Annotated in this window: 46 protein-coding genes (2 of these 46 running past the window's edge); 22 read left to right on the top strand and 24 right to left on the bottom strand. The window is 58.3% G+C overall.

Annotated elements, in window-relative coordinates:
• The 3 genes from AVCG78_RS20600 to AVCG78_RS20590 all read left to right on the top strand — a co-directional run.
• Positions 1-206: the 3' portion of a 16S rRNA (uracil(1498)-N(3))-methyltransferase gene (locus tag AVCG78_RS20600; RefSeq protein ID WP_071584399.1), read on the top strand. Its footprint begins 532 nt before the window's first position; only the last 206 of its 738 coding nucleotides appear in the window; its start codon lies beyond the left edge, outside the window; it ends in the stop codon at positions 204-206.
• A 178-nt stretch (positions 207-384) separates the two neighbouring features.
• Positions 385-1,758 (top strand): glutamate--cysteine ligase, encoded by a 1,374-nt coding sequence (locus AVCG78_RS20595; protein WP_071207356.1) that lies wholly within the window; start codon positions 385-387, stop codon positions 1,756-1,758.
• A gap of 272 nt (positions 1,759-2,030) precedes the next feature.
• A complete protein-coding gene (locus tag AVCG78_RS20590; protein ID WP_071207355.1) occupies positions 2,031-2,930 on the top strand; it encodes a DUF937 domain-containing protein in 900 nt (299 codons plus the stop codon).
• 121 nt (positions 2,931-3,051) lie between these two features.
• Here AVCG78_RS20590 and AVCG78_RS20585 read toward each other — a convergent pair whose 3' ends face one another.
• The gene (locus tag AVCG78_RS20585; RefSeq protein WP_012654086.1) at positions 3,052-3,351 is read right to left on the bottom strand and encodes a DUF1127 domain-containing protein; all 300 of its coding nucleotides are present in this window, start codon (positions 3,349-3,351) and stop codon (positions 3,052-3,054) included.
• Between the two features lie 226 nt (positions 3,352-3,577).
• On the opposite strand from AVCG78_RS20585, the gene AVCG78_RS20580 reads away from it, so the two are divergent.
• The gene (locus AVCG78_RS20580; protein WP_041698964.1) at positions 3,578-4,531 is read left to right on the top strand and encodes a LysR substrate-binding domain-containing protein; all 954 of its coding nucleotides are present in this window, start codon (positions 3,578-3,580) and stop codon (positions 4,529-4,531) included.
• Between the two features lie 52 nt (positions 4,532-4,583).
• Here the strand turns inward: AVCG78_RS20580 and AVCG78_RS20575 are convergent, their stop codons facing one another.
• On the bottom strand, positions 4,584-5,216 hold the full coding sequence (locus AVCG78_RS20575; RefSeq protein ID WP_174089741.1) for a TetR family transcriptional regulator: 633 nt from the start codon (positions 5,214-5,216) through the stop codon (positions 4,584-4,586).
• 498 nt (positions 5,217-5,714) lie between these two features.
• On the opposite strand from AVCG78_RS20575, the gene AVCG78_RS20570 reads away from it, so the two are divergent.
• The 6 genes from AVCG78_RS20570 to AVCG78_RS20545 all read left to right on the top strand — a co-directional run bounded on the left by AVCG78_RS20570 (position 5,715) and on the right by AVCG78_RS20545 (position 12,860).
• Positions 5,715-6,617, top strand: coding sequence for a hydrogen peroxide-inducible genes activator (locus AVCG78_RS20570; protein ID WP_071207353.1), 903 nt, complete (start codon positions 5,715-5,717; stop codon positions 6,615-6,617).
• A gap of 185 nt (positions 6,618-6,802) precedes the next feature.
• Complete coding sequence (gene guaB, locus AVCG78_RS20565) at positions 6,803-8,293, top strand: IMP dehydrogenase (protein ID WP_041698961.1); 1,491 nt, start codon at positions 6,803-6,805, stop codon at positions 8,291-8,293.
• Positions 8,294-8,409: 116 nt separating this feature from the next.
• Entirely contained in the window at positions 8,410-9,297 is an 888-nt protein-coding gene (locus tag AVCG78_RS20560) for a dienelactone hydrolase family protein (protein ID WP_071584402.1), read from the top strand.
• Positions 9,298-9,438: 141 nt separating this feature from the next.
• Positions 9,439-10,467 (top strand): alcohol dehydrogenase AdhP, encoded by a 1,029-nt coding sequence (gene adhP / locus AVCG78_RS20555; RefSeq protein WP_012654080.1) that lies wholly within the window; start codon positions 9,439-9,441, stop codon positions 10,465-10,467.
• A 157-nt stretch (positions 10,468-10,624) separates the two neighbouring features.
• Positions 10,625-11,761 (top strand): DUF3734 domain-containing protein, encoded by a 1,137-nt coding sequence (locus tag AVCG78_RS20550; RefSeq protein ID WP_012654079.1) that lies wholly within the window; start codon positions 10,625-10,627, stop codon positions 11,759-11,761.
• A 58-nt stretch (positions 11,762-11,819) separates the two neighbouring features.
• Positions 11,820-12,860 carry a LacI family DNA-binding transcriptional regulator gene (locus AVCG78_RS20545; protein WP_071203167.1) on the top strand — a complete coding sequence of 347 codons (1,041 nt, stop codon included), beginning with the start codon at positions 11,820-11,822 and terminating at the stop codon, positions 12,858-12,860.
• Between the two features lie 13 nt (positions 12,861-12,873).
• Here the strand turns inward: AVCG78_RS20545 and AVCG78_RS20540 are convergent, their stop codons facing one another.
• Genes AVCG78_RS20540 through AVCG78_RS20515 form a run of 6 tightly spaced genes read right to left on the bottom strand, consistent with a single transcriptional unit; the run spans position 12,874 to position 21,019 of the window.
• The gene (locus AVCG78_RS20540; RefSeq protein WP_156582614.1) at positions 12,874-13,926 is read right to left on the bottom strand and encodes a carbohydrate ABC transporter permease; all 1,053 of its coding nucleotides are present in this window, start codon (positions 13,924-13,926) and stop codon (positions 12,874-12,876) included.
• A 1-nt stretch (position 13,927) separates the two neighbouring features.
• On the bottom strand, positions 13,928-14,917 hold the full coding sequence (locus AVCG78_RS20535) for a carbohydrate ABC transporter permease (RefSeq protein ID WP_071203163.1): 990 nt from the start codon (positions 14,915-14,917) through the stop codon (positions 13,928-13,930).
• A complete protein-coding gene (locus AVCG78_RS20530) occupies positions 14,914-16,032 on the bottom strand; it encodes an ABC transporter ATP-binding protein (protein WP_071203160.1) in 1,119 nt (372 codons plus the stop codon). The genes AVCG78_RS20535 and AVCG78_RS20530 overlap by 4 nt, the downstream gene beginning before the upstream one ends.
• A 23-nt stretch (positions 16,033-16,055) precedes the next feature.
• Positions 16,056-17,384, bottom strand: coding sequence for a polygalacturonase PglB (gene pglB, locus AVCG78_RS20525; RefSeq protein WP_071584403.1), 1,329 nt, complete (start codon positions 17,382-17,384; stop codon positions 16,056-16,058).
• The gene (gene bglB / locus AVCG78_RS20520) at positions 17,381-18,490 is read right to left on the bottom strand and encodes a beta-galactosidase BglB (RefSeq protein WP_071584553.1); all 1,110 of its coding nucleotides are present in this window, start codon (positions 18,488-18,490) and stop codon (positions 17,381-17,383) included. Before bglB ends, pglB begins: the two co-directional genes overlap by 4 nt.
• A 12-nt stretch (positions 18,491-18,502) precedes the next feature.
• Positions 18,503-21,019, bottom strand: a complete 2,517-nt coding sequence (locus tag AVCG78_RS20515) for a hypothetical protein (protein ID WP_156601661.1) — start codon at positions 21,017-21,019, stop codon at positions 18,503-18,505.
• 190 nt (positions 21,020-21,209) lie between these two features.
• Here AVCG78_RS20515 and AVCG78_RS20510 point away from each other — a divergent pair, with 190 nt between their 5' ends.
• The 3 genes from AVCG78_RS20510 to AVCG78_RS20500 all read left to right on the top strand — a co-directional run bounded on the left by AVCG78_RS20510 (position 21,210) and on the right by AVCG78_RS20500 (position 25,239).
• The gene (locus AVCG78_RS20510; protein ID WP_071203154.1) at positions 21,210-22,487 is read left to right on the top strand and encodes an ABC transporter substrate-binding protein; all 1,278 of its coding nucleotides are present in this window, start codon (positions 21,210-21,212) and stop codon (positions 22,485-22,487) included.
• Between the two features lie 143 nt (positions 22,488-22,630).
• Positions 22,631-23,791 (top strand): alpha-hydroxy acid oxidase, encoded by a 1,161-nt coding sequence (locus AVCG78_RS20505; RefSeq protein WP_071203152.1) that lies wholly within the window; start codon positions 22,631-22,633, stop codon positions 23,789-23,791.
• A gap of 101 nt (positions 23,792-23,892) precedes the next feature.
• Positions 23,893-25,239: an MFS transporter gene (locus AVCG78_RS20500; protein WP_071203150.1), complete on the top strand. Its 1,347-nt coding sequence runs from the start codon at positions 23,893-23,895 to the stop codon at positions 25,237-25,239.
• A 42-nt stretch (positions 25,240-25,281) separates the two neighbouring features.
• Here AVCG78_RS20500 and glnT read toward each other — a convergent pair whose 3' ends face one another.
• The 6 genes from glnT to AVCG78_RS20470 all read right to left on the bottom strand — a co-directional run bounded on the left by glnT (position 25,282) and on the right by AVCG78_RS20470 (position 31,358).
• Positions 25,282-26,589, bottom strand: a complete 1,308-nt coding sequence (glnT, locus tag AVCG78_RS20495; RefSeq protein WP_071203149.1) for a type III glutamate--ammonia ligase — start codon at positions 26,587-26,589, stop codon at positions 25,282-25,284.
• A gap of 82 nt (positions 26,590-26,671) precedes the next feature.
• Positions 26,672-28,000 (bottom strand): FMN-binding glutamate synthase family protein, encoded by a 1,329-nt coding sequence (locus tag AVCG78_RS20490; RefSeq protein WP_012654067.1) that lies wholly within the window; start codon positions 27,998-28,000, stop codon positions 26,672-26,674.
• Positions 28,001-28,014: 14 nt separating this feature from the next.
• The gene (locus AVCG78_RS20485) at positions 28,015-28,701 is read right to left on the bottom strand and encodes a GltB/FmdC/FwdC-like GXGXG domain-containing protein (protein ID WP_071203147.1); all 687 of its coding nucleotides are present in this window, start codon (positions 28,699-28,701) and stop codon (positions 28,015-28,017) included.
• Between the two features lie 10 nt (positions 28,702-28,711).
• On the bottom strand, positions 28,712-29,617 hold the full coding sequence (locus tag AVCG78_RS20480) for a class II glutamine amidotransferase (RefSeq protein ID WP_071203145.1): 906 nt from the start codon (positions 29,615-29,617) through the stop codon (positions 28,712-28,714).
• A gap of 89 nt (positions 29,618-29,706) precedes the next feature.
• On the bottom strand, positions 29,707-30,366 hold the full coding sequence (locus tag AVCG78_RS20475; protein ID WP_071203143.1) for a helix-turn-helix domain-containing protein: 660 nt from the start codon (positions 30,364-30,366) through the stop codon (positions 29,707-29,709).
• 38 nt (positions 30,367-30,404) lie between these two features.
• Positions 30,405-31,358, bottom strand: a complete 954-nt coding sequence (locus AVCG78_RS20470; protein WP_071584406.1) for a GlxA family transcriptional regulator — start codon at positions 31,356-31,358, stop codon at positions 30,405-30,407.
• 128 nt (positions 31,359-31,486) lie between these two features.
• On the opposite strand from AVCG78_RS20470, the gene AVCG78_RS20465 reads away from it, so the two are divergent.
• The 4 genes from AVCG78_RS20465 to AVCG78_RS20450 are packed head-to-tail and all read left to right on the top strand — an operon-like array spanning position 31,487 to position 36,501.
• Entirely contained in the window at positions 31,487-32,737 is a 1,251-nt protein-coding gene (locus AVCG78_RS20465) for a sarcosine oxidase subunit beta family protein (RefSeq protein WP_071584407.1), read from the top strand.
• Between the two features lie 11 nt (positions 32,738-32,748).
• Positions 32,749-33,021 (top strand): sarcosine oxidase subunit delta, encoded by a 273-nt coding sequence (locus tag AVCG78_RS20460; RefSeq protein WP_081355253.1) that lies wholly within the window; start codon positions 32,749-32,751, stop codon positions 33,019-33,021.
• Positions 33,018-35,981, top strand: a complete 2,964-nt coding sequence (locus tag AVCG78_RS20455) for a sarcosine oxidase subunit alpha (protein WP_071203138.1) — start codon at positions 33,018-33,020, stop codon at positions 35,979-35,981. The genes AVCG78_RS20460 and AVCG78_RS20455 overlap by 4 nt, the downstream gene beginning before the upstream one ends.
• On the top strand, positions 35,974-36,501 hold the full coding sequence (locus tag AVCG78_RS20450; protein ID WP_081355254.1) for a sarcosine oxidase subunit gamma: 528 nt from the start codon (positions 35,974-35,976) through the stop codon (positions 36,499-36,501). Before AVCG78_RS20455 ends, AVCG78_RS20450 begins: the two co-directional genes overlap by 8 nt.
• Before the next feature lie 159 nt (positions 36,502-36,660).
• Here AVCG78_RS20450 and AVCG78_RS20445 read toward each other — a convergent pair whose 3' ends face one another.
• The 6 genes from AVCG78_RS20445 to AVCG78_RS20420 form a co-directional block, all read right to left on the bottom strand.
• Complete coding sequence (locus tag AVCG78_RS20445) at positions 36,661-38,589, bottom strand: beta-galactosidase (protein WP_071203136.1); 1,929 nt, start codon at positions 38,587-38,589, stop codon at positions 36,661-36,663.
• Positions 38,589-39,686 (bottom strand): ABC transporter ATP-binding protein, encoded by a 1,098-nt coding sequence (locus tag AVCG78_RS20440; protein ID WP_070147400.1) that lies wholly within the window; start codon positions 39,684-39,686, stop codon positions 38,589-38,591. The genes AVCG78_RS20445 and AVCG78_RS20440 overlap by 1 nt, the downstream gene beginning before the upstream one ends.
• Complete coding sequence (locus tag AVCG78_RS20435; protein WP_071584408.1) at positions 39,679-41,784, bottom strand: alpha-galactosidase; 2,106 nt, start codon at positions 41,782-41,784, stop codon at positions 39,679-39,681. Before AVCG78_RS20435 ends, AVCG78_RS20440 begins: the two co-directional genes overlap by 8 nt.
• Entirely contained in the window at positions 41,781-42,632 is an 852-nt protein-coding gene (locus AVCG78_RS20430; protein ID WP_041698573.1) for a carbohydrate ABC transporter permease, read from the bottom strand. The genes AVCG78_RS20435 and AVCG78_RS20430 overlap by 4 nt, the downstream gene beginning before the upstream one ends.
• Positions 42,632-43,540 (bottom strand): carbohydrate ABC transporter permease, encoded by a 909-nt coding sequence (locus AVCG78_RS20425; protein ID WP_071203131.1) that lies wholly within the window; start codon positions 43,538-43,540, stop codon positions 42,632-42,634. The genes AVCG78_RS20430 and AVCG78_RS20425 overlap by 1 nt, the downstream gene beginning before the upstream one ends.
• Positions 43,541-43,653: 113 nt before the next feature.
• Positions 43,654-44,886: an ABC transporter substrate-binding protein gene (locus AVCG78_RS20420; RefSeq protein ID WP_012654053.1), complete on the bottom strand. Its 1,233-nt coding sequence runs from the start codon at positions 44,884-44,886 to the stop codon at positions 43,654-43,656.
• Between the two features lie 265 nt (positions 44,887-45,151).
• On the opposite strand from AVCG78_RS20420, the gene AVCG78_RS20415 reads away from it, so the two are divergent.
• Together AVCG78_RS20415 and fhuF are read left to right on the top strand one after the other, a co-directional pair.
• Complete coding sequence (locus tag AVCG78_RS20415; RefSeq protein ID WP_071584409.1) at positions 45,152-46,087, top strand: helix-turn-helix domain-containing protein; 936 nt, start codon at positions 45,152-45,154, stop codon at positions 46,085-46,087.
• A 117-nt stretch (positions 46,088-46,204) separates the two neighbouring features.
• Positions 46,205-46,990 (top strand): siderophore-iron reductase FhuF, encoded by a 786-nt coding sequence (gene fhuF, locus AVCG78_RS20410; RefSeq protein WP_071206467.1) that lies wholly within the window; start codon positions 46,205-46,207, stop codon positions 46,988-46,990.
• A gap of 50 nt (positions 46,991-47,040) precedes the next feature.
• Here fhuF and AVCG78_RS20405 read toward each other — a convergent pair whose 3' ends face one another.
• The 4 genes from AVCG78_RS20405 to AVCG78_RS20390 form a co-directional block, all read right to left on the bottom strand.
• Positions 47,041-47,460: a GNAT family N-acetyltransferase gene (locus AVCG78_RS20405; RefSeq protein ID WP_156582626.1), complete on the bottom strand. Its 420-nt coding sequence runs from the start codon at positions 47,458-47,460 to the stop codon at positions 47,041-47,043.
• A gap of 199 nt (positions 47,461-47,659) precedes the next feature.
• The gene (locus AVCG78_RS20400; protein ID WP_071206471.1) at positions 47,660-48,283 is read right to left on the bottom strand and encodes a sigma-70 family RNA polymerase sigma factor; all 624 of its coding nucleotides are present in this window, start codon (positions 48,281-48,283) and stop codon (positions 47,660-47,662) included.
• A gap of 373 nt (positions 48,284-48,656) precedes the next feature.
• Positions 48,657-49,973 carry a lysine N(6)-hydroxylase/L-ornithine N(5)-oxygenase family protein gene (locus tag AVCG78_RS20395; protein ID WP_071584410.1) on the bottom strand — a complete coding sequence of 439 codons (1,317 nt, stop codon included), beginning with the start codon at positions 49,971-49,973 and terminating at the stop codon, positions 48,657-48,659.
• A 55-nt stretch (positions 49,974-50,028) separates the two neighbouring features.
• Positions 50,029-54,012, bottom strand: a complete 3,984-nt coding sequence (locus tag AVCG78_RS20390; RefSeq protein ID WP_156582613.1) for a non-ribosomal peptide synthetase — start codon at positions 54,010-54,012, stop codon at positions 50,029-50,031.
• Between the two features lie 329 nt (positions 54,013-54,341).
• On the opposite strand from AVCG78_RS20390, the gene AVCG78_RS20385 reads away from it, so the two are divergent.
• The 3 genes in view from AVCG78_RS20385 to AVCG78_RS20375 are tightly spaced (each overlapping or abutting the next) and all read left to right on the top strand, a layout consistent with a single transcriptional unit that may run on beyond the window.
• On the top strand, positions 54,342-55,514 hold the full coding sequence (locus AVCG78_RS20385; RefSeq protein WP_071204167.1) for a GNAT family N-acetyltransferase: 1,173 nt from the start codon (positions 54,342-54,344) through the stop codon (positions 55,512-55,514).
• Positions 55,514-56,926 carry an MATE family efflux transporter gene (locus AVCG78_RS20380; RefSeq protein ID WP_071204165.1) on the top strand — a complete coding sequence of 471 codons (1,413 nt, stop codon included), beginning with the start codon at positions 55,514-55,516 and terminating at the stop codon, positions 56,924-56,926. Before AVCG78_RS20385 ends, AVCG78_RS20380 begins: the two co-directional genes overlap by 1 nt.
• Positions 56,923-57,671, top strand: the 5' portion of a protein-coding gene (locus AVCG78_RS20375) for a PLP-dependent transferase (protein ID WP_071204163.1). Its footprint extends 439 nt past the window's final position; 749 of the gene's 1,188 nt are visible here — the first part of the coding sequence; it begins with the start codon at positions 56,923-56,925; the stop codon falls past the right edge of the window. The genes AVCG78_RS20380 and AVCG78_RS20375 overlap by 4 nt, the downstream gene beginning before the upstream one ends.

Here is a 57,671-nt window from a genome sequence, read left to right as displayed (position 1 = left end):
CCATGCCAACGCTGGCGGCAATCAAAGAGCGGCAACTGGCATTGCTGGTTGGGCCAGAAGGTGGATTTTCCGATGAGGAACGCAGTCTGTTGCGCAGTCTCGGCTTTGTCACCGCCATTCCGCTGGGGCCGCGCATTCTGCGCGCCGATACCGCAGCCGTTGCGGCTCTGGCCGTGGTTCAGGCAAGCATCGGCGATTGGAAATGAACTTGAAACAACCCGGCACATCTCGTTCAATATTGTTGAACGTTCAAATCGCAAAATTCGCTTGCGCAGCCGCCGGGTTCAGCCCTATCAACCCTCGGTAACGCATCGGACCGAAAAGTGGAAACCGGTTTTCGGCCCGATGCGAAAATAAAACCTGTAGCAGAACAAGGTCGGCTTCATGGCTCGCGATACAACCGATGACACTCCCCTGACCTCGATTGAGGACATGGCGGCCTATATGGCTGAGGGGTGCAAGCCGAAAGAAACATTTCGCATCGGCACGGAGCATGAAAAATTCGGTTTTTTCACCGCCGATCTCTCTCCCGTTCCCTATTTCGGCGAAGCCAGCATTTCGGCACTGCTGAAGGGCATGCAGGCCCGGCTTGGCTGGGAACCGATCATTGATGGCGCAAACATCATTGGCCTAGCCGGTGGCAGTGGCCAGGGCGCAATTTCCATCGAGCCGGGCGGCCAGTTCGAACTATCAGGTGCGGCCCTGGAGACCCTGCATGAAACGGCGGGCGAAACCCTCCAGCATCTCGAAATCCTGCGGGAAGTCGCCGAGCCGATGGGGATCCGCTTTCTGGGCATGGGCGGCAGCCCACTCTGGACCCTGGAGCAGACGCCGCGCATGCCGAAATCCCGCTACGACATCATGACCCGCTACATGCCGAAGGTCGGCTCGAAGGGTCTGGACATGATGTATCGAAGCTCGACGATCCAGGTCAATCTCGACTTTTCATCAGAAGCCGACATGCGCACCAAGATGCGGGTTTCCACCAGGCTGCAAGCCATCGCCATGGCGCTGTTTGCCGCCTCGCCCTTTACCGAAGGCAAGCCGAATGGCCTGCTGTCCTGGCGCGGCGACATTTGGCGCGATACCGACAATCGCCGCTCCGGCCTGCTGCCCTTCGTGTTCAAACCGGATTTCGGTTTTATTGATTATGTCGAATGGGCGCTTGATGTGCCGATGTATTTTGTCATGCGGGATGGCCGTTATCACGACTGTACCCATATCACTTTCCGCCAATTCATGGCGGGCGGTTTGAAGGGCGAAATCGCCGCCTGGCAGCCGACGATGGGAGACTGGACCAATCATCTGGGAACGCTGTTTCCCGATGTCCGCCTGAAACGATTCCTGGAAATGCGATTGGCCGATGGCGGCCCGCAAAGCCATATCACGGCGCTTTCGGCTTTCTGGGTCGGGCTGCTGTATGACGATACCGCGCTTGCGGCGGCTGACAATCTGACGTCTGGTTGGGATTTGGCAATGGTAACAGCACTTCGTGATACCGTTCCAACGCTCGGCTTCGATGCCACCGTAGAGGGCCGCTCCGTTCTGGATGTGAGCCGCGATTTGCTGGCCTTGTCGAGGGCTGGTCTTGTGGCGCGCGCCCGGCTGAATGCGGAGGGCCAAGACGAATCGATCTATCTGCAACCGCTGGACAGTATCGTGGAACGAGGCCATTCCCTGGCACAGGACATGCTGGATCTCTATCATGGCCCGTGGGATAGCCAGGTAGAACCTGTATTTTCCGCCTATCAATATTGAGGTCGGCACCCCACCCCCAAACCCTTGTGCTTGCTTAAAAAAACGATTTGCAGCGGGATATTTCCCGCTATAGTGGCTCTCGTGTGATTTTCTCCTTGAATCAAGCTGATGGGAATTGGCGGGTGCAATGTCATGAACCATGCTGAAAAACAGGAGCATAAGGCTCGGGGCGATCAAGCATATGGCGTTTTGGAGCCACCGGCTCACCATGCGGACTATCGCCAACGCATGAATACCGTATAAAAAGGCTATGTGCCGGGGAGCGAATGCAAATGTTGCCACTGTTTGATATGCTGTTAAGAGCACAGAATGGCGCGGCCATGGACGCCATGGCAAAGCAGTTCGGGCTTGCCCAAGAACAGGTAGCGCAGGCGCTTGCCGCATTGACGCCGGCCTTTTCCTCCGGGTTCAAGCGCACCGCCGCCAATCCCTATGATCTATCCAGTCTGTTTGCTGCCTTATCGTCCGGCAATTATGCCCAGTATTTCGAAGATATGGGCAAGGCCTTTACGCCTCAGGGCATTGCCGACGGCAATCAGGTTCTGCAACAATTGTTCGGCTCCAAGGAGGTGTCGCGCGCTGTCGCCGCCCAAGCGGCCCAGATCACTGGCATCGGCCAGGACATTCTGAAACGCATGCTACCGGCTATGGCCGATACGATCATGGGCGGATTGTTCAAGCAGAGCCTTGGACAGATGCAGCAGGCCAGCAACCCCTTCGCCAACAACCCGATGGCTGGCCCAATGGCTGGGATGATCCAGGAATGGCTTCAGGCAACGGGATTTTCACCGAAAGCTCAACCGACATCGCCCGGTCCCTTCGACAATCCCTTCATTGCCGCCTGGCAGCAAATGATGGGCATAAGCGCGGCCAAGGCAGCACCCAAGACCGAAACGAACCCTTTCCTGGACAATCCCTTCACCAAAGCCTGGCAGGACATGGTTAGTGGTTCGATGGGGCAAGCCGCGAAAGCAGAGCCACCAAAGCCGAGCCCGGAAGCCGAGGCCAGAAAATCGATGATGGATATCGTCAACACGATGTTCGATAGTGGTCTGAACGTGCAGAAAAGCTATCAGAAAAGCGTGGAACAGATCTTCGAGACCTATGTGACGGCGCCGGGCAAGGATGCGCGCACTGAGTCGGACGAAGGCGCCACTCACTCCAAGCACTGACGGCAGTTCCAACACTGGTTGGCACAAGAAAAAAGACCCGGCAACAGTGACCTGTTGCCGGGCAAAAGCAGGGTCGATTGGCTTTTCGCCCTGCGGGGATGGCGGGTGGAAACGGGATCGTTCAGCCGAGAGAAAGCGTGCTCACCTGTTTGCGGATCCTGGCGCGCGCGAGACCTGCAAGCTTTGCCGACGGATCTTCAAGTGGCCCGGACTTCGACAATTCGGCCTCCAGCTCAGCGCGGGTCAAACCGACATCATGCAGAAGGTAGTCGTCGAGATCCGCGAGCTTAAGAGCCGCGCGGCGGTTGGTGAGCGTGCGCAGCACAGAATTCACCGTCAAGACAATGGCGCGAAGGGCTGCGATGACCGCGCCCTCTGCGTGAGGAAAAGCCGTTACGGTGATCTGTCTGGTCGTGCGCATGACAATAGTCCTTTCGAATTCGGCACGAGAAGGGGCGGCCGCGCTTGGAAAACCGAGCCGGAGGGACGCCGTGAAGGGGTTGGAGGACACCGCGACAACTGAACATCAGTTGGTCACTCGTGGCGTCGATTGACACTTTGCAGTTTAAGATTTGCCGAATTTCTATTGATCAGTCCAGTGAATGTTTCTAATGGTAATCATCAATCCAACTGATGGAATGTCCGCCATGTCCGCACCTCTCGATACAGACCAGTTGCAAACCTTCATCGCCATCGTCGATACCGGCAGTTTTACCAAGGCGGCAGGGCGGGTCTTCAAGACCCAATCAGCCGTTTCCATGCAGATGCGCCGCCTGGAAGAGCGGATCGGCAAGCAATTGTTCATCAAGGACGGGCGTGGCAACCGGCTGACCGCGGAAGGCGAAAAACTGCTGAACTATGCCCGGCGGATCGTCCGGCTGAACAGCGAGGCGATTGCGGCTTTCGACGACAACCGGTTGGAAGGTACGTTGCGGATCGGCACGCCGGATGATTATGCCGACCGCTACATGCCGGAAATTATTGGCCGTTTCGCCAAGACCCATCCCAATGTCGAGCTTTACATCGTTTGCGAACCATCCTCCGACCTGGCCGAAAAAATGGCCAGAGGTGAGTTAGACATCGCGCTTGTGACCCATAACCCGGCGACCAGACAATCCGACGTGATGCGCACCGAGCCGCTTTGCTGGGTGGCTTCGGCCAACCACCCCCTGCGCGATGATGCGCCTGTACCGCTTGCGGTTGGACGGCGCGATTGCAATTGGCGGCAGCTGGCCTGTTCGGCGCTCGATGCCGACGGGCGCGACTATCAGATCCTGTTCACCAGTTGGTCATCGACCGTGGTCGCCGCCGCAGTGCTGGCTGGCTTGGCCGTTTCTGTTCTGCCGGAATCGGCGCTGCGAACCGGTATGAAAGTGCTGGGCCAGTTAGATGGCTTTCCGCCACTGCCGCCCGTGCAGATCGGCATCATGAAACGACCCGGCATGTCACCCTCGCTGATGAACGCCATCACCGACCATATCGCCGCCTGCCTCGACAATATCAACCCGACGGCCATCGAAGACGACATGGACGGAGAAACGAAAACCTATTCCCGTTACTATCCGCGCCTGCGGGCGGGACATATGATCCCCGGCTGGTAATACGAAGCTTCATTGAAATTAACCGTTCATATTGCCTCAGGATCCGAGACAATTACTTTTGAGCGGGTTGAAACAGCATGGCGCATGCGGCCTTTTTCCACTCATCCAACATCGCCCAGGCTCGCTCATGCTTCTCGGCAATGGCGCGGAAAACCGCTCCACTCAGCACCGCAACCAGCAGGAAACGATTGTGTTTGCCCTGTCCATCCCCGCCACCGGCAAATGGCCCCAGCCATCTCATCGCCAACGCGCCAATGTCTTCCTGAGCCTTGTATTGCATCGCGCCGAGATCGGGATCGGTCGACATTGCGATCCAGAACTCGCGACACAGCGGATTGTCACGGTGCAGGCGCGCACCACGTTCGATCAGATCGACCAAACGGGCGCGCGCATCCGCTTCGTCGCGCACATCCGTTAACTGCATGGTAATATCCTCGGCCAAGCTGGTCAGGCGCAGATCCATGATGGCTTTAAGCACAGCGGCTTTCTGCGGAAAGAATTGGTAGACGGAGCCCACAGGTACGCCAGCATTTACGGCAATATCCGTCATGCGCAATTGGGAAACCCCATGCTTGATAATAAGAAACTCAGCCGAATTCAGAATATTTTCGACACGCTGGATACTGCGCTTCTGTTTTGGCTGCTTACGTGGATTGATTCGCGAGCTTTCAATCGGCATTTTCATCGCCGTCACCATTCCGTCCTGTCCCAGGATAATTTCCACATCATGTGGACCACAGGTAAGGGCTCTATTGGAAGGGTGTTCAGTTTTGATTAATGCAAATTAGTAAACCCATACAAAACAGGGGGTCAGAAACCGTATCAAAACGGCTTCTGACGCCCCTTTTCGAAACAGATACGTGTAGGGCTCTTCAGCGGCGATGCTGGGATCATATCTGCTTCGAAGCCGGAAACTGCATTAGGGCAGTATGAATACCCGCTTCATCGTCTGGATGTACCAGTTTGAAATACGCCAGTTGACGCCCGATGATCGGTTCCGGCACCTGAATGCCGACTGTGGTCTTTATTGTCCGTGAAATCCATCATGGCTTCCTCCTTTGGAAGGCCGTCTTCGTCAAAATTGATTTTAAAACAGTGTTTCGTCTCAATGACTGCAGTGTTCCATTGACGACCGATAATTTCCAATCGTATTTATTTTTAAATACGATTTGGAAATCCTATCATGCTGACCATACGTCAAATGCGCTATTTCGATGCCCTCGCCACCACACTCCATTTCGGCCGGGCTGCCGATCTTGTCCATGTCAGCCAACCGGCACTGTCAGCGCAGATCATGGAAATGGAAAAACATCTGGGTGTGATGCTGATCGAGCGTACGCGCGCCAGCACGATCCTGACCACCAAGGGACTGGAAATCCTGACCCATGTGCGCGAAGTGCTGGCGGGAATAGATCGGCTGGAACAGGCGGCGCGAAACAATGGCGGCATGTTGGAAGGCCTAGTGCGGATTGGCATCATTCCGACCGTCGCCCCCTATATGGTGCCGCGCATGGTGCCTTATCTGCGGCAAAATCATCCTCTGATCGAGATTGAGCTTAAAGAAGCGATCACAGATCGACTGCTGTCCGACTTGAATGACGGCAAACTGGATGCGGTCGTCGCGGCGCTGCCGGTGGATGCGGACGCTCTGGTCTGCCGCAGCCTGCTGGTCGATCGGTTTTTCATGGCCGTGGCCCGCAATGACGACGCCGTGCTTCTGTCACCCCTGGTGGAAGCAGACGTGGATACCGACCGGTTGCTGCTGCTGGAAGAGGGCCATTGCCTGCGCGATCAGGCGCTGGCCGTCTGCAAAACTGCCAGCCGGCGCAGCATGGTCAATTTCGGCGCAACGTCGATGGCGACACTGCTCCAGATGGTGTCCCATGACATGGGCATGACGCTGATCCCCGAAATGGCGATCGAGACCGAAACCAGCCGCAACAAGATCCGCATCATTCCCTTTACCGATCCGCCGCCCTACCGCGAAATCGGCCTGATCTGGCGACGATCCAGCGCCCGCCAAGCGGATATGGAAGCACTCGCCGATGGTCTTGCCGCCAGCGCGCGAGAAAAATCGACACCCTAGGAACAGAGGCAGGATCGTTAAAAAGAGGGATGACTGATGTCATCCACAATCCATGCTTTTGCTATTCCCTTCCTGTCATGAACGTGTTACCAGCCCTCGCCAACCTCCAAGCATTACATGCAAAGGAATCCAGAGGAAAATCGCTTTTCTGGAGGACTCTGCCTATTCATATGAAGGATATTGGCATGGCACGGATCGTAATTTCGGCAACCGGCGCAGAAGCGCTTACCTTTGACGATGTTCTCCTCCAGCCCGGACATTCGGAAGTCATGCCGGGCCAGACGAATATCTCCACCCGGATCGCCAAGGATATCGATCTTTCGCTTCCCATCCTGTCTTCCGCCATGGATACGGTCACCGAGAGCCGTCTGGCGATTGCCATGGCCCAGGCTGGCGGCCTTGGGGTTATCCACCGCAATTTGACACCAACCGAACAGGCCGAAGAGGTTCGCCAGGTCAAGAAATTCGAAAGCGGCATGGTGATCAATCCTGTCACCATCCATCCGGATGCGACGCTGGCCGAAGCACTCGGCCTGATGAAGGCCCACGGTATTTCCGGCATTCCGGTCGTCGAAAACGGTGGCCGTCCCGGTCGCCTGGTCGGCATTCTCACCAATCGCGATGTGCGCTTTGCCTCGGATCATTCCCAGAAGATCCATGAATTGATGACCCGCGATAACCTGATCACCGTCAAGGATGGTGTCGAGCAGCAGGAAGCCAAACGTCTTCTGCATAGCCACCGGATCGAAAAGCTGCTGGTGGTGGACAATGAAGGCCGCTGCGTCGGCCTGATCACCGTCAAAGATATCGAAAAGTCGCAGCTCAACCCCCATGCCGCCAAGGATTTTCAGGGCCGCCTGCGGGTCGCCGCCGCCATTTCCACTGGCGATGACGGACGCGAACGGGCCGAACGGCTGATTGAGGCCGGTGTCGACGTGATCGTCGTCGATACTGCTCACGGCCATTCGCAGCGGGTGCTGGATGCCGTAACCGCCGTGAAGAAAATGTCGAACTCGGTGCGGATCATTGCCGGCAATGTTGCGACCGGCGACGGTACCCGCGCCCTGATCGATGCAGGCGCCGATGGCGTCAAGGTCGGCATCGGCCCCGGCTCGATCTGCACCACCCGTATCGTTGCAGGCGTCGGCGTGCCGCAACTGGCCGCCATTATGGCAGCCGTCGAAGCAGCTCATAAGCTGGATATTCCCGTCATTGCCGATGGCGGGGTGAAATTCTCCGGCGATCTGGCCAAGGCAATTGCTGCCGGTGCCTCCGCCGTCATGGTCGGTTCGCTGCTGGCCGGTACGGATGAAAGCCCCGGCGAAGTGTTTCTCTATCAGGGCCGTTCCTTCAAGGCCTATCGCGGCATGGGATCGGTCGGCGCCATGGCGCGCGGCTCGGCGGACCGCTATTTCCAGGCGGAAGTGCGCGACACGCTGAAGCTGGTGCCGGAAGGTATCGAAGGCCAGGTGCCTTATAAGGGCCCGGTCTCTGCCGTGCTGCACCAGCTGGCGGGTGGTCTCAAGGCCGCTATGGGCTATGTCGGCGGCAAGGATATCAAGGATTTCCAGGAAAAGGCCACCTTCGTGCGGATTTCCGGCGCGGGCCTGCGCGAAAGCCATCCGCACGGTGTCACCATCACCCGCGAAAGCCCCAACTATCCGGGCGCTGCATAAAAGACGTCGCGGTCACGAATAAGTGTTGATGAAAACCCGGATTGGCCTCCCATGAACATTGGATGCCGGTTCGGGTTTTCTATCTTTTAGACTGGACAACCTTGTGGAGGACACCGATGGAAAAGCCAGCCGTTACCCCAGCGATCACCCAGGCGATGATCAACGCCTATGATGAATATACCCATCTCAGCCTCGACCGCCGGGGCTTCATGGAAAAACTCACGAAGCTTGCCGGTTCGGGTGCCGCTGCCGCAGCCATTATGCCGATGCTGGCCGCTAACAAGGCCAATGCAGCGCTGACGCCGGAAAACGATGAACGATTGACCGCGTCAATGGTTACTTATCCAGGCTCAAGCGGCGAGATGAAGGGCTATCTGGTGACCCCGAAAGACGCCAAGTCCGCCTTGCCCGGCGTAATCGTCATCCACGAGAACCGTGGCCTCAATCCGCATATCCAGGATGTGACACGCCGGTTGGCGCTAGAAGGCTTCGTTACGCTGGCACCGGATTTTCTGTCGCCACAGGGCGGCACGCCGGAGGACGAAGACAAGGCCCGCGACATGTTCACCACGCTCGACCTCGGCGCTACGGTGAACAATGCGGAGGCCAGCCGCGCCTATCTCGCTGCCGTGAAGGGTGTCAACGGCAAGGTTGGCGCCATCGGCTTTTGCTGGGGCGGTGGCATGGTCAACCGGTTGGCCATCGCCTCACCGCTGCTTGGGGCGGGTGTCGCCTATTACGGTGCCCAGCCGCCCGCCGATCAGGTGCCGGCCATCAATGCACCCTTGATGCTGCATTACGCTGGGCTTGACGAGCGCATCAATGCCGGGATCGATGCCTATCGCAAAGCGCTTGAGGCCAATGGTAAGCAAGCCGAGATCTTCGTCTATGACGGCGTCAATCATGCCTTCAATAATGACACGTCGGCGGCCCGCTATAACAAGGAGGCCGCAGAGCTTGCCTGGTCGCGCACCGTGGCCTTTCTGAAAAAGAACCTGGCATAGGAATACCTGCCATAACAAAGCGGGGCGGATTGATATCAATCAAAAGCAATCGCCCCGCCCTACACTAGGGTCCTCCATAGTCTCAGCATGAGCCGGGACACGATGTTGAATTTTAAAACATCAATTTCTATGGAGGAAATCATGGCATCGATGATGAAAGCCGCTGTTGCGCGCGAATTCGGCAAGCCGCTGACCATTGAGGAAATGCCGATCCCCGAACCCGGTCCTGGCCAGATTTTGGTCAAATACGCGGCGACCGGCGTTTGCCATACCGACCTGCACGCCATCAGCGGCGACTGGCCGGTCAAGCCCAACCCACCATTCATTCCCGGCCACGAAGGCGTTGGCTTTGTCGCCAAGCTCGGCGCGGGTGTTACCCGGATCAAGGAAGGCGACCGGATTGGCGTTCCGTGGCTGCATACCGCCTGCGGCTGCTGCAATCCCTGCCGCACCGGCTGGGAAACGCTTTGCGGCAGCCAGCAGAATACCGGCTATTCGGTTAACGGCACCTTTGCCCAATACGGACTTGCCGATCCCGATTATGTTGGCCGTCTGCCTGATAACCTGGAATTCGGCGCCGCTGCGCCCATTCTCTGCGCCGGTGTCACCGTCTATAAGGGCCTGAAGGAAACCGAAGTGCGACCCGGCGAATGGGTGGTGATTTCAGGCATTGGCGGGCTTGGCCATATGGCTGTGCAATATGCCAAGGCCATGGGCATGCATGTGGTTGCCGCCGATATTTTCGATGACAAGCTGGAACTGGCCAAGAAGCTGGGGGCCGATGTGGTCGTCAATGGCCGGGCAGCCGACGCTATCGAGCAGGTGCAGAAAGCCACCGGCGGCGTTCACGGCGCGCTGGTGACAGCCGTTTCCCCGAAAGCCATGGAACAGGCCTATGGCTTCCTGCGCTCCAAGGGCACGATGGCGCTGGTCGGTCTGCCGCCGGGCTTCATTTCGCTTCCGGTATTCGAAACCGTGCTGAAGCGCATCACCGTACGTGGCTCGATTGTCGGCACCCGGCAGGATCTTGAGGAATCGCTGCAATTTGCCGGTGAAGGCAAGGTTGCCGCCCATTTCTCCTGGGACAAGCTGGAAAATATCAATGCGATTTTTGACCGCATGCGCGAAGGCAAGATCGATGGACGGATCGTACTCGATCTGGCCGCCTGATCATAACCAGATCCGTGCGCCTTACCGGCGCACGGATCTCATGAATGGAGCAGAGCAAATTATTTCGCCATAAACGATAAGTGAGGCGGCAAGATACTGGAATAGCGCGGAAAAACGGCTATCTTCACCGCAATGCAATAATCCATGGTGAATGCCGATGCTGTCGTCCGAGACCAATGCCGCCACTGATCGTATTTTTGTATTTCAGGGTGGGGGGGCTTTGGGTGCTTATCAGGCCGGTGCTTATGAGGCTCTTCACGCCCATGATGTCGATCCGGATTGGCTGGCCGGTATTTCCATCGGATCGATCAACTCGGCGCTGATTGCTGGCAGCCCCAGGGAAAAACGGGTGGAAAACCTGCGCGCCTTCTGGGACATGGTGTCTTCACAGCTGAATTTCAACCTTGGCGATCAAGACACCGCGTCGCGGCGCACCACCAACGATCTCTCGGCGCTGACCGGCATGATGTTTGGCATTCCCGGTTTCTTTTCACCGCGTCTGCCCACCCCGCAGCAAGTGTTGCTCAATCCCGATTACCGCGTCAGCGTTTATGACACCGAACCGCTGATCAAGACGCTGAACAATCTGATCGATTTCAAATTGCTGAATGACGGCACGACACGTCTCAGCCTCGGCGCTGTGGACGTTCTCTCCGGCAATTTCGCCTATTTCGACAATCGTCACACCAGGCTCGACGCCCGCCATATTGCTGCTTCCGGCGCGCTGCCGCCCGGTTTCCCACCGGTTGAAATTGATGGCCGTTTTTATTGGGATGGTGGATTGGTCTCGAACACACCCTTGCAGCATGTGCTGGAAACCAATGAAAGCCAGAGAGATCTGGACATTTTCCAGGTCGATCTGTTCAGCGCGCGCGGCGACATGCCAAAGGACCAGTTCGAGGTGGAAAGCCGCACCAAGGAGATCCGTTTTTCCAGCCGAACCCGCATGAATACCGATGAATTCGCCCGCAAACAGGTGATCCGCCGCACCGCCAAACGCCTGCTGGACAAGCTGCCGCCGGAATTTCGTGATGACGAGGATGCCAAGCTGCTGCGCTCCATCGGCCAGGAATATGACGTCACCATCGTCCACCTCATTCACCGGCGCGCCGCCCACGCCACCCATTCGATGGACTATGAATTTTCGCGCGCCTCCATCAACGAACATTGGCAGGCAGGCTATGACGACGCCACCTACACGCTGAAACATCCGAAATGGCGCAATCGTGGCCGCCCAAGGGATGGTATCCAGATCTTCGATTTGAGCCGCGAACGTCGTCGTATCGGGTCGTGACCTATCAGCTCTGCTGGACTATGCTGCGTTCATATCCACGCATCTTTGAGGATAAAGCGTGACAGCAAAGATCAGCCTGAAAAACGTGGCGCTGGACGCCGGCGTCTCGATCAGCACCGCCTCGCATGCGCTGAACGGCACAGCGCCGCTAACCGCAGAGGTGCGCGACCGGGTGATCGCCTCCGCCCAACGGCTGGGCTATCTGGAAAAACGGCGCAACAAGGCGACCATTGCCACGCTGCGTTGCATCCTTCTGGCCGTTGCCGGTGATGCCGCTCCGCAAAGCGATCTCAATCTGGTCAGTTGGACGGTGATGAATGGGCTGCGCGAGGAGTGCGAGCGCCGGGCGATCCGCATCGTCCCTTGCGTCACGCCGGGCAACCGGATCGACGCCAATGAGGTAAAGCGGATTGCCGTTGCCGAAAAAGTCGATGGCATCGTCATCATCAATGATGACAGGCCGGAATTTATCCGCGCGCTGGCGCAATTGGCGATACCGTCCGTGATCATCAATGGCGAAGATCCGTCGATGCGCATCGATACGGTGACTGCCGGCAACCGGTTCGGCGCACGCCAGGCCATCGAGCATCTGCTGGCGATTGGCCACCGTCGCATTCTGCATGTGACATGGCCGGGCCGCACCACCATCCGCCGCCGCTATGATGGCTATGTTGATGCCTTTCTGGCTGCCGGATTGCCAGCCCCCATCGATATGGTGGTTGAGGCTGAGAGCTATGAGCCAGCCGAGGGCGAAAGAGTGTTGCGCGAATTGTTGACCCGTGACCCATCATTGAAACAGGCCACCGCGATTTTTTGCGCCGCCGATAATCTGGCGCTTGGCTGTCTAAAAACCTTGACCAAGGTAGGCATCAAAGTTCCTGAAGACATCTCCGTGCTGGGCTGCGATGACATCCTGCCGGGCGAATTCAGCACTCCGCCGCTCTCAACCATTCAACTGCCCAGCGCTCGGCTTGGGGCTGCGGCTCTCAGCCTGATCGAGCAGCGGCTGGTATCCATCGATCCGCTCCGGCCCGCCCATCGGCTGGAATTGGGATGCCGTCTGGTGCTGCGCGGCAGCATCGCACCGCCGCGCTGTTAACATTCACGGACTTTTATTTCATGCCAGTCCCGGCAATGCCTGTCGTGATGTATTTTTGCAGGAACAGGAAGACCAGCGTCACCGGCATCAGGCTGAGGAAGGTCATGGCGAGGATGTAATTCCACTGCACCGAAAACTCGCCCTGAAAAGCGTTGAGCCCGACCTGTAGGGTGAAATTCTCACGGCTGCTGAGGACGATCAGCGGCCAGAGAAAGTCGTTCCAACGCCAGAGTACCGAGAAAATCGCCAGCACCGCCAGCGCAGGCGCTGTCAACGGCAGGACAATCCGCCAGAAAATCCTGAATTCGCTAGCCGCATCCACCCGTGCCGCTTCGATCAACTCGTCGGGAATGGTCAGCATATATTGCCGCAGCAGAAACACCCCGGTCGGCGAAGCAATGGTTGGGATGATGACGCCCCAGAGATTATCCACCAACCCAACCCCGACAATGACCAGATAGGCAGGCACCATCACCACAGTGAGCGGGATCATCAAGGTTGAGATAATCAGCACGAACACCGCCTTATCGCCTCGAAATCGGTATTTCGACAGGGCAAAGGCCGCCAAGGCATTAACGATCAGCGTGAGAGCCGTCGCCACAACGGTGACGAAGACTGAGTTCTTAAGAAAGGTCAGGAAGGCAAACCGGGTCAACGGGTCGGTGTAGTTTTCGGTGGCAATCGTCAGGCTCTGGACCGGCGTGATCGTGCGGGTATCGACGCTGACCGGGGTCTGCGGGTTTTCGGGATCGACCATCTGCGCCTTCAGGCCGATGCGCCGAACCATGGCCATCTGCCGGTTTGTACCGTCGAGGCTGACCTGCCAGAGGCTGAGCGGCTTGTCATAGCCCTTGACCGTCACCTCCACCGCGTCTCGCGGCAGGAGGGTTGGCGGAAAGCGGGTGATTTCGGCGGCCGGTTTCATTGAGGACAGACCCGCCCAGACCACCGGCACCAGCACCGCCAGTGTGCCGAGGATCAGCCAGAGCCAGGCCAGCACATCGGTCACGCCAATGCGACCTTGGCGGCGGGTGCGGGTCAGGAACGTTACGGGATTGAGGCTCATATCACTGCTCCATTTTCTTGGAGAGGCCAAGTTGCAACAGGGTCAGCACCAGCAGCACGCAGCCCATCAGGGTTGCCGCCGCCGAGGCGAGACCAAACAGCCGAAGATCGGAGCCAAACGCCATCTGGTAGATATATTGCACGATGAAACTGTTGGCCGTCCCCGGTCCGCCGCCATTTGTCAGCACCCAGGCCTCATCGAAAATCTGCACGGAACGGATCATCAACAAAATCAACACCACCAACAGGTTGGGCGCGAGCAGCGGCAGGGTGATGCGAAACAGCACCCGGCGCGGCGTAGCAGCATCAATAGCCGCCGCCTCATAGAGATCTTTGGGAATGGCTTGCAATCCGGCCAGCAGGATCAGCGTGTAGAAGCCCATATGGAACCAGACGGAGACCACGACAACGAAAAACCGTGACCAACCGACCTCCAGCAGAAAGATTTCCGGCGGCACGCCGAGCATTTGCAGGAAGGCATTGAGCAAGCCGTTGCGGTCCAGGAACCATTTCCAGATCAGGCCGATCACGACAGATGACAGCAGCACCGGATAAAAAAACATCGCCCGGAAAAACCCACGCGCCACCATGGCGCGGTTGAGGATCAGCGCCGTGATCAGCGAGACCAGCAAGGTCGCCAAAACGTTGAAGCCAACAAACCACAGCGTGTTCCAGATCGCCGTCCAGAACAGCGATTCCGTGCAGCTCCCCGGCTGCAAATAATCGCCGCAGGTCAGCAATTGGCGGAAATTGTCGAGCCCGACATAGGGGCGCTCGGAAACGAACAGATTGGTGCCACCGGTAAAGGCATAGCCGATGGAAATGGCAATTGGCAAAAAGGTGAAAATGCCGAACAGCACCAGATTGGGTGCCAGGAAAAAATAGGGCATGCGCTTGCGGCCAAACAGCCGTTCCAGCCCGTTCAGTGGCGCTTCCACCACCTGCATGACGCGGTTGAGAGCGCGGTCAGCGATATCGGCAAGCTGGCTCATGCGGCAAGGCCTCCGCTGACCTGTTGGCGGCGTCGGGTCAGCGCCAGGCCGGAAGCCGGATCGAACACATGCACTGTGCCAGCCAAGGGCGCGACCACCAAGCGGCTATCCTCCGGGGCAACGAAATGGCCGGGCTGATGCAGGATGACCTGTTCCTCCTGCCCTTCCATCCGGCCATAAAGATAGGTCTCAGTCCCAAGGCTCTCGCAATAGCCGACGACGAACGGCAGGCCACCTGTCTCGACCCGCTGGAAATGCGCGGGGCGAATACCGACCATGACCTCCTGGCCCGGCTTTGCCGCCGCCTCATCGACAGAAGCGGTAAGATGCTGTGGATAGCCGACATCGATCAGCACCTCGCCCTTCTGAAAGCCGACGATCCGGCCTTTCAGCATGTTCATCCGGGGCGAACCGAGGAAGCCTGCCACAAACAGGTTGCAAGGATTGTTAAACAGATCGAGCGGCGTTCCCACCTGCTCGACCCGGCCACCCTTCAACACGACGATCTTGTCGGCCATGGTCATGGCTTCCACCTGATCGTGGGTCACGTAGATCATCGTCGTCTTGATATCGCGATGCAGCCGGGTAATTTCCGCCCGTGTCTGGACCCGCAGGGCCGCATCCAGATTGGAGAGCGGCTCATCAAACAGGAAGATTTCGGGTTCGCGCACAATCGCCCGGCCAATCGCCACGCGCTGGCGCTGACCGCCCGAGAGCTGGCGCGGCTTGCGGTCCAGATAAGGCTCGATGGCCAGCATCCTCGCCGCTTCGGCGATCCGCGCCTCGATTTCGGCGCGCTTGAATTTCAGGTTTTCCAGCCCGAAGGCCAGGTTCTTGCGCACGCTCATATGCGGATAAAGCGCATAGGACTGAAACACCATGGCGATCTTGCGCTCGGCGGGCGATAGCTGAGAAACGTCGCGGCCATCAATGTTGATCGCACCTGTCGTCACATCCTCTAATCCGGCGATGATCCGCAGCAGGGTGGATTTTCCGCAGCCCGACGGGCCGACGAAGACGACGAATTCGCCGTCTTCGATGGTCAGGTCTATGTCATGCAGCACCTTCACCGCGCCGTAGGACTTGTTGAGATCCTTGAGTTGCAACGCTCCCATATCATCCTCCCAGATGCATCAATTTACTGTTGGACGAAATCCAGCGGGTTCCAGCCCTCCGGCAGGGGCTGCGGCCTGTCGATAACGAGATCGTCTATAGTCAGCCCGTCCACCCCACGGGCAAACACGCCCGGCATTCCGCCCGGATAATCAATCAGCCCGACAATGCGTCCGTCCACACCCCGCGTCCAGGCATTGGCCCGGCCATGAGCCTCGGGCGAAGGTGCCAGATCGGCATTGGTCGGACGCATATCATAGCGCAACGCGGTGCCAAGTACCCCGGTTTGCTGGGCCAGATGCACCCGATGCAACGCCACATCGTGAATACCGGCACCGGCCATGGAGACGAGATTGATCGTGCCTTCCATCCGCCCGGTTATGTCCTCAATAACAAGTCCCCGCACCGCACCCGCCGGGCGCTCCGGCACCCGGTCCACCACCGTCACCGTCAGCGCCTCGCCGGAGCCCCAGAACCCGTCCGGCGTTTCCCGGCAATCCAGGCTGATGCGCGAGAACCTGACATCGGAGACCTTTCCGCCATCGCGGGAAAAAATCCCCAGGCCCCGGTTGGATTGCTCGACACGGCAATCCTCGAACACTACGCGGGAGAAATCGCCGAAGCTTTCAGTCCCCAGCTTCAGCGCGCAGCTTTGGCTGGAGACGGTGCAGCGGCGCACCAGCACATCCTCGCAGGTGCCAATCGCCTTTCCATCCGGCCCAACGCTGGTTTTCAGGCAGACACCGTCATCGGCGGTGGAGATCGTGCAGTCCTCAATCAGCACCCGACGGCAGGCGTCCAGCACAATGCCATCGGTATTGGGCAGGCGGCAATTGTTGCGGATCGCCACATTGGCAAGGCTGACATCCTCACAATTGACGAAATGCAGCGTCCACATTGGCGAGTTCTCGACCTGGATATGGTCGAGACGAACGCCCCTGCACCCTTCCAGCACCAGAACACGCGGCCGAAATTCCGCCGGAATGAACACGCCGACGCTGACATCGTCACCGGCAATGAATGCGTCTCCGCCAGCGTCGATAAGGCCCGGCCCGGTCAGCGCGATCGTGTCCGCGCCACGCGCCACCAGCATGGCCCGGTTGGATTTCTCGGCAATGACCGAGACGATATTGTCGCCATAGGCCTGATAATCCGGCACAGGCCGCAGCACCGCCCCCTCAGTCAGATGCAGATCGACACCGGAGCGAAGCCTCAGCCCGCCAACCTGATGCGATCCAGCGGCAAGCGAAACCCTGCCGCCGCCGGAGGCAGACACATGGTCCATTGCCGCCTGAATGGCTTGCGTGCGGTCGCCGTCCTGATGATCGATGACAATGTCCAGCATCTGGGTCATGCGGTTGCCTCCTGGGTCGCAGCCGCTTGGGCCAGTGCCACATCCGTCAGCAGCAGCAGAGCCAGCGCTTGGCCGTAAGGGGTCGGCAAGTTGGGTATCCGCCGGTAGAAATCCAGATCATGCCCCATCGGCGTGCCATCCGAGACACCTAGCACCACACCCTCATCATCGATATGGCGCAGCACAGCGGCAAGGGCGCGGTCGGCATGGAGCTTATCCTCCACCGGCAGGATGCCCGCCTCGATGCCGCGCAATATGCCATAGGCAATCCCGGCGGTGGCCGAAGTTTCCAGCGGTGAGGTCGGATCATCCAGCAGCGTATGGAACATACCGTCCTCGCGCTGGAAGGCCTTCAGCGAGCGCAACTGGCTTTTCAGCACGTTGGCCAGAAAACGGCGGTCTTTTTCGTCTATATCCGGCACCAGGAAGAACAGTTCCGGGATCGCCACGGTGATCCAGGCATTGCCGCGCGCCCAGAAGGCGCGGGCAAAGTTATGACGACCGATAAAGGTCCAGCCGTGATACCAGAGGCCGGAGACCGGGTCCGACAGATAACGGGCGTGGATCATGAACTGATAGACGGCCTCATCGATCCAATCCTTGCGGCCAAAATGCACACCGGCTTGCGCCAGAAACAACCCCGCCATGAACAGGGTATCATCCCAAAGCTCACCTTCGTTCAGGCGTTCCTTGACCACATGCTGAAAGCCGCCATCCTCGGTTTTCGGCAGGCCTTTCACCAGCCATTCGGCCCAATCCTCCACCAGCGCATTGAAATCGGGCCGGTCCACATGACCGATCAGGATCGCCAGCGGCAGCATCGGCGCTGTGCTGTTGATCTGGCGCGGCGGCAGGCCACGACCGATCTGCATGGCATACCAATCCACGAGATCATGGATTGCCTTCCTGTCCCCACTGGCGATGGCGCGGCGCAGGAAGCCGTAAAGGCCGACGCCCACTTCCCAATCCCATTCGTCAAACTGAATGCCGCTTGCGCTGCCTTCCCCGCTCAAGCCTTCCTTGATCCCCTTGAGGCGGCTGAAAGCCACCGCCACTTTGTCGATTGTCTTTTGGAGGGCCGGATGGCCGGTCTCTGGCTGATGCATGGTCTGATCCATCTACTGATAAAGAGGGGTGATTTCACCCCGATCCGGTTGGGCGCTGTCATAGGTCAGCACCGGTTGCGGCTGTTCATGGCTGAAGGGCAGCGGACGTGTCCCCAGCCGAAAGTCGCCCTCATAATTCAAAAACAGCGCCTCACGGCCCGGCGGACGAACCCGAAGAGTTCTCGCCAGCGGGTCGAAGTCGATGCTGGTTGCTCGTGCCTTTTCACAGAAAATCTCGAAAGCCTGCGCGTCCCCGGCTCCGACAATGGCCACCCAGCCCGAAATCGGTGCCAGCGCCCGCAATTCACGGCCTGCCGTCGCGCCTGCGTCCATCGGCTCCAGTCCGTGGCTGTTGTACAGGGCGGCAAACCCTTGGCCCGAGCGGGCAAACACCCAGTTTTCCTCAATGATCACCTCGTCCAGACCGTCAATGCCCAGATAGGCGTGGGTGAACGGCAGGCGTCCGCCTTGCGTATCGGCAATCAGCAAAGCGGTATCGCCATGGTGCGCGACGCGCGGCAGGATGCCGCTTCCTGCCCAATAGGAGGGCCGCTGCGATCCCCACGGATCGTCTTCGCCGGGATGGTTGATCCAGAGCCGCGCCATCGGATGGCCAGCCAGCCTGATATCCAGCACATGCTGCTGATGGCCTTTGCGTCCTGTCTTGTGATCGACCACCGTTGAAAGCTGCGAGGCGTGGGTTTTGAACACCACCAGCTTGCCGCTTTCCAGTCCTTGCGCATACCGCGCCTCAATGCTGCGTCCTTTGCTCAGCATCGCCAGTGGAGCCAGATCCTCCGGCGGCTGGTAGTCGCTGGCGCAAAACATCGGCAGGGAGGCGACACCACCATTCAGCCAACCTTCTCCAAATGCCACCCAGGCGAAGGGTGCCAGTTCCGTCAGCGGCCCGGCCCGCAATTCCTTGTCATAGGCGCGGCCCTGTGATCCTGCAGGCACCCCCGCCAGTGTATGCAAGGCGATCATCCGGAAGATCAGGTCCAACTGCTGGCGGGCGCGGGTGGCAATGTCAGGTTCCGCCCAATATTCCAGCGCCAGCAGACCAATGAAATCAATGGGGTAATAGGCGGCGGAATTCCATTCTGCCAATCCATGCGCCTCGACGCTGTCGAACCAGCGATGCAGCCGCTGACGGGCCAGCGCCGCCTGCTCTACGCCCGTGCGGCCAGACGCGGAAAACATCGCATCAGCCATCAACTGACCGGCCAGGAGCTGGCTGGTGTGGAAGCAGAGAACATGGTTCTCGCTCCAGAACCACATCGCGTCATTGCCCGGTTCATCCACCCAATAGCGATAGTTGAGCACCGATTGGCGCACCCGCTCGCGCTGGTCCGGAGTCAGAACATCAGGGTAAGCGCCGAGCAGCCACAATAGCGGAACAAGGACGAAATCCGAGCAATCCTCCCGCCGGTCGATGGCGGCGAGTGTATCGCTTAAGAGTTTCTCCAGCACTGCATCATCCACCTGCCCGCAGGCCGCCATGGCCAGCACCCGGCCGATGCGCGGCGCACCATGGCGGGCCGAATAGACAAGCGCCTGCTGTTTGCGCTCCTCCAGACTGGCACGCGAAATCTCCGGCTGCATGCGGGTGAGAAAAGCAGCGTCAATCACCCGGCTCGCCACACTGGCGCCCTCGCCCATGCGCAGCCGCACACCGTGATAACCATCGGCAATACCGAGCGTTTCATGCACGATAAGGGTTCTGTCCCCGGCGCGCAGCACCGCCTGCGCCTTTGCCAGCACGGCACGCTCATGACCATGGCTGTAGACGGTGACCTCCACGGGAATATCGGTCCGCGGCGCGTCATCGAACAGCAATTCCAGCGGTTGACCGCTAAACACGTCGCGGGACGGGCGCACGCTGCGGATCAACCGTTCCAGCCGCGCAACCATCGCCCCATCCAGAACCGCAGGCAAAAGCACGGCGATTGGCTCTGCATCCGTCACTTCCAGCTCGACAAACCAGACCGTGTCGCGCTCCGCCAGGTCTTCGGTGTGAACCAGAATATCATTATCGCCCTCGGAAAGTTGCAGGGTGACATCCGACATGGATTCAAAATTACGCCGGAACGGTTCGAAGCGAACCTGCTCCGCGCCATTCACCCAGATCCGCACCCCGCCGCAGGTCTTCAGCCGCAGCGTGAGGCTTCTGGCCGCCTCGGCCCGGAACGTGCCACGCAGCCAGCGGCGGACATGAGTCGGAACATGCCAGAAATGGGTGAATTCCACCCGCCGATTGGCACCCGGTAGGTTGAGGTGATCAGGCTCCCAGTCGCGCTCCGGTGCCAGATCTCGCCCGACCATCGTCGCCCAGAACGCCTTGCGACACGGCAGATCGCCGACATCGACGAAACCATTGATGAAGCGGTAATCGACGCGGTCCTCGGCGGGTGCCGCAATACCTGCAAACACACTGGCAGTGAGCGGCGAGACCAACCAGGACGTGATCGTCTCGCCAGTGCGAACTTCATAAACCGGGTCTTTTGCTGCTGGCACACAATGATTGTTCATGTCTCGCCTCCCTGCGATCATGAAAATATTTTTTATTCGGTCAAATTTCGATAGAAAAATCATGCATCGCCGAATTTTCGCCAAAGAAACAGCTTGACGACAGGTTTGTCAAGTCTCAAAAAGATTAAGGAGGAGCATGACATTGAGGAGTGTTATGCCATTTATGAAAATATTTTTACGGGAGGGACTCATGTCGAAAATTCTGTCAGGCGTCAGCGCCATCGTCTTGTCGGCGCTTGCGCTCAGCCATCCGGCCTTTGCCGAAACCAAGACCATCACCTTTCTGTTCACCGATGACGATCAGTCCTATGTCGAGCATATGGCAGCGCTGAGCAAACAGTTCGAAGCTGCTCATCCGGACGTGAAGGTTAATTTCGTGTCCTCAGGCTATGATGCCGTCGCCAAGCAATTGCCGGTGCAGCTGGCCGTCGGCGAAGGCCCGGATCTGGCCAAGATCACCGATTGGCAATTGGCACCCTTCTATCTCGACATGCGGCCCTATATGAAGGACCCGGATGGCTACGCCAAACTGCATGGCGAAAGCCTCAACCAATTGCGCCTGCCCGGCGTCAACGACCCGAAATCGATCAATGGCTATGTCGCCTCGCAGACCCTGAACCTGCCCTTCGTCAACAAGACGCTGTTCGAGCAGGCGGAAGAGCCGCTACCCGGCCCAAAAGCAACGCTGAAGGACATTATCGAGGCTTCCGCCCGGGTGGCCAAAAAGACCGGCGTGCAGATCCCCTTCACCATGGACCGTTCCGGCCATCGGTTTTCGGGTGCGGCCTTTTCCTATGGCTCGTCCTATGTGAAAGACGGCAAGTTCAGCTTTCCCGACGAGGCTGCCAAGACCTATATTGCCGATCTCTACAACTGGACGAAGGATGGCAGCTTTCCCAAGGAAATGTGGGGCGCCGCCGGCGGCTCGCAATACAAGAACATGGGCGACGAATTCGTCAACGGCAATGTGGTGACCTATCTGGCCGGCAATTGGATGGTCAATCCGTTCCAGAAGAAGATCGGCGACGCCTTTGAATGGACGGCAATCAACGCGCCCTGCGGCACCGCTGGCTGCTATGCCATGCCGGGTGCCACCGGGATTGTCGGCTTCAAACGCACCAAATACCCGGAAGCCGTCGCCCAATTCATCGAATTTCTCGGCTCCGAGAAAGTCCAACGCGAGATTGCCGAAAACTACGTGATCCTGACGGGCGCCGAAATCGACAAGCCGCAATACAAGCTGACGGACGACAATGCCAAGGCGTCCATGGCCGTCTTCAACGACAACGAAAAGAACGTGCCGCAGGAAGCGCGGATTTTTGAAAAGAAAAAGGGCGGTTCGGCGCTTTACCAGCAGATCGTCCAGCGCATGAGCCAGCTGATCGTCGGCGAGTTGACGCTGCAACAGACCTATGACGCCCTGGCCGCCGATATCGACAAGATCAATGTGGCAACGGCGACGAAGTGAGCCATTAGGCGTGAGACAGTGTAAAGGCCGTCCAGCAATCTGGGCGGTCCTCTTTGTGAATGGCTACTCTTCCCTTGCAACCGCCGAAATTTGGCCGCACACCATGTCCAAAACGATGAGCAAATACGGAAGGACAAGGTGCCATGCCCATTGCATTGACAATCGATGACCTGAAACGTCAAGCAAAGCGCCGTGTCCCGAAAATGTTCTTCGACTATGCCGATAGCGGCTCCTGGAGCGAGAGCACTTACCACGCCAACGAGAGTGATTTTTCCCGCATCAAGCTGAGACAGCGGGTTCTGGTCGATATGACAGAACGGTCGCTGGCAAGCACGATGATCGGTGAGCCTGTCACCATGCCGGTGGCGCTTGCGCCGACCGGAATGACCGGCATGCAGCATGCCGATGGGGAAATTCTCGCGGCGGAAGCAGCTGAAGCTTACGGCGTGCCTTTCACGCTGTCCACCATGAGCATCTGCTCGATTGAGGATGTCGCGCTTCATACGCGCCGCCCCTTCTGGTTCCAGCTCTACGTCATGAAGGACCGCGATTTCGTCAACAGCCTGATCGACCGTGCCAAGGCCGCCCATTGCTCGGCACTGGTGTTGACGCTCGATCTGCAAATCCTCGGACAGCGCCACAAGGATCTGCGCAATGGCCTGTCGGCTCCCCCAAAATTCACGCCGAAACATCTCTGGCAGATGGCAACCAGGCCGCAGTGGTGCATCGGCATGGCCAATACGCGGCGGCGTCATTTCGGCAATATCGTCGGCCACGCCAAGAACGTTTCCAGCCTGTCTTCGCTCTCGGCCTGGACGGCGGAACAGTTCGATCCGAAATTGTCCTGGAGCGACGTCGCCTGGATCAAACAGCGCTGGGGCGGGAAATTGATCCTGAAGGGCATTCTCGATGTGGAGGACGCCCGCGCCGCCGCCGATAGCGGGGCGGATGCGATTATCGTGTCCAACCATGGCGGTCGCCAGCTGGATGGCGCGCCCTCGTCAATCTCCATGCTGGCCTCGATTGTCGACGCAGTGGGAGACCGGATCGAAGTGCATATCGATGGCGGCATCCGCTCGGGTCAGGACGTGTTGAAGGCCCTGGCGCTGGGTGCCAAGGGGACCTATATCGGTCGGCCTTTTCTCTACGGGCTTGGCGCGGACGGACGAGCTGGCGTGCAGCGAGCTTTAGAGATCATCGCCAGGGAGCTTGATATCAGCATGGCACTGTGCGGCAAGCGGCTGATTTCCGAGGTGGACGCCTCGATCCTGATGGGCAATCCCTTTGCTGCGGGGCCTTGCTGAACCAATTCTCTCACCCTTGCCGTGTAAATCCTGTTCTACACCTTGAAATCCGACGCATAATCAGCGACCAAACCGAATAGGTTTTATCGCAAGGCAGGATCATGTCCCCCATCAGCACTCCGGCATCGCCTCCCCGTCAGCTTAACCGGGCCGATTTTCGCACGCTTGGGCTTTCAGCCCTGGGCGGGGCCTTGGAATTCTACGATTTCATCATCTTCGTGTTTTTCGCGGGTGTAATCGGCAAGCTGTTTTTCCCGGCCAACATGCCGGACTGGTTGGTGACGATCCAGACCTTCGGCATCTTTGCTGCCGGCTATCTGGTTCGGCCCCTGGGCGGGTTAATCCTGGCCCATTTCGGTGATGTGTTTGGCCGCAAGAAAGTCTTTGCCTTCTCCATCCTGCTGATGGCGCTCTCCACCCTCGGCATGGCCGCGATGCCGACCTATGCCTCCATCGGCATAGCCGCACCCGTGCTGCTGATTATCATGCGGCTGTTGCAGGGCGTTGCCATCGGTGGCGAAGTGCCGGGTGCCTGGACCTTCGTGTCGGAACATGTGCCATTTCGCCGGGTCGGCTTTGCCTGCGGTTTTCTCTGCTCTGGCCTGACACTCGGCATTCTGCTGGGTTCGTTGATCGCAACCGTCATCAATTCGATGTTCACGCCGGAAGATGTCGCCGCCTATGCCTGGCGCATCCCGTTCTTCCTCGGTGGTTTCTTCGGCCTTGTTGCCGTCTACCTGCGCCGCTGGCTTCAGGAAACGCCTGTTTTTGCCGAGATGCGTCAGGCGCGAACGACAGTGATGGAACTGCCGCTTAAAACCGTGCTGCGCGATTATCCGGCTGCCGTCATCATTTCCATGGCCTTGACCTGGGTGCTCGCCGCCTGCCTCGTTGTTACCACGCTGATGACGGCCACGCTCCTGCAAAAACTCTATGGTTACAGCGCCCAGATTGCGCTGTCCGCCACCAGTTTCGGCACATTGTTCCTGATTTTCAGCACCGCTGCATCAGGGGCGATTGTTGACAGGGTCGGCTCCGGGCGGTTTTTAATGGTTGGGAGCGTATTTTTGGCCGCAGCAACCTTTGCTTTCTACACTTATGCAAGCGTTTCGGTTCCGGTCCTGTTTGTGCTCTATGCCGTAATGGGCCTTTCCGTGGGCATTGTCGGGGCCGTGCCTTACGTGATGGTGCGCGCCTTTCCCGCACCTGTCCGCTTCACCGGTCTGTCATTTTCCTACAATGTCTCCTACGCGATTTTCGGCGGATTGACGCCGATTGCGGTCGCCAGCCTGCTGCCAATCAACCCGATGGCACATGCCTATTATCTGCTGTTCATCGCCGCCCTCGCCTTTGTGCTTGGCGTCTATCTGACGCTGAAAGGCGATAGGATCGAGGCGAAGGCCGGGATAGAGGAACTGGCCCGCCGCCAGACAACAGCAACGCTTTAATTCGAAAGCCGGAGACGACGCCGCCCCCGGCTTCACATCCGGTCAAATGTCCAGCGTTGTCTGATGCTCCCATGGGGTGAATTGTGAACAATAGCTTGTCCACTCGCCATGCTTGAGCTTGAGATAGGCGGCAGAGAACTCTTCTCCCAAGGCCTGCTGCAACTCTGTGTCGGCTTCATAGGCGCGAAGCGCATCCAGAAGATTGAGCGGTAGTTTCGGGGCGTCGGTTACCGTATGGCCTTCGCGGTACATATCGATGTCGTAATGCGGGCCGGGATCGGCATTGGTTTTGAGGCCAGAAAGGCCAGCGGCAATGATGATGGCCTGAAGCAGATAAGGGTTAACGGCACCATCGGGCAGGCGCAGTTCAAACCGGCCCGGACCCGGCACGCGCACCATATGGGTGCGGTTGTTGCCGGTCCATGTCACGGTGTTGGGTGCCCATGTGGCACCGGAGACGGTGCGGGGTGCGTTGATCCGCTTATAAGAATTGACCGTGGGATTGGTGACGGCCGCCAAGGCTGATGCATGTTTCATAATGCCGCCGAGGAAGGTTTTGCCCTTGGCAGACAGGCCAAAGGGCATGGCTTTATCAGCAAACGCATTGACCTTGCCGTCCACATCCCATACCGAGATATGGGCGTGGCAACCATTGCCGGTGAGGCCCTTAAAGGGCTTTGGCATGAAGGTGGCGCGAAGCCCATGCTTTTCCGCCACCGATTTGACCATGAATTTGAAGAAGGAATGTTTGTCGGCGGTTTTCAGCGCGTCATCATATTCCCAGTTCATTTCAAACTGGCCGTTGGCGTCTTCATGGTCGTTTTGATAGGGCTTCCAGCCCAGTTCCAGCATGTGATCGCAGATTTCCGCAATCACATCATAGCGGCGCATCAAGGCCTGTTGGTCGTAGCAAGGCTTTTCGGCTGTGTCGAATTCGTCGGAAATCGTCTGGCCGTCGGCAGAGATCAGAAAGAATTCCGGCTCAACGCCCGTCTTGACCCGAAGGCCCATGCTTGCCGCTTCATTTACCAGCTTTTTCAGCATCACGCGCGGAGCTTGCTCCACCGGCTTGTCGTCCATCACGCAATCGGCGGCAACCCATGCCACGTCCTTTTTCCATGGCAGTTGGATGACGGAAGAGGCGTCTGGCACTGCAAACAGATCGGGGTGGGCGGGGGTGAGGTCCAGCCATGTGGCAAAGCCCGCAAAGCCTGCGCCATCCTTTTGCATATCGGCAATGGCTTGGGATGGCACCAGCTTGGCGCGTTGCGCGCCAAACAGGTCGGTATAGCTGATCATGAAATATTTGATGCCGCGTTCAGCAGCAAATGCTGAGAGATCCTGTGTCACGTCGTTCCCCTGTTTTTATGGATTGAGACACATGTTGAAAGGAAAGGCCGCGCCCTTGGGAGGTTTGCGCGGCCAGTGATACTTAAAAACCAGCCTTGCCGGGATACCAATTGGTGCCAGCCAGTGGCACCTGCGCCATGGCGGCCGCTTCCATCGTCAGCGCAACCAGATCTTCCGGCTCCAGATTGTGCAGACGGTTATGGCCGCAGGCGCGGGCAATGGTCTGGGCTTCCAGCGTCATCACCTTGAGGTAATTGGCCAGACGGCGACCAGCCAGAACCGGGTCAAGCCGTTTCATCAATTCCGGGTCTTGGGTGGTAATGCCTGCCGGGTCTTTGCCCTCATGCCAGTCGTCATAAGCGCCAGCGGTGGTGCCGAGTTTTTGATATTCCTCTTCCCACTTGGGGTCGTTATCGCCAATTGCCACCAGTGCTGCTGTGCCAATCGCCACAGCATCCGCGCCTAGCGCCAAGGCTTTGGCGACATCTGCACCAGAGCGAATGCCGCCAGAGATGATCAGCTGCACTTTGCGATGCATACCAAGGTCTTGCAAAGCTTGAACGGCGGGGCGAATGCAGGCCAGCGTCGGCATGCCGACATTTTCAATAAACACATCCTGCGTGGCCGCTGTGCCACCCTGCATGCCGTCCAGCACCACCACATCGGCTCCGGCTTTCACCGCCAGTGCTGTGTCATAATAGGGGCGCGCACCACCAACCTTGATATAGATTGGCTTTTCCCAATTGGTGATTTCGCGCAGTTCCAGAATTTTGATTTCCAGATCATCCGGCCCCGTCCAGTCTGGGTGGCGGCAGGCCGAGCGCTGATCGATGCCCTTGGGCAGGTTGCGCATATTGGCCACGCGGTCAGAAATCTTCTGGCCCAGCAACATGCCACCGCCGCCGGGCTTGGCACCTTGGCCAACCACCACTTCAATGGCATCGGCGCGACGCAAATCCTTCGGGTTCATACCATAGCGTGATGGCAGATATTGATAGACAAGCGTTTGGCTGTGGCCGCGCTCTTCATCGGTCATCCCGCCATCACCTGTCGTGGTGGAGGTTCCGGCAATGGTCGCACCACGGCCAAGGGCTTCCTTGGCATTGCCCGACAGTGCACCGAAGCTCATGCCCGCAATGGTAATCGGCGTTTTGAGATGAATTGGCTTTTTGGCAAAGCGCGTGCCAAGCACCACCGATGTGTCGCATTTCTCGCGGTAGCCTTCCAGCGGATAGCGCGAAATCGAGGCACCCAGAAACAGCAGATCATCAAAATGCGGCACCTTGCGCTTGGTGCCTGCACCACGAATGTCATAGATACCAGTGGCAGCCGCGCGGCGGATTTCCGCCAGCGTGTAATCATCAAAGGTCGCGGATTTGCGCGGCGGAGTGTTGGGATTATGGTAGCTCATAGCGATCTCCCCGCTTAATAGGCGTCTGCGTTGTCAATGTTGAAATTGTAAAGCTTGCGGGCAGAGCCGTAGCGCTTGAACTCTTCCGGCTTCACATCGGTGATCCCGGCCTTTGCAAGCAGTTCTGCCAACTTTTCCAGATGCTTGGGCTTCATCTGTTTCTCAACACAATCAGCCCCAAGGCTTTTCACCGTGCCGCGCACAAACAGCTTGGCCTCGTAGAGCGAATCCCCCAGCGCTTCACCCGCATCACCCAGCACCACCAGATGCCCGGATTGACCCATAAAGGCCGACATGTGGCCGATATTGCCCTGCACGACAATATCAATACCCTTCATGGAAATGCCGCAACGCGAGGCCGCATTGCCCTTGATCACCAGCAGGCCACCTTGGCCCGTGGCCCCGGCATATTGGCTGGCGTCGCCTTCAATGATCACAGTGCCGGACATCATATTTTCAGCCACACCTGGACCGGCAGAGCCATGCACGGTGACGGTGCCGCCGTCATTCATGCCCGCGCAATAATAGCCAACCGAGCCCTTCACCTCGACAGTGACTGGACCATCAATGCCAACCGCCACCGCATGGTGGCCGCGTGGATTGATGATTTCAAAATTGGTGTCATTGGCCCCGGATGTCACAGCATGCAAAGCGCTATTCAACTCGCGCAGCGGGGTTTGGGAAAGGTCGAAGACTGGCATTGTAAATCCCTCAAGCTGCTTTTTCGTGGTCCCAGAAGTAAACGGTGGCGGGTTCCGGCTCCCAGATGCGGGCCGTGTCGATGCCCGGCAGATTGACCAGCGCGCGATATTCAGAGCCAAAAGCCACATATTGGTCCGTCTCGGCCATCACCGCAGGCTTGCAGGCGATGGGATCGCGCACCACGCCGAAGCCGGATTTGGTGCCAACCACGAAGGTGAAAAAGCCATCGAGATCATCCAGCGCACCCGTCAGCGCCTGCCCAAGGTCCTTGCCCTTAGCCATTTCGGCGGTGAGGTACGCGGCGGCGACTTCAGAGTCGTTTTGCGTCTCAAATTTGATGCCTTCGCGGATCAGCTCGCGGCGCAAATTGTTGTGGTTGGAGAGGGAACCATTGTGCACAAGGCATTGATCGGCACCCGTGGAAAACGGATGCGCGCCCAGCGTGGTCACCGCGCTTTCCGTTGCCATGCGGGTATGGCCAATGCCATGGCTGCCGCCCATGGCGCGCACATCAAACCGGACCACAACATCCTTTGGCAGGCCGATTTCCTTGAAAATCTCAACGCTTTCGCCCGACCCCATAATGCGGACATTCGGACGAATTTCGCTCAAAACACCGCGAATCTCGCCAAGCTTTGCCGCATCAATATCAATCACCGCATGAGTGCTTTTCACCGTCACCTGCGCCGGGATGCCGGCCTTAGTGAGATCAGCATCAAGGCCTGCAAAATCCACCGAGGGTTCCGGTGATTGCACGGTGATTTTCGCCTTACCCTTGCTACCCGCGCCATAGATCGCAATGCCCGCAGAATCCGGGCCGCGATCGGTCATGGTGATCAGCATATCCGAGAGCATGGCTCCCAGCTGAGGTTCAAGGCTCTTGTCTTTCAGGAACAATCCAACAATGCCGCACATGGTCAGCCTCTCCATTTGTCGTTGGACAATGGCTAACAGGCGCGTTTGATAAAATCAATCCTAAAGAATAAAATTTTCCTGTAAGGCAATTACCTTTGATGCGGGTAGGAAATGATTGAGAGATAACGAGCAGGCAAAGTGACCAGTTCTTCGGGTCCATGCGGGGCATCTGCATCAAAAAACAGGCTGTCTCCGGGCTGCATCCGGTAGAGGCTTTCCCCATGGCGATAGACCACCTCGCCCTCCAGCATGTAGAGAAACTCCATGCCCTCATGCTGAAAGGTGGGAAACACATCGGATTCGGTGTTGAGCGTAATCAGATAAGGCTCGACCACCACGCCGGAGGTGTTGTTTTCGATGTGTCCAAGCAAGCTGTAATGATGGCCCGCACGGGTGCCGCGCCGCTCCAGATGCACGCCTTCTCCTGCCTTGACAAAGCTGGCGCTGCGCGGCTCTTCATAGCCTTTGAAAAAGGCAGTCATCGGCACGCCGAGCGCCTTGGAGAGGGATTGCAGCGTTCCGAGCGAGGCAGAAATATTGCCGTTTTCAATCTTGGATAACATGCCCACCGACATGCCCGTGGCCGTTGCCAGATCGGCAACCGTGATGCCCAGTTTTTTGCGGAAGGTGCGCACCTCATGGCCAATGGCCATTTCCAGATTATTGGCCCGTGGTTCGCGCACAGCATGGGGGTCTTGCGCCAATATTGCCTTGGCCGCCTTTGCTGCCTTTGTCTCACTCTTGGCCATGCCTGCCCCTGATTCCGCCACTACACTTGTTTATGATCTTACGATCTAACCGATTTTGGCTGAATGCCAAACTGCTGTTTGAAGGCGCGTGAAAAATGCGAGGCGCTGGAAAATCCTGTGGCAAAGGCGATTTCCGATAGCGACAGCGGACTTTGTTCCAAAAGTTTGCGCGCATGGGAAAGACGCATGTGGCGATAGGTGTCGTGAAAGCTCGCCCCCATGTGGCTGGCAAACAGCCGATCCAAATGCCGGGGTGTGATGCCGACCAACCGTGCGATTGCCTGCCGATCCAGCGGGTTTTCCAACGTTGCTTCCATTTTTTCCAAGGCCGTCACCAGTGCCGGGTGATGGGTGCCAAAACGCTCCACCGATGAGCCGCGTTGGGGAGCGCTTGCCTCAGTCACCGCCGTGTGCAGATACCAATCACTGACCCGACGAGCAAATTCCGGCCCCATCCGCTCACCAATCAGGGCATGCATCATGTCCAGAGGGGCCACGCCGCCGCCGCAGGTCAGCCGATCGCCATCCAGCACATAGCGGGCCTGCCGTGGCGTGAGATCGGGAAAGGCTTCCCGAAGCGCGGGCGCGTGTTCCCAGTGAATGGTAAAATCTCGGTCCTGCAACAGACCCGCTTGCGCCAAAACATAGGCCCCGCTGGAAATGCCACCAATGCGCACCCCTTGTCGGGAGAGTTTACGCAAAATCGCGTGAAGGTCGCTGGTGTGAACCCAGTCTATCGGATTTCCACCCGCCACCACAAATAATGTGTGGCAGTTCGCGCCTTCGAAGGCCAGATCGCCGCAGGGAATATCAAAGCCCGCCGAACAGCGCACAGCCTCGCCCCGCACGGAGAGCGGCCTGATTTCATAAAGCGGCGTTTGCGCCAGCAGATTGGCGGCACGCAGTGGTTCCGTTGCTGATGAGAAGGACATCAGCGCAAAATTCGGCGTCAGGATAAAGCCATAGGTCTGGGTGGTGGAGTTTTCGCTCATGTCCTTTTTGTATCTTTAAATGTCTTTTTTGTGCAATGTGATTTGCGTGTGACGGTCTAGGCTTCGAAGCAATATGCGGTGGTCACCAACCATCCCCCGTCCACCAAATCCTGAAACGAGCGGGCATCATGCGCTATTCGGCTTTGTCGATTTTTCTGAACGGTCTTCGCGGCAATAAAAACTGGGCCGCCCATTGGCGACAGCCAGAGCCAAAGCCGCATTATGATGTGGTGATTGTCGGCGGTGGTGGCCATGGTCTGGCCACGGCCTATTACCTCTCCAAAACCTTCGGCATTAAAAACATCGCCGTGGTGGAAAAGGGCTATATCGGCTCTGGCAATGTTGGGCGTAACACCACCATCATCCGCTCCAATTATCTGCTGCCGGGTAACAATCCCTTCTACGAATTTTCCATGAAACTGTGGGAAGGGCTGGAGCAGGATTTCAATTTCAATGCCATGGTGTCGCAGCGCGGCGTGGTCAATCTCTACCATTCCGATGCCCAGCGCGATGCCTATACACGGCGCGGCAATGCCATGCGCCTGCATAGTGTGGATGCAGAATTGCTAGACCGCGACGCCATCAAAGTCATGCTACCGTTTCTAGATTACGACAACGCCCGCTTCCCGATTCAAGGCGGTTTGATGCAGCGGCGCGGCGGTACGGTGCGGCATGACGCGGTGGCTTGGGGCTATGCTCGGGGTGCGGATACTCACGGGGTAGACATTCTTCAAAACTGCGAAGTCACGGGCATTCGCCGTGAAAATGGTAAGGCGGTGGGGGTGGAAACCACCCGTGGTTTTATCGGTTGCGGCAAGCTGGCGCTGGCGGCAGCAGGCAATTCATCCCGCGTGGCTGAGATGGCAGGATTGAAGCTGCCGATGGAAAGTCATGTGCTGCAAGCATTTGTCTCGGAAGGGCTTAAACCCTTTATCGATTGCGTCGTCACTTTTGGCGCGGGCCATTTTTACGTCTCGCAATCGGATAAGGGCGGTCTGGTGTTTGGCGGCGATATTGATGGCTACAACTCCTACGCCCAGCGCGGCAATCTCGCCACCGTTGAGCATGTGGCAGAAGCGGGCAAAGCAATGATTCCGTCTTTGTCGCGCATCCGGGTGCTGCGCTCGTGGGGCGGCGTGATGGACATGAGCATGGATGGCTCGCCGATCATCGACAAGGTGCATCTGGACAATCTCTACCTCAATTCCGGCTGGTGCTATGGTGGTTTCAAGGCCACCCCTGCCTCGGGTTATTGCTTTGCCCATCTGATTGCCAAGGGCGAGAGCCATGAAACCGCCCGCGCGTTTCGGCTCGATCGGTTTGCGCGGGGCTATATTCTCGATGAAAAGGGCCAGGGTGCCCAGCCGAACCTTCACTAAGGATTCTGATTATGGCGAGCCTCATTCCCTGCCCCCACTGCGGGCCAAGACCCAAAGAAGAATACACCATCAAGGGTGCAGCATTAGCCCGCCCCGCCGCCGATGCCGGGCCGGATGTCTGGCATGATTACGTCTACCTGCGCGACAATCCCCGTGGAGCCTATGAAGAATATTGGCACCACACTTCGGGTTGCCGTCGCTGGATTGTGGTTTGCCGCGACACGGCAAGCCACGAGATTTCCGCAAGCTTCGATGCATCAACACGCAAAGGGGTGAACGCATGACATCCTATCGTCTGAAAAGCGGCGGTCTGGTGGATCGCACAACCGCTCTTGCCTTCATCTTTGATGGCAAGGCCATGAGCGGCTTTGCGGGCGATACGCTGGCGTCTGCGCTTCTGGCCAATGGCCAGCAATTGGTGGGCCGCAGCTTCAAATATCACCGCCCACGCGGTATTTTGACGGCGGGTGCCGCCGAGCCGAATGCGCTGATGACCATTGGCCGAGGTGGTCGCACAGAGCCAAACACCCGCGCCACGATGCAGGAGCTTTACGCCGGGCTGGAAGCCAACAGCCAAAACCGCTGGCCAAGCCTTGAGCATGATATTGGCGCAGTCAACAGCCTGCTATCGCCGTTTTTGTCTGCGGGTTTCTACTATAAAACCTTCATGTGGCCAGCAAAGTTCTGGGAAAAGCTCTATGAACCTGTAATCCGCAAGGCCGCTGGCCTCGGCAAGGCAAGCTATGAAGCCGATCCAGATGCCTATGAGAAATGCTGGGCGCATTGTGACCTATTGGTGATTGGTGCGGGTGCTGCGGGCTTGATGGCAGCTCTCGCTGCTGGCCGTGCAGGTGCGCGGGTTATTCTGCTGGATGAGCAGGCGGAGATTGGCGGCGGGCTTTTGGCAGAAACGTCATTGATCAATGGTGTTGCTGCCTCTGATTTTGTCGCCACCATACGGGCAGAGCTGCAAAGTCTGCCCAATGTGCAAATCCTTACCCGCACAACGGTGTTTGGCTGGTACGATGGCAATGTGTTCGGGGCGGTGGAGCGGGTGCAAAAACACATCGCTGTCCCTGCTGCCAACCGCCCGGTGGAACGGCTTTGGCGCATTGCGGCGAAGAAAGCCATTTTGGCCACGGGTGCCGAGGAGCGCCCGCTGGTGTTTGGCGGCAATGATATTCCGGGTGTGATGATGGCCGGAGCCATGCGCCGTTATCTCAACCACTATGGCGTCGCGCCGGGCAAGAAGACGGCGATCTTCACCACTAATGACAGCGGCTATGCACTGGCGGCGGACCTTGAAGCCGCAGGCGTTCATGTTTCAGCCATGATCGATAGCCGACGTGATGCAACGATTGCTTATCAGGGCAAGGCGCGATTGGTGCGTGGTGGTTTGGTCAGTAATGTCCATGGAGGCAAAGCCGTTGAGGGGCTTGATCTGTGGCGCGAAGGGCAGTTGGAACGGCTTGAGGTGGATAGTCTTGCCATGTCGGGCGGCTTCTCGCCGATCATACACCTTGCATGTCACAGGGGTGGTAAGCCGCGTTGGTCAGATGAGCATTCGGCCTTTTTGGCTCCGGAGAGCTTGAACAATCTGGTTTTGGCTGGTTCCGCGTCTGGTGTCTTTGGGATTGTGGCCTCAATGGCGTCTGGTTTTGAGCAGGCAAAACAAGCATTGACGGCTCTGGGTTTCACGATTCAAACGCTGGATATGCAGAGTGTTGAGGGTGACATTATCCCCACACCAGCCAAGCCAGTCTGGTCCATTCCCGGCATTAAGAGCAAAGCCTTCGTGGATTTCCAAAATGACGTCCATACCAAGGATCTCGGTCTTGCCGTTCAGGAAGGCTATGGTCATGTGGAGCTTGCCAAGCGCTACACCACCAATGGCATGGCAACCGATCAGGGCAAGCTCTCCAACGTCAATGCCATCGGGCTGTTGGCGGAAGCCCGGCGTGTATCGCCTGCCGATGTTGGCACCACGACGTTTCGGCCCTTCTACACGCCTGTGTCCTTTGGCGCGCTGGCTGGCACGTCGCATGGCAAACATTTTCAGCCGGTGCGCAAATCACCCCTGCATGATTGGGCGGCCAAGAACGGTGCGACCTTTGTGGAAACCGGCCTGTGGTATCGCTCGGCATTGTTTCCACAATCCGGGGAAAATGGCTGGCGCGAGAGCGTGGACCGCGAGGTCAAAAACGTCCGAACCAATGCCGGGATTTGCGATGTTTCCATGCTCGGCAAAATTGAGATTTGCGGGCCAGATGCGGCGGAGTTCTTGAACCGCGTCTATTGCAACGCCTTCTTGAAACTACCCGTCGGCAAGGCCCGCTATGGGCTGATGCTGCGCGAAGATGGCTTTATCTATGACGACGGCACCACCAGCCGCATGGACGAAAACCGCTACTTCATGACCACCACCACGGCCTATGCGGCGGGCGTCATGAACCATCTGGAATTCTGCGCCCAAGTGCATTGGCCAGAGCTGGATGTGCGGCTGGCGTCTGTGACCGATCAATGGGCGCAAATGGCGGTGGCGGGGCCAAAATCCCGCACCATTTTGCAAAAGCTCATTGATGAAGACATTTCCAACGAGGCCTTTCCCTATCTTGCCGCCAAGGATGTGTCCCTCTTGGGTGGTCGGTTGAAGGGGCGGCTGTTTCGTATTTCCTTCTCAGGCGAACTGGCGTTTGAATTGGCCGTTCCTGCCGATTATGGCGAAAGCGTCGCCGATGCGGTGATGCTGGCGGGCAAGGAACATGGTATTCAGCCCTATGGCATTGAAGCATTGTCAGTGCTGCGCATCGAAAAAGGCCATGTAACCCACAATGAGATCAATGGCACGGTGGTGCCTGCCGATCTCGGCTTCGGCAAAATGGTCAGCGCCACCAAGCCTGATTTTATCGGCAAACATATGCTGAACCGAGAAGGCTTGACGGCCTCGGATCGCCCACAACTGGTCGGCGTTGTGCCTTTGGATGCCAAGACAAGCTTCAAAACCGGCGCACATATCTTGAACAAGGATGCTGACCCAACACTGGAAAATGACCAAGGCTACGTCACATCATCCTGCTTCTCACCGCATATCGGCTCCACCATCGGCCTTGCGCTGGTGAAGAGTGGTGCTTCTCGCCATGGCGAGGAGGTGTTGGTGTGGAATGGGCTGCGCAACGAGTTTACACCCGCCCAGTTGGTGAACCCGGTTTTTGTTGATCCAAACAATGAGAAGCTCCATGCCTGAGAACGCTCTGCCTGACTCTGTCCTGGCCGATTTCCACCTTGTTCGCCGTCCAGCACTCGCCACCAAGGCGGTGGAGCGGTTTGGTGTGCTAACGCTGGAAACCGTGTTCGACGCAACCATTCTGCATGTGCTGGGCAAGCCTGGCGATGTTGCACCAATGCCACCGCAAGGCTTTGATCTGCGCAAGGCGGGACCCGGCCAATGGTTTGCCGTCGGACCGGCCAGCGCCGATCAAGCGGTAGCGGCCTTTGGCCCAGCCACCTTTCTTGTCGATCAAAGCCATGGCCGCGCGCTGATCCGCATCAGTGGCGCTCCGGTTCGCAACGTTCTGGCAAAAGGCACGGCGCTTGATTTGCACCCCGAGCAATTTGCCGTGGGTGCGGCGACAACAACCCTGATCGGCCACATCGCCGTTAATCTCTGCCGAACAGCAGAGGATCAGTTCGAGCTTTTGGTGTTGCGCGGCTTTGCCGAAAGTCTCTGGGACGAGCTTGCGGGGATGGCGCGGGAGTTTCGATAGTAAGCGTGAAAACTGCTGAAACTGATAGGACTGCCTGCTCCGTCCTGCCGGCCTTCTTCCGAGATGTCAACGCGCCAAACAAGCCCAAGCATGACACTATGCGCCTCCTCGAAAAGGAGACGCATTTTCTCGACAATATCAGCAATCAAGCCCTGAAAATCAGAGCCATACCGCCAATTGCTGCGGCTTGAGCACTGGTCCGCCCAAGACAAACTCGCCCGATACCGGAATGGTCCAGTCCTCAGCCCCATAATTGAAGGCGAAGGTGAAGTGGCCCCGGCGGCGGATGCGGATATGCTCCGGCAAAACAAGGGTTTCGAGACCAACCTTTTTCGCCAGCACCGCCAGTGTTGAAGACAGCAATGCCTCGTCGGGCCAGCAGGCCAGATAATAGTGGCCGTTCCGGCTCGTCAGGGCCGGATCGCCGTTTTCGAATGTGGCGATGACGGTTGCCGTGGTTTCCAGATATTCCCGCCAGCGGATGGCCCGGCCCGAAACTGAGCCTGAAACGCTATCGCCAAGACCGGGACGTAGTGAGGCGACCTGGGTTTGGCGCGTGCCGGTCAAGGGAGCCAGCGGACCGGGCGGCAGGTTTTCCGGAATACGGAATTTTTCGTCCCGTGAGCCGGTGCGCGGGCCGTACAGCACGACGGCGTCAGCGCTTTTAAACGCCGCAAGCGCCGTCTCGTTCACCTGCATCAGGCAGGGAACGAGCACCAGTTTATAACCGGACAGATCAGCGCCAGGGCGCACAAAATCCACGTCCAGCCCCAGGCGGCGGGCTGCCTCGTACCAGCGAAACGCCAATTCCTCGTAGCGGAAATCCCGGCCCTGCGGCTGGATCGTCGTCGCCCAATAACTGGCATAGTCATAGACCAGGGCCACCGGTGCCTGAACACTCTCTGGCAGATCGCCAAGCGCTGCCAGTTCGCCAGCAACGGCATGCGCTTCCAACCCGCCCACCGACCATTCATCAAGCCCCGGCAGATTGAGGCCTGCATGCATCTGCTCCTGCGCAAACGGTGCCTGGCGCCAGCGAAAATAGCTGACAACCTCGGCCCCGTGCGCCAGCGCTTCCCAGGTCCACAGCCTGACCATGCCGGGCTTGGGAACTGGGTTCCACGGTGCCCAATTGACCGGGCCGGGCTGCTGTTCCATCACCCAGAACCGGCCACGGCCAACACCGCGATAGAGATCATGGTGGAACGGCGCGATATCGGGATGGGAGGTTTCCGCCCAACGATTGCGCTCGTCTTCGGTAAACGGGAATTTCTCGACGAAGCCAATCGGATAGCTGTCCCAGCTGGCGAGATCGAGATTGTCGCCCACCTGGAAATGATCGAAATCATTGATGAAACCCATGAAGTTATGGGTGATCCAGCGGCCCGGCGAATGCTTGCGGATGATGTCCACCTGCATTTTATCATAGGCGGCCACCTGATCGGAGGAGAAGCGCCAGAAATCCAGCCGCTGCGCCGGGTTCGGCTCGGTCACGGTGCGGGTGGGTAGCTCGACTTCATCGAAACTGTTGACTTCCATCGACCAGAACACCGATCCCCAGGCCTCATTGAGCTGGTCGGTGGTCTGATACCGCATCCGCAACCAGCGGCGGAAGGCCTTCAGGTCTTCAGGCCCCCAAGATACGGTGGTGTCATGGCAGCCGTATTCGTTATCGGTCTGCCAGCCAACAATGCCCGGATGGGTGCCGTAGCGCTTGGCGATGACTTCAACGATTCGAGCGCTTTCGGCCCACCAGATTTCGCTGGAAAAACTATAATGGCGACGTGAGCCGAAGCCGCGCGCATTCCCGTCCGCATCATAGGGCGCAATGTCTGGATGCTCGTCCATCAACCATTTCGGCGGTGTGGCGGTCGGGGTGCCCAGCACCACCTTTAGGCCCGCCGCATGCAGAATATCGATGGCCCGGTCCAGCCATTCGAAGGTGAACTGACCCCGCCTTGCCTCCAGCCGCGACCAGGCGAATTCGCCGATGCGCACATAGGAAATGCCAAGCCTGCGCATGTTCTGCGCGTCGATATGCCATTGGCTCTCCGGCCAATGTTCGGGATAATAGCAAACGCCCAGCATTATCGTGTCAGGTCTCCGTTGATCACCGCCTTGCCTGCCTCGTCAAACAAATGACAAGCGGCGGCGGGAATGCCGATCGACAGGGTTTCACCCGGCTTGGCCGTCGCCAGTCCATCCGCCTTGACGGACAACTCTGTGCCATCGGCCAGAGTGACGAAAAACAGCGTTTCGGACCCGAGATATTCAGCCAACCGAACCGGCCGCGACAGAACAAGGTCCCCCTTGCCCGTCGCATCGATATGTTCGGGGCGAATGCCGAGCGTCATCTTGCCTGGGCTGATTGCCTTGCCCTGCGCATCCAGCGTGATTGCCGCGCCATCGGCCAGCGTCACCACCACTTTGCCGCCGTCGGCGGGCGCGACGGTCACGGGCAGGACATTCATTTTCGGCGAGCCGATAAAGCCTGCGACAAACAGATTGTTGGGGCGGTGATAAAGCTCCAGCGGCGTGCCGACCTGCTCGATCAGGCCAGCCGATAGCACGACGATCTTGTCGGCCATGGTCATGGCTTCCACCTGGTCATGGGTGACGTAGATCATTGTCGCCTTCAGATCCTGATGCAGCTTGGACAGCTCCGTGCGCATCTGCACCCGAAGGGCGGCATCCAGATTGGACAGCGGCTCATCGAACAGGAAGACCTCCGGTTCCCGCACGATGGCGCGGCCAATGGCGACACGCTGGCGCTGGCCACCGGATAATTGACCCGGCTTGCGCTCCATCAGCGCATCCAGTTGCAGCAATTCGGCTGCTTTTTTGGTCCGCGCCTCAATCATCGGCTTGGGATGGCCGGTCATTTTCAGGCCAAAGCCAATATTGTCGCGCACCGTCATATGCGGGTAAAGAGCATAGGACTGGAAAACCATGGCAACACCGCGCTCAGACGGACCAATCCGGGTCATATCCTTGCCGCCAATCGTCAGCCCACCGGAGGTGATCTCCTCCAACCCGGCAATCATCCGCAGCAGAGTAGACTTGCCGCAGCCGGAGGGGCCGACGAACACGCAGAATTCGCCGTCCTTGACGTCGAGATCGACGCCCTTGATGACGCTCAGCGCGCCGAATTGTTTCTTGACGCCCCGCAGGCTTACATCAGCCATGGTGGTCTCCTCCCTCAACAGGTTCCAGTTCCAGCAGCATCGCGCTTTCCGGCCGCAGCATCGGCAGCGGCAAGCCGCCAAGCTTGAGATCTGCAAGGTCAAACGTGACCTTGCCAGCCAACAGGCGCTTCTGCCCTTCGGATATACGAATGAAATTCGGCTGAGCCGGATGCGTGGCGGCAATTTTCCAGCGCCCACCGATGCGGGTCACGACGTCAGGCAGGGTCAACGGCTCAGGCTGTTCGCCCACCATCTGCGGGCCTTGAGCAACGAAGACGGCGATGCGCTTGCTGTCCGCCGCACCCCAGACATAGCGCCCATCGCGCGGCTCCTTGGAAAAATTGGCGCTTGGCGCATGCAGCAAAGGCCGCAGCCGCTTGTGGATGGCAATCCAGGTCTTCAGCTCGGCACGTTCCTCGCCTTCCAGTTCCAGCGGGTTCAACTCGACGCCAAGGTGATAGGCCATTGCCACCAGCGCCCGGAAAGCCAGCGTATGACGGCGCTCCGTCTGGTGGTTTGGCGAGGCCGAAATATGGCTGCCAAGCACTTCCGGTGGCACGAAAACCGAGGCACCGCGCTGAATTTCCAGCCGCTCCAGCGCATCGGTGCAATCGGAGGTCCAGACCCGGTGGGTGCGGGCAAGCGCGCCGTAATCAATCCTTCCACCGCCAGAAGCACAGCTTTCGATTTCCACCTGCGGATGGGCTGCCCGCACCCGGTCCATCAATGCGTAGACGGCGCGGGTCTGGGCTGAAATTTTCGCCCGCCCGTCGCGCCCACCTGCATGGGTCAGGTCTCGGTTCATGTCCCATTTGACATAGGATACCGCACGATTGGCCAGCACCGCGTCGATCTTTTCAAACAGATAGTCGCTGACCTCCGGTCGTGTCAGATCCAGCACCAGCTGGTTGCGGGATGTCAGCAAAGGGCGGCCCTTGACCTGCAAGACCCAATCGGGATGCAGCTCATAGAGGGTGGAGACCGGGTTGATCATTTCCGGCTCGAACCAGATGCCGAACTGCATGCCAAGACCGGTGACGTGATCGACCAGCGGCGACAGGCCGTCGGGATATTTGCGGGCGTCGATATCCCAATCGCCAAGGCTGGTCGTGTCGTCGTCCCGCTTGCCAAACCAGCCATCATCCAGCACGAAACGCTCAATGCCAAGTTCGGCAGCGGAGGTCGCCTGCGCCTTGAGCGATCCCATCTGGTGGTCGAAATAATTGCCCTCCCAGGTATTCAAAGTCACCGGACGCGGCGACATCGCACCATCAGGCCAATGCATCAGGTCATTGCGGACAAAGGCATGGAAAGCCGCCCGGTCCGCACCGGCATAGGCAACCGGGCTGCGATAGTTCTCGCCCGGCGCAAGGATCGTTTCGCCCGGCTCGAACAGCTCGCCGAGATGCACGAGGCGGCGGCCATCGTCCAGCCAGTCGATAACGGTCTGGTGGTTGCCGCTCCAGCCCAGCGTTACACCGAAGCTCTGCCCCTCGCCTTCGATTGTCAGCATCGGAAACCGGTCATGGGAGGTGCGGCCCCGGCGGCTTTCCTGCGCCCAAAGGCCGGTTCCCAACCTCTCGCGCCGGATCTGGAATTCGCGGCCCCACATGCCGGTGAAGCTGACCACATCAACCTGTCCAACAGGAGCAAGGAAGCTCGCTGCCATGCAACGGTCCAGGATGTAATCCTCACCGCCGATATTCTTGAGGTCGGTGGAGATCCCGATCACGCCCGACGAAAAAGTCTCGAAACGCAGCGTGATCGCCATGCCCGCCACAGCATCCTGCGCGCAAAGCAGCGTGATCCGCCCGGTCTTTTCCACCGTCCAATCGGCAAATTGCAGGATGAAGTCGCGGCCGGATCGATGACCTGAAATGGCAGGCCAGCCAAAAAAGCCCATGCCACCCACCGGCAGCAGCACCGCCGAAGGCACGGCCTCATCCATGCCATTGATGCGGCTGGAGCGTTCGACCTCGGACAAAGCCGAGCCAGCAACAGGCGTTTCGCCAAAACCGATGATTTCCGGCATGCCGATCTCTGGCATCCGCAGGCTCAAAACAAGCCCGTCCGCGCCAATCTTTACAATATCATTCATCCCTTGGTTGCTCCAAGTGTCAGCCCGGCAATGAAATGCCGCTGCATCAGGAAAAACATGGCGACCGGTGGCAAGGCCGCGACGATCGACCCGGCGGAAACCAGGTTCCAGGCGGCGACCCACTGACCGTTCAGCGAATAAAGCCCCGCCGTGACAGGCATGGCAGCTTGGCTCTGGACGAGAACCGTGGCCCAGAAGTAGTCGTTCCAAACAAAGGTGAAGACCAGCACTGACAGCGCCGCAATGGCGGGCCGCATCAGCGGCAGCACGATATAGCGAAAGATCCGCCATTCCGACACGCCCTCGACCCGCGCCGATTCGATCAGCGCAAACGGCAGGCCCTTGATGAAATTGCGCATGAACAGCGTACAGAACCCGGTCTGAAAGGCGACATGAAACAGCACCAAGCCGGTAACAGTGTCATACAGCCCCATTTTCAGCGTCATGTCGCGCACCGGCACCATGAGGATCTGGAAGGGAATGAAATTGCCGGCAACGAACAGGCAGAACAGGACGATATTGCCCTTGAACTTATAGGTCGCCAGTGCAAACCCGGTCAGGCAGGACAGCGCGACGGCACCGATCACGGTTGGAATGGTGATCTTGAAGGAATTGAGGATGTACCAGCCCAGCGGAGAGTTTTGAAACACCGCGGAATAGTTCTCAACACCGGCAAAGCCGGAGGGAATGCCGAAATAATTGCCAGCGGCCAGATCGCCCGCAGGACGCACCGAGGTCAGCGCCACGCCCAGCAAAGGCAGCAGCCAGAGAACCAGCGCGACAGGCAGAACGAGATTGTAGCCATACCGAACAATCGGCGAGGCTTTCTGGATCGGGGTCGGAAACATCAGCTATTCCTTTCCTGGCCAATCATCCGCACGACGAACAGCGTGATGAACACCATCATGATCAGGAACAGGACGACGGCGATGGCCGCGCCATAGCCCATGCGGAACCCGTATTCCGAAAGCGCTTCCTCATACATGTAATAGGACAGCACCCGGCTGGAGCCGTAAGGGCCGCCAGCCGTCATGATCGACACCAGGTCGAAGGAGCGTAGCGCGCCGATGACCGTGACGACCATGGCGATGAAGGTGGCAGGCGCCAGCTGCGGCAGGATGATGTTTTTGAGCAGCGACCAGCCCTTGGCACCATCCATGCGGGCGGCTTCCACCTGCTCAGGATTGATATTGTTGAGACCGGTCAGATACAGGATCATGCAATAGGCGGTCTGCGGCCAGAGGCCAGCGACGATGATGCCATAGGTAACGAAACGCTCATCGGCCAAAACCGCGAAATCCAAGCCGGTCAGATGCTTGATGAGCACGGAAAACAACCCGAAATTCGGTGCATAGAACCAGGTAAACATCAGGCCGACCACGACCTGGCTGATGACGAAAGGGAAGAAAAACAGCGATTTGTACAGCCGGATGCCGGTCACAGTCTGATTGAGAAACAGCGCCACCGCCAAACCGCCGGGAATGGCCAGAAGGTAGAGCACCAACCAGATCAGGTTGTTTTGCAGCGAGGTATAAAAGGCCTCGTCGCCCAGCAATTCCTGATAGTTTCCAAGCCCGATCCAGACTTTTTCACCGATACCGTCCCAATCGTGAAAGCTGATCCAGACAGACTGGAAAATCGGCAACACGACATAGATGACGAACATCACCAGACCGGGCGCTAAAAACAGCCAGGGGGCAATGCGTTGCTGGTGACGCTTCCAAAATCCGGATGAAACAGGAGCAGCAGTGCTCACGGCAGCACCTCCGTTAATGCAAGGGCTGAGGGATAGCGAAGCATCCTAGCCGTTCTGTGACTGAAAATCGGCCGAATGCCACTTGCGCGACATCCGGCCGTCGGGAGAACCGATTATTTATAAACGCGGGCACGGACCTTATCGAGACGGGCCAGGATGGCATCGACCTTGTCAGGCTTGACCATGAATTCCTGGAAACCTTCCATGCCGGCCTTGGCCATATCGGCAGGCGCGTCACGATCATAGAATTGCGCCAATGCGTAAGCGCTCGACAACATATCGAAACCGGCGCTGAGGAACGGATCGCTGGATTTTTCCGACTTGTTGTTGATCGGCAACTGACCAAGGGTGGCGTTCATCTTGGTCTGGGTTTCCGGCTTTGCGAGATAAGCCAGGAACTTGCGGGCATCCGTCTTGTTCTTGGCGCCCGAGGGAATGTGGAAGGATTCAGTCGGCGCATCTTCCGCCCGCGGCAGGCCGGGGGTGATTTCCGGGAATTGCAGGAAGCCGATCTGTTCTTCCTTCAAGCCGCCATCCTTCATCGGGGCCACGGCAAAGTTACCCATCAGATACATGGCCGCCTTGCCCTGCACGAATTGCGGCATGGCATCCTGCCAATCAAGTGCGGCATGGTTGGCGATGAAATAGCCGGGCTTGATCAGTTCATCCCATTTCGCAAACACGGCTTTGACGCGCGGGTCGGTGTAAGGCACCTTTCCGGCCGTCAGGTCCATGTGGAATTCATATCCGTTGACGCGCAGATCGAGATAGTCGAACCAGCCTGCCGTCGGCCACAGCGCCTTGGTACCGATGGTAAAGGGTGTGATGCCAGCCTTTTTCAGCTTGTCGCAGGCCGCCAGCAACTCGGCCCAGGTCTTGGGCGGTGTGATGCCTTGAGCGGCAAAAATATCCTTGCGGTAGTAAATACCCCATTGATAGGTGGAATAGGGAATGCCCCATTTCTTGCCATCGATTTCCATCGACTTGGTGGCGGATTTCAACTGATTGTTGAGATCGTCCTTGGCCCAGATATCGCTGACATCCTCAAACAGGCCAGCCTTGACGAAGGGCGCCATGCGGTTGCCAGAATACCAGGACACCACATCCGGCGCGTCAGCTGTCAGAAAGTTGCGGATCGCGGATTTATAGCCCTCGTGGTCGAAATTATTCCATTTGACGGTCACGTCAGGATTGGCGGCCTGGAAATCCTTCAGCAGCTCTTCCATCGCCTTTTTCGGCGTTGGGTCCGACTGATCGGAATTGAGCACAATCTGACCAGCAAACGCCGTTGACATGGTCAATGCATAGCCAAGCGCCAAGCTCGGCATCATTTTAAAGCAAATCATCACATTCCTCCCCGGAATCATTGTCTGCGGTATGACAGTAACCTCGTCGCCTGCAGAAGGCATTCAAGGTCGCTGTCACATTTTATATCTCCAGCATGATGTCTTGCCTCAGCCGAACGGCCCCAAGACAACCTGCCCTCTCTGCAACTCTCAGCTTCTTTGCGTCTGCCTCCTGCAAAAGCGCCTTGACCGTGCGCCAGAAAGCCGCAATCTACCTCCGAAATCCAGGCTTAAAATTCCGGTATCCTAAGATTTTCGGTGCGAAATGACTCGACGTCCTCCCTTGATCAACAGACTTGGTGCAACACCTGTACACCCCGAGCGCGATCCCGCCCATCCCCTGGTTGTATTTGGCGATAACCGCTTCTGCGCCGGAGAATTGCTGGATGTCCAGAAGATGGCTGGGCCGCATATGCACAGCCAAATCGAGCTGAATTTCGTGCTGGAAGGCTCAATGACCTATTGGTTCGATGGCCGGGAGCTGACGATTTCGGAAGGCCGGCTCTGCCTGTTCTGGGGGATGATCCCCCATCAGGTGATCGACCGGCGGGAAGGCACCCGCTTTATCTGTCTTTATGTGCCGATGTCGGTGTTTCTGGGATTGGCCAGCCTCAGCCAGTTTCGCGACTCGGTGTTTCGCGGCGCCGTCATCGAGGCTTTGCACCTGCGGGCCTGGGACCGTGAAATCTTTCTGCGCTGGCGTGACGAATTGCTGGGTGGCGATGAAGGCGATATCGAGATCGTCCGCAGCGAACTGACCGCCCGCCTGATGCGGATCGAACGGGACGGCTGGCGTGACTTGCGCGAACAGGGATCGGCGCTGGCAAGCCTTGGCCAGCGCGATGCGGGCTGGATGCTGCATGTGGAAAAAATGCTGCGCTTCATCGGCGAACACGCACCTGACACGATTTCTGCCGAGGATGTCGGCCGCGCCGCAGGTCTGCATCCCAATTATGCCATGAGCCTGTTCAAGCGTGCGGTGGGCACCACCATCAACCAGGCGATCATCCGCCACCGGCTGGACACCGCCCAATCCCTGCTGATTTCCTCCGATATGCCGATTACTGAAGTGGCCTACGAGTCAGGCTTTGGCTCGCTCTCGACCTTTTACGAGGCCTTCCAGCGTCGGTTCATGGAAAAACCGGTCCAATATCGCCGCCGGATGCGGGCGAAAGGCACGGCGGCACAGGCAATCGCATAATCCGCCTTGCCGATGTTAAATATGATTATTATCATCATGTTTTCTTGACGCCTGGAAATCCCCATTCTAATCTGCGGTCGGTTGCAGCAAGCGATCGATCAAGCGGCGGAAAAACCCATGGGATCAACGATCCAGATGTCCAGGCCGTTGGTGCGTGGCGTTCTACCCACCATCGACGATGACTGGTCGCCCGACATGCCGGGCGACGAGCGCTTTGCCTTTTGCCGCGGCAAACTGCTGCTGGACCCGCCTGAGGATGCCGAGATTATCCCTTGCGCCTCGCTTTCCGACCCGGATGTGTTTGCCGATATCATCGCCCGCTACACTTGCAAGTTTCCCGGCGCTGACAAGCGCGCGGTAATCTCGATGTGGACGCTCTATTATTTCAGCATCCTGACCATTGCGCCTACGGTCCACCGTCTGGTGCATCGGCGGCAATTATCACTCGGGCTTTCCCAGCTATCGCTGGTCTGCGATCCACAGACAGCCGAACCAAAAGCGTTCCTGCTGTCAGGTCCAGGCCGCCCCGCTGGCCAGCCCCCCGCGATAAACGATCTCTACGCCATCCTGCGCGACCATGCCGCGCCACTGATTACCCTCATTGCCGGGCATTGCGGCGTTGCGCCGAAGCTGATGTGGAACAATGTCGCCGTCTATCTCAACTGGATCATCAAGGAAATCGGCAATCAGGCCGGCCCGCATCTGATGGAAGAGGCGATTGAGATCATCTCAAGCCAGCATTGGCCGGATGGCAGCCGCAATCCGCTGTTTGGCATGATCAAACTGGCGCGCCGCCAATGCGGTATGGACCATTTCCAGCGCAAGGTCTGCTGCTTGCGCTATAACTTGCCGGGCGTTCCCGGCTGTGGCGACCTCTGCCCCCTGCCCGATGGCCGTCGCTAGAGTTTGTCAATTTCAGGCGAATTCAGGACAGTCGCATCGGCTGGGGACGATTACTCCCCGTCCGCCAAAGGCTTCACAAGCATCAGACACGGATGATCTTCGTGCCAGAGAGTCGGAAACACCTCAGCGCGAATAAATCCATTCCGGTCGTAGAAGGCCCGCGTGGCTTCGTATTGCGGCTCCCGTTTGCCACGTGGTGCCAGGGTCTTCACCGTCACCAGTCGGCAACCGGCTTTGCGGGCAAAATCCTCCGCCACTGACAGCAGGTGCCTGCCTGCCCCCTTGCGGTGATAGGCCCGGCGGGTACCGATCGCCACGATTTCCACGGCATCGGGCAGATGCGGTTTCAGCATGACAAATCCGGCCACAGTGTTCCCGTCAAGGCAGCCGAACATCGGCAAGGTCTCTGCTGCATTCGCGCAGGCATCGATCACCGCAGGCTCCGTAAACCAGTCGGACAGTTCCGACATGATCTCGCGGCAGATTTCACCCTTGTCGGCGGTCAATTCGATAATAACAAGCACAATAATCACTCATCTTTTCAATTATTTTTATCGTAAAAACGTGGTGCGCCATTGCGGTTTCAGACAGAAAATGCAGGCATAACGCCACCCGCATTTCAGAAATCCGCAACGGCAAAATCGTAAACCCGGTCGAGGTCTCCCGGCGTCAAGCCGCCGAACGATTGCAGTAGAGCGGATGCACCTCCTCGCTTAGAGGGGGCGTCGGCAACGCATCGCGTTTACCTTTGCGGCTCGAGGCTCGGCATTTCACCCCATCCGGGCAGATGGCAGCCAGGCATTGCGCATGGGCATCACGCAACAACCCGCAGACCAAGGCGCAGGAGACACCTGCCTGCCTGGCGATAATATTTTGCGGCACCCCTTCGAAAAAATGGTCCTCGTAGAATTTACGCGTCCGGGGCGGCATAGCCTCCATGGTGCAGCAGAAGGCCTGATAGGCTTCCACCTCGCGCAAATGCTCTTCGGGGCTGCCGTAATCGGATGTGCTATCACCCTCCTCCTCAACGGCAAACAGGCCCCGCTCATAACGCAGCCGACGCATATGGTCGGTGGCGAGATTGCGCACCATCCGCATCATATAGGACGCTGGAACCGCAATATCCGGCGGCAATGGCTTTGCAACAAGTTGCAAAAGCACTTCCTGAACGATGTCTTCCGCCAAAGAGGCACAACCGGTAATTCGCCGTGCGGCCCCCAGGAGTTTCGACTTGTTCATCAGGGCAGTTTTTATCTGTTCGTCACATATCGATTGCGAAATATTGGCTATCATGTCGGGCTCGCCTTGAAATCCCAGATTGAAACCGTGGAATTCCCCCCTTTATTTCCGGGGCACACTAGAAAACATGATTTAATGAGTCAAGATAAAATCGAGAGCCCCTTGCCATTTCTGTAATCAATATCAACCTACTGATTTTCAATATTTATTGAATATACAATATGCAACCGCAAAGGCGTGTGATGCCCAAAACACGCCTTTGCATCAATGCAACCCACGCCCGCCCGCCGCTATTTCTTTCGGTGCGGCGGCGGCATTGACCCCGCCTATTGCATCGTACTGAACGTTGGAATCTGTACGATGCAATAGGACTTTGTTTTCTCATCGGAGGGTCCGAAAAGCGGCCTCAACTCTTTCGTAGGATGCCTTATTCGGCAGCCTCCCCCAGACGAGAAGACATTTCGGATGCCCTCCCCTGACTTTCCCATTGCACCATAGGTTGCGGTTGCACCAAATCGAAATAGTCATAGCCAAGCATGGCATTGACGATAACAGCACTTCTCCAGGCCGCCAGACTGAGTTGCGGCTCGGCAATCCCGTGGCTATGACGCCCGGCATTCAGTACGAAAATCCGGTTTTCCTCCGGCCCGTCCCAAGCAAGCGAAAAATCACGATTGAGCACAGGTTCCCCAAGGCTGTTGTACTCGATCCGGTCTTCAAATGAGCGCAGGAATTCCGGCAATTCAAAGCGATAGCCGGTGGCAGCGACGATCATATCGACCTCAACCGTTTCGATTGCGTCGTCAAAACCATTGCGCATGGTGAGTTCGATTGTCGCTCCATTGCGCTTGGCGGCGATCACGTCGCGGTGCGGACGCAACATCATGCCGTCATCCATGCCTGCTGTTTCCAGTTGCCGCTCATACAGTCGGCGATAGAGCTTCTTCAGTGTCGAAGGCGAAACACCGTCACTGGCCAGAAGCTGGCGGCGCGTATGGGTGATGCGAAGATCCTCGGCCAAACCATGGAAGCGATCCATATAGGCCGGAGTGAACAGTTCATTGGTGAAGGGCGTCGCGTCCAACGGCTCAAAATTCGCCCTGCGGCTGATCCAGTCGATCGAAGCCACGCTTTTCAAGTCAAGCAGCGCATCTACGATTTCAGCGCCGCTCTGGCCGCCGCCAATCACCGCCACCCTGCGCGCCCTGATGCCGCCGAGCCGCTCTGTGGCCTCGCTGCTGTGGAAAATCATCGATTTCGGCAGGCCTTCAGCCCAGTCCGGCATGGATGGTTTCTTGCCGATACCAACGGCCATGTTACGGGCCAGAAAACGGGTGCCATCCACATTGATGGACAACAGCCGATCCGCCGCATCGACCTGGCGCACCGTTTGACCAAAGGACAGCGATGGCAGACCACGAGCCACCCAGCTCAGATAATCGGCAAATTCCTTGCGCGGCACCGCCTCATATTCGGCATTCAAAAACTGGTAGAAGCGCTTGTGGCGCACCAGATAGGACAGGAAACTCCAGGGACTGGTTGGGTTGGTGCCTGTGACCAGATCTTTCAGAAATGACGTCTGCATATCGGCACCCGGCAGCATCATGCCCGGATGCCAGGAAAACGCCGGGCGGCTGTCAAAAAATTGCGCCGTGACCGCTGGGATCGAATCCAGCTGCGCGGCAAGGCTGAGATTGAACGGACCAATTCCGGCTCCCGCCAGATCGAGCACGTGGGATGTCATGATTGCACTCCAGACTGAGTTTGAAAACAAAAGGGAGGGAAAATACAGAGCCGGATTACGGCTTGACTTGAATGGCCAGATCCAGCCGCTGGGCAAAGCGCTGATGGAAACGGGACTTGCCGATAATCGACAGATGGTTGGTGCCAGTCACCAATTCGCAAGCCGTCGCATTAGGCGAATAGCGTCGCCAGTCGATGACGCTGAGGCCCCGCGTCACCGAATCCTCAGCCGAGAACGCATGGATGCGGAACTCCGAGGCTTCCAGCTGATAATTGCGGAAAATCATCGCGTTATCGAGCAGAACCCAGAAAATATGCTCTTCCGAGCCAATATCTGGACCATCGACAGGCAGCGGCACGTTATGCTTGACGATATGATGCAGGAATTGCTCGTAAACCTCCGCATCCATCGCCGCCATCAGCGTCAACCAGGCCTCGCGCATCGGCGCTACCTTTAGCCAGCGTTGCACGGCGTCATGGGTGCGCTCACGCACCCCAGGCTCGAAATGCGGCCAGACGCCAATGGCGAATTCATCGCCCATGTCGCAGACATCGACCATGCCGATCATCCGAAGATCGACGTCATTGCCAAGCTGCTGCGCTGCCTCATAGGCGAGAAGCCCGCCCCAGGACCAGCCAAGAAAGGCGCAAGGCCGTCCCTTAGCCTGGCTGCGCACCGCTTCGGCATAGCGGGCGGTGATATCCTCGACCCTGGTGCTGAGCGCCGGTGTTTCCGTCAGCGAATAGCAGACGAAGCCGGTAGCCGGCTGGTTCGGCCCGAGGTAATCCACCAATCGCATATATTCCCGCGTGCTGACCAGAAGACCCGGGAAGCAATAGAGCACAGGACGGTCGCCGTCGCGGCGCAGATAGATCGCCCCGACCTTGTCCTCCTGCCGGTTTTCGTCCATCGCCAGCGCCAGATCCCGCACCGTTGGATAGTTGAACATATCGGCAATGGTCAGCGGCCATTTCGGATGCTGCATTTTCAGCCGCGAGACGATCCGCACCGCCGCCAGCGACTGGCCACCGACATCGAAGAAGTTTTCGGTCACGCCGAGTTCTGTGATATCAAGGATCTGTTTCCAGACCTCCAGAATGGCGGATTCCTTGTCGTTGGCGGGAGCGACGATGTCACGTTGCAGCTTCGGCAGCGGCAAGGCGCTGCGGTCGAGCTTGCTGTTCGGTCCCATCGGCAGAGCGTCAAGCACCATGATATGCTGCGGCACCATGTAATCCGGCAGGGCCGTGACGGCGGCGCGGCGAAGGTCGTTGACGTTCACATCCTCATTGTCACGCGCCACCACATAGGCGATCAACGCGCTGCGTCCACTGTCCTGATGCAGCAGCACCACGGCTTCCGACACGTTCGGATCGGCCCGCAGCACCGCCTCGATTTCGCCCGGCTCGATGCGATAGCCACGCAATTTGATCTGGTGATCGACACGACCGGCAAATTCTACCGTGCCATCTTCGCGCCAGCGGCCCAGATCGCCGGACTTGTACATCCGCCCGCCATTGGTGGAAAACGGATTATCGATGAAACGCTCCGCCGTCAGCTCCGGCTGGCCGAGATAGCCGCGGGCAATGCCGCTGCCGCCGATATGGATTTCGCCGATCACGCCGACCGGCACCGGCACCAGATCGCTATCCAGTACATAGATGCGGCGGTCGCCGACACCCCGGCCAATCGGCGCAACCGTACCCTCGAACCGGGTTCCCGCCGGAATTTTCCACACCATCGGCGTCATGATGGTTTCGGTTGGGCCATAGCCGTTGATCAACATCTGCGCCTTGAGATTGTCGGTCAGCAGATCGAAAACCGCCTGAGACAGCGCTTCACCGCCGAAGGAATAAAGCCGCAGCTGCGGTATCCCGCCCTTTTCCGCCGCATATTCGGCAAGGCCGCGCACATAGCTGGTCGGCAGGCTGGCATTGTTGACGCCGTGCCTGCGCATCAGCGCGAAAGCATCTTCCGGCGTCGCCAGCTTATCCGCCGTCAGCACCACGCCGCCACCCGCCATCAGCGGCACCATCCAGCGCTCATGCCCGCCATCCGAGGTAAAGGGCAGGACCGGATATTCGCAGGAATTCTCATCCATTTCGTAGATGCGCAGCGTCGCCTTGCAATGATGCGCCAGCGGACCATGCTCAACGGCCACCCCCTTCGGGATACCGGTGGAGCCGGACGTATAGATAACATAGGCAAGCTGGGCTGGCGCAATGGCGATGACCGGCGGCTCAGTGCTTTCTGAGGATAGATCGAGCGTGTCGAGATTGAGGATCGGCGTGCCGATGTCACGCGGCAAATCGGTGATGTAGCGGCTGCGCGAAATCACCAGCGCCAGACCCGGCGCGCTGAGGATATGGCGATTGCGGGCCTCGGGATGATCCGGCTCGACCGGGGTAAAAGCGCCACCGGCTTTCAGCACCGCCAGAATGGCGATGATCGCGTCGATGGATTTGTTCAGCGCCACGGCGACCCGGTCTTCCGGGCCGATCCCCATGGTGACCAGCCGGTGGGCGAGCCGGTTGGCGGCGGCCTCCAGCGCGCCATGGGTAATTGACGTATCGCCCTGGGCCACCGCGAAAGCGTCTGGCCTACGCTGCGCCTGCGCCGAAATCACCTGATGGATCGGCGTGCCATCATCAGCCTCAGGCTGGTCGAGATAGGGCGCTGACAGCCGGTCCAGCTCTTCAACCGACATGAAAGCAATCGCGTTGACCATCTGCTCCGGCTGACGCCGCAGGGCCTCGAACGCCAGGCTCAGATCGCGGGCGAACCGGTCGATCATTGCATCACTATGGCTCTTCGGATCGTAGCCCAGCCGGATCGCCAATGTCTGCGTACCCAGGCCGGAAACGGTAACCACCAGACCTGCATCGCGCCGCGCAGGCGGCTCCACCAGAACGGCAACCGGCTGACCGGCCAAAACCTGGGCCTCCACCTGGAGAGCGGGCCGCACATCCAGCACCGTTGCAACCAGGCTGGCGGCCTCGAAGCCATCGTCGCGCCGCGCCAGGGCATTCGTCAGCGCTTCGAACGGCAAAGGGTGGGACAGCGCGGTGGCAACCCCCTCGGCCAGCCGTTCGCGCACTGCGTCAAGAGCCAAACGACCGTCGATCTCGCTGGTCACAAGCAACAGATCTTCTGTGCGGGTCGCAACCGGGCAATCCGCCTGCCGGGTTACCAGCCCGATCCGCTGGGTACCACAGCCGCTATAGCGACGAAGCACAATGGCCAGTGCCGCCAGGCTGTCCTGCGTCACATCAGCCACGGATGTCGAGGCAGAGCATGCGACCTCGACGCGTTTTTCGCGCCATGCCTGCTGATCAGAACTGGTCACGCCAGCCGCTGGAGCCTGGGTTGGCAGCATCGCCACCGTCTCTTGCGCAGCCAACCGGTGAAACCAGAAATCGGCGTCAGCATCTGAGGTCTGGGGCAGCGCTGCGCCCTGGGCCAACCAATGTGAGGCCTCGATCAAACCCGCCTCTTCGCCCACCAGATCAACCTGCCGATCTAGTCCAACAAGAAAATCGACCGCCAACCGGTCGAGTGCCGACCGGTCGCCGATAAGAGGATGCAAGGACAACAGCACACCAACCGCCTGCCCCCCAGCCGTAAATAGCGTCAATTGACCGGCGGCATCCTTTTCCAGGTCGAGCGCCCTTCCGGAATAGGCGGCGGACGCCTGCTTTAAGGCTACCTCCAGATCCTCATTCCTTGCCAGATCACACTCGACAACAGGCAAGGGCTTTTGGCCGAGCAACTGATAAACGATCCCACCCGCCCGGACCTCAAAGCGACGATTTAACAGGGGATGACGACGCACCAGCGTTTCAATTCCAACGTGTGCACGATCAACCCCGACAGGCGCGAAGCGAAAGCCGATCGACTGACGTCCATAGACCGCCTCATGGCCCGCCTGCGACAACAGCCAGATCCGTGATTGCTGCGATGATAATGGCCATGCACGCCCCTCATCGAAGCCGGGTTTGGCGATTGATGCGGCCGTCGTTGCCCGATCATGAATTGTCATTGCTTCCAGAGCCTCGCGCTTTTGCAGTTTTCATCTGAATTTTTATTTATAATTTTCTACTTCAATAAATTTCTGATCTATTTTTAAAGCAATACCAAAAAAAATTAGATTTTTTATTATTCATTTTCCGAAACAGCTCTCGCCAAATCTATTGGCTTGATGACGAATGACAGGTTGGAAAATTCAGAAGAAAATTTTCGGAAATTAAATTTCCCGATACATGTGAATTCGCGAAGCGCTCATTCGTCGTGCTGGGAGTGGCACTATTTTATCGCGGGCATGATCCATGTCCGTGCAGGTTTGGCCACGACGCAAACGGAGACATAGATATGGACGCCTCTCTCGCAACCTTGCAATCAAACACCGGCACGCCTTGCTCCAGCCTGCGTTTTCCCGCAGGTGGCTTCCGCAGTTATACTTTAAACATTTTGCAATCTTTGATTGTCATCGCGCATGATGATACTTTGCGGATCGAGCAGAGCGGTTCCGTCATTGCCGGAGGCCATATCGTCTGGTCAGATACGCCCCGGCTGATCGTTGAAACACTCTCCATAGAGGCGCTCGCTTCCCACCAAGTCAGCAGTTTTTCCACACTCGGTGCCATACTGGAGGCGATCCTGACCTGCCACCCGGAGATCCATACGCTTGCCGTGGACCTCCCGGAAGGAGTGGATTGCATCCCCTTTGCCGCTTCCGGCATGCTGCTCCCCACAGAGGGCGGCTGGATCGCAAAAGCCCAAGGCTTTTTTCAGCAGCCAGCGCTCTGGCTCGGCCATGTGCCGCCTGCCTATCCCGACATTCCGGTGATGACCAATGGCGTCTTGCATCCCATGCGCCCGCTAAAGCCGGTTGGGCCGGTCTATAGCCGCTTCATTCCCTGGCTGGACAAGGTTCTCGGTTTTCACGTCGCCTCACCAGAAGCGGATCTGCCGCATTTTCACCGTTGGATGAACAATCCGCGCGTCGCCGCGATCTGGGAAGACAACGGCACGCTTTCCCAACATCGCAACTTTCTCGAAAACCGTCTGACCGACCCCCGTACCTTGCCGCTGATCGGCACTTTCGACGGCGTGCCTTTCGGCTATTTTGAACTTTACTGGGCCAAGGAAGATCGGCTCGGTCCGCATTACGATGCTGACAGCCATGATCGCGGCTGGCATGTGGCAATCGGCGAGGATGCATTTCGCGGCAAACCCTATGTCAGCGCCTGGCTGCCCTCGCTGATGCACTACATGTTCCTCGCCGACCTGCGCACGCGGCGCATCGTCGGCGAACCCATCCACCATCATCACCAGCAGATCCGCAATCTCGACCGTTCCGGCTTCGCCAAGATCAAGCATGTGCAGTTTTCCCATAAGAAGGCTCTGCTGGTCATGCTGTTGCGCGAACGTTTCTTTGCCGACCAGCTGCTTTCACCCGACCTGACCGGTCTGGTCGATAAGGATGGCCTTAACGTTCCAAGCTCCCACATTCCAGGCTCCTTGGCGCGAGGCAGCCTGTAATGACGTCTTCAACGACGAAAATGGCGGCGGATCTGAACGATCCGCGCATCAAGCGGCTGGTGATGACGGTTGCCCTGCCCGCCGTGGCAGGGCTGACGGCCAGCGCCGCCCACCATGCCGTCAACGCCATGTTCATCGGCGCATTGGGGCCGCAGGCGCTGGCAGGCGTCAGCCTCGTGCTGCCGCTGTTTCTGCTGGTTAGCGCCGCAACGGAAGGCTTGGGCATCGGGCTTGCCACGCTTCTGGCGCGCTCACTCGGTCAGGGCGATGTGAAGGCCGCGTCCTCGGTGGCGGTGACGGCGCTGGTTGCCGCTGTGCCGATGGGCATCGTGCTGTCCACGCTCATTTACCTCGCCTTGCCAGCGTTCGTGCAGGCGGTGGGCGGTGAAGGCGACCTTCTCGCCTCGGGCCTGATCTATGGACGGCTGATCGCCTTTGGCGTGACGCTCGGCATGTTGCAGGCGATCTGTGATTTTATTGCCATTGCCGAGGGCAATTCACGCTTCTCGATGACGGTGTTGATTGCCAGCTTTGCCCTCAACATCGCGCTTGATCCGGTGTTCATTTTCCTGCTCGATTTTCGGGAAGCGGGCGCGGCGATTGCCACCATGGTGTCAACGGTTGCGGCTCTTCTGGCCTATGCTGTTTATTTCTACCGTAGGAAGGGCAATGTCAGAATTGATCTGAGCCTGATCCGCTGGCACCTGCTGAAGCCGATCTCCAGCATTGGCATCCCAGCCTGCGCCACCAGCATCGTCACCGGCCTTGGCTTCATGGTGTTGTTGCGCCAGGCAAGCCAAAGCGGCGGTGAAGCCGGCGTTGCCGCCATTGCCATTGCCATCCGGCTGATTGCCTTCGGGCAATTGCCGGTCTTCGGCTTCTGCCTTGGCGCGCAAAGCGTCGTCAGCCATGCCGTGGGGCTGGGTGACGACCAGCGCATCAAGGCCGCCATTCGCTTCATGCTGATGATCACCATTCCCGTTGCTCTCTGCTATTCCACGCTCTTGCTGGTCACAGCAGGTCCCATCGCCCGGCTGTTCACCGAAAGCCCTGAGGTCGCCGAGCAAACCGCCGCCTGTCTTCGCCCGCTGTTTCCGGTCTTTCCGCTGGCAGCTTTCCAATCCGTCCTTCTGGTCCTGCTGCAATCACGCGGACGGGCTGGCTTGTCCGCCTTGGTCGGGCTGGCACCGAATGGTTACATGCTGATCCCACTTCTTTTGCTTTTGCCCGCCTGGCTCGGCTTTACCGGCGTTGCGATTGCGCCTGCCGCCGCGGCGGTGCTGACCGCCGCTCTCGGCATTGTCGTCGCCCGCCGCGAATGGGCGACCATCCTCCCTTCCAACCTTCCTTCCAGCGACGGCCCACTCCCCGGCCTGTCCGCACTCCATCCAGAGACAAGAGGTTTATCATGAACGAGACACCCAGATTCGACCCTGCTGCGAAAACCATTCAGGTTCCGCCCCCTGCCGGTTTTACCGGTCACGACCCCTTCGATGCCGCCGTGCCGCCGATCTATCAGACATCGCTGTTTCTGTTCGACAGCTATGCCGAGTTGGAAGACGTCTTTGCCGGGCGCTCCCACAAGCCAATCTATTCACGTGGCGACAATCCAACCGTCCAGATCCTCGAGCACCGGATCGCCGAGATGGAAGGCGCGGAGGCCGCGCGGGCGTTTTCCAGCGGCATGGGCGCGATTGCCGCGACCATTCTCGCCTTCGTCAATCCAGGCGACCGGATTGTCACGGTCCGGCATGTCTATAGCGATGCTTTCCGGTTTTTCGAAAAAGTGCTGAAGCGCTTCGGCGTTCTCGTCGATTACATCGACGGCACGGATACCGAACGTCTGATTTCCGCCCTGCCGGGCGCAAAACTCGCCTATCTCGAAAGCCCGACCTCGATGGTGTTCGAGCTTCAGGATCTGGTCGCGGTTGGCGCTGCGGCGCGCCGTCATGGCGTGTTGACCATTGTCGATAATTCCTGGGCAACACCGCTCTATCAGAAGCCGATTGCCGCAGGCATCGATCTTGTCATCCATGCCGCTTCGAAATATCTGGGCGGCCAAAGCGATACCGTCGCCGGTCTCGTCACCGGATCGAAGGAACACATCGCCCGGATCAACGGCGAAATCTTTCCCTACACCGGCGCCAAGCTTTCACC

The organism is Gillisella vitis (assembly GCF_021559775.1).
GTDB classification, from domain to species: Bacteria; Pseudomonadota; Alphaproteobacteria; order Rhizobiales; family Rhizobiaceae; genus Allorhizobium; species Allorhizobium ampelinum.
The sequence above is the reverse complement of the archived record's forward strand: the minus strand, read 5'-3'. Positions and strand labels throughout refer to the sequence as shown.

Coding starts and splice junctions, on each gene's coding strand:
- AVCG78_RS20460 (WP_081355253.1), top strand. CDS start 32,749: ATGGCGAGCCTCATTCCCTGCCCCCACTGCGGGCCAAGACCCAAAGAA.
- AVCG78_RS20440 (WP_070147400.1), bottom strand. CDS start 39,686: ATGGCTGATGTAAGCCTGCGGGGCGTCAAGAAACAATTCGGCGCGCTG.
- AVCG78_RS20530 (WP_071203160.1), bottom strand. CDS start 16,032: ATGGGAGCGTTGCAACTCAAGGATCTCAACAAGTCCTACGGCGCGGTG.
- guaB (WP_041698961.1), top strand. CDS start 6,803: ATGGCACGGATCGTAATTTCGGCAACCGGCGCAGAAGCGCTTACCTTT.
- AVCG78_RS20400 (WP_071206471.1), bottom strand. CDS start 48,283: ATGATAGCCAATATTTCGCAATCGATATGTGACGAACAGATAAAAACT.
- AVCG78_RS20420 (WP_012654053.1), bottom strand. CDS start 44,886: ATGATTTGCTTTAAAATGATGCCGAGCTTGGCGCTTGGCTATGCATTG.
- bglB (WP_071584553.1), bottom strand. CDS start 18,490: ATGCATCAGCCAGAGACCGGCCATCCGGCCCTCCAAAAGACAATCGAC.
- AVCG78_RS20465 (WP_071584407.1), top strand. CDS start 31,487: ATGCGCTATTCGGCTTTGTCGATTTTTCTGAACGGTCTTCGCGGCAAT.
- pglB (WP_071584403.1), bottom strand. CDS start 17,384: ATGACCCAGATGCTGGACATTGTCATCGATCATCAGGACGGCGACCGC.
- AVCG78_RS20540 (WP_156582614.1), bottom strand. CDS start 13,926: ATGAGCCTCAATCCCGTAACGTTCCTGACCCGCACCCGCCGCCAAGGT.
- AVCG78_RS20590 (WP_071207355.1), top strand. CDS start 2,031: ATGTTGCCACTGTTTGATATGCTGTTAAGAGCACAGAATGGCGCGGCC.
- AVCG78_RS20535 (WP_071203163.1), bottom strand. CDS start 14,917: ATGAGCCAGCTTGCCGATATCGCTGACCGCGCTCTCAACCGCGTCATG.
- AVCG78_RS20585 (WP_012654086.1), bottom strand. CDS start 3,351: ATGCGCACGACCAGACAGATCACCGTAACGGCTTTTCCTCACGCAGAG.
- AVCG78_RS20580 (WP_041698964.1), top strand. CDS start 3,578: ATGTCCGCACCTCTCGATACAGACCAGTTGCAAACCTTCATCGCCATC.
- AVCG78_RS20475 (WP_071203143.1), bottom strand. CDS start 30,366: ATGGCCAAGAGTGAGACAAAGGCAGCAAAGGCGGCCAAGGCAATATTG.
- fhuF (WP_071206467.1), top strand. CDS start 46,205: ATGGGATCAACGATCCAGATGTCCAGGCCGTTGGTGCGTGGCGTTCTA.
- AVCG78_RS20570 (WP_071207353.1), top strand. CDS start 5,715: ATGCTGACCATACGTCAAATGCGCTATTTCGATGCCCTCGCCACCACA.
- AVCG78_RS20505 (WP_071203152.1), top strand. CDS start 22,631: ATGCCCATTGCATTGACAATCGATGACCTGAAACGTCAAGCAAAGCGC.
- AVCG78_RS20470 (WP_071584406.1), bottom strand. CDS start 31,358: ATGAGCGAAAACTCCACCACCCAGACCTATGGCTTTATCCTGACGCCG.
- AVCG78_RS20430 (WP_041698573.1), bottom strand. CDS start 42,632: ATGTTTCCGACCCCGATCCAGAAAGCCTCGCCGATTGTTCGGTATGGC.
- AVCG78_RS20480 (WP_071203145.1), bottom strand. CDS start 29,617: ATGTGCGGCATTGTTGGATTGTTCCTGAAAGACAAGAGCCTTGAACCT.
- AVCG78_RS20510 (WP_071203154.1), top strand. CDS start 21,210: ATGTCGAAAATTCTGTCAGGCGTCAGCGCCATCGTCTTGTCGGCGCTT.
- AVCG78_RS20390 (WP_156582613.1), bottom strand. CDS start 54,012: ATGACAATTCATGATCGGGCAACGACGGCCGCATCAATCGCCAAACCC.
- AVCG78_RS20450 (WP_081355254.1), top strand. CDS start 35,974: ATGCCTGAGAACGCTCTGCCTGACTCTGTCCTGGCCGATTTCCACCTT.
- AVCG78_RS20445 (WP_071203136.1), bottom strand. CDS start 38,589: ATGCTGGGCGTTTGCTATTATCCCGAACATTGGCCGGAGAGCCAATGG.
- AVCG78_RS20490 (WP_012654067.1), bottom strand. CDS start 28,000: ATGAGCTACCATAATCCCAACACTCCGCCGCGCAAATCCGCGACCTTT.
- AVCG78_RS20500 (WP_071203150.1), top strand. CDS start 23,893: ATGTCCCCCATCAGCACTCCGGCATCGCCTCCCCGTCAGCTTAACCGG.
- AVCG78_RS20435 (WP_071584408.1), bottom strand. CDS start 41,784: ATGAATGATATTGTAAAGATTGGCGCGGACGGGCTTGTTTTGAGCCTG.
- AVCG78_RS20550 (WP_012654079.1), top strand. CDS start 10,625: ATGCTGTCGTCCGAGACCAATGCCGCCACTGATCGTATTTTTGTATTT.
- AVCG78_RS20455 (WP_071203138.1), top strand. CDS start 33,018: ATGACATCCTATCGTCTGAAAAGCGGCGGTCTGGTGGATCGCACAACC.
- AVCG78_RS20485 (WP_071203147.1), bottom strand. CDS start 28,701: ATGCCAGTCTTCGACCTTTCCCAAACCCCGCTGCGCGAGTTGAATAGC.
- adhP (WP_012654080.1), top strand. CDS start 9,439: ATGGCATCGATGATGAAAGCCGCTGTTGCGCGCGAATTCGGCAAGCCG.
- AVCG78_RS20560 (WP_071584402.1), top strand. CDS start 8,410: ATGGAAAAGCCAGCCGTTACCCCAGCGATCACCCAGGCGATGATCAAC.
- AVCG78_RS20415 (WP_071584409.1), top strand. CDS start 45,152: ATGACTCGACGTCCTCCCTTGATCAACAGACTTGGTGCAACACCTGTA.
- AVCG78_RS20395 (WP_071584410.1), bottom strand. CDS start 49,973: ATGACATCCCACGTGCTCGATCTGGCGGGAGCCGGAATTGGTCCGTTC.
- AVCG78_RS20380 (WP_071204165.1), top strand. CDS start 55,514: ATGACGTCTTCAACGACGAAAATGGCGGCGGATCTGAACGATCCGCGC.
- AVCG78_RS20575 (WP_174089741.1), bottom strand. CDS start 5,216: ATGAAAATGCCGATTGAAAGCTCGCGAATCAATCCACGTAAGCAGCCA.
- AVCG78_RS20595 (WP_071207356.1), top strand. CDS start 385: ATGGCTCGCGATACAACCGATGACACTCCCCTGACCTCGATTGAGGAC.
- AVCG78_RS20385 (WP_071204167.1), top strand. CDS start 54,342: ATGGACGCCTCTCTCGCAACCTTGCAATCAAACACCGGCACGCCTTGC.
- AVCG78_RS20405 (WP_156582626.1), bottom strand. CDS start 47,460: ATGTCGGAACTGTCCGACTGGTTTACGGAGCCTGCGGTGATCGATGCC.
- AVCG78_RS20515 (WP_156601661.1), bottom strand. CDS start 21,019: ATGAACAATCATTGTGTGCCAGCAGCAAAAGACCCGGTTTATGAAGTT.